General features: G+C 67.7%; 58 protein-coding genes and 1 pseudogene (2 of these 59 running past the window's edge). 41 read left to right on the top strand and 18 right to left on the bottom strand.

What is annotated here, in order from left to right; translation table 11 throughout:
* From bamB to QFZ47_RS27820, 10 genes are all read left to right on the top strand, one after another.
* On the top strand, window positions 1-997 hold the 3' portion of the coding sequence (gene bamB, locus QFZ47_RS27865) for an outer membrane protein assembly factor BamB (RefSeq protein WP_307658706.1). Its footprint begins 146 nt before the window's first position; only the last 997 of its 1,143 coding nucleotides appear in the window; its start codon lies beyond the left edge, outside the window; its stop codon occupies window positions 995-997.
* A 48-nt stretch (window positions 998-1,045) separates the two neighbouring features.
* Window positions 1,046-2,389 (top strand): ribosome biogenesis GTPase Der, encoded by a 1,344-nt coding sequence (gene der, locus QFZ47_RS27860; protein ID WP_307658705.1) that lies wholly within the window; start codon window positions 1,046-1,048, stop codon window positions 2,387-2,389.
* 164 nt (window positions 2,390-2,553) lie between these two features.
* Complete coding sequence (hfq, locus tag QFZ47_RS27855; RefSeq protein WP_012747311.1) at window positions 2,554-2,799, top strand: RNA chaperone Hfq; 246 nt, start codon at window positions 2,554-2,556, stop codon at window positions 2,797-2,799.
* A 52-nt stretch (window positions 2,800-2,851) separates the two neighbouring features.
* Window positions 2,852-4,021 carry a GTPase HflX gene (gene hflX / locus QFZ47_RS27850; RefSeq protein WP_307658704.1) on the top strand — a complete coding sequence of 390 codons (1,170 nt, stop codon included), beginning with the start codon at window positions 2,852-2,854 and terminating at the stop codon, window positions 4,019-4,021.
* 74 nt (window positions 4,022-4,095) lie between these two features.
* Entirely contained in the window at window positions 4,096-5,460 is a 1,365-nt protein-coding gene (gene hflK / locus QFZ47_RS27845) for an FtsH protease activity modulator HflK (RefSeq protein ID WP_307659033.1), read from the top strand.
* A gap of 16 nt (window positions 5,461-5,476) precedes the next feature.
* Window positions 5,477-6,382 carry a protease modulator HflC gene (gene hflC, locus QFZ47_RS27840; RefSeq protein WP_307658703.1) on the top strand — a complete coding sequence of 302 codons (906 nt, stop codon included), beginning with the start codon at window positions 5,477-5,479 and terminating at the stop codon, window positions 6,380-6,382.
* A 24-nt stretch (window positions 6,383-6,406) separates the two neighbouring features.
* Complete coding sequence (locus QFZ47_RS27835) at window positions 6,407-6,595, top strand: DUF2065 domain-containing protein (RefSeq protein WP_021006983.1); 189 nt, start codon at window positions 6,407-6,409, stop codon at window positions 6,593-6,595.
* Window positions 6,596-6,638: 43 nt separating this feature from the next.
* Window positions 6,639-7,799, top strand: coding sequence for an ATP phosphoribosyltransferase regulatory subunit (locus QFZ47_RS27830; protein ID WP_307658702.1), 1,161 nt, complete (start codon window positions 6,639-6,641; stop codon window positions 7,797-7,799).
* A 23-nt stretch (window positions 7,800-7,822) separates the two neighbouring features.
* On the top strand, window positions 7,823-9,154 hold the full coding sequence (locus QFZ47_RS27825) for an adenylosuccinate synthase (RefSeq protein WP_215247167.1): 1,332 nt from the start codon (window positions 7,823-7,825) through the stop codon (window positions 9,152-9,154).
* 18 nt (window positions 9,155-9,172) lie between these two features.
* Entirely contained in the window at window positions 9,173-9,697 is a 525-nt protein-coding gene (locus tag QFZ47_RS27820) for a phosphoribosyltransferase (protein WP_307658701.1), read from the top strand.
* Between the two features lie 10 nt (window positions 9,698-9,707).
* Here QFZ47_RS27820 and QFZ47_RS27815 read toward each other — a convergent pair whose 3' ends face one another.
* The gene (locus tag QFZ47_RS27815) at window positions 9,708-10,157 is read right to left on the bottom strand and encodes a VOC family protein (protein ID WP_307658700.1); all 450 of its coding nucleotides are present in this window, start codon (window positions 10,155-10,157) and stop codon (window positions 9,708-9,710) included.
* Between the two features lie 90 nt (window positions 10,158-10,247).
* Window positions 10,248-11,090: a helix-turn-helix domain-containing protein gene (locus tag QFZ47_RS27810; protein WP_307658699.1), complete on the bottom strand. Its 843-nt coding sequence runs from the start codon at window positions 11,088-11,090 to the stop codon at window positions 10,248-10,250.
* A gap of 77 nt (window positions 11,091-11,167) precedes the next feature.
* Between QFZ47_RS27810 and QFZ47_RS27805 the strand changes: the two genes are divergently transcribed.
* Window positions 11,168-12,361 (top strand): cystathionine beta-lyase, encoded by a 1,194-nt coding sequence (locus tag QFZ47_RS27805; protein WP_307658698.1) that lies wholly within the window; start codon window positions 11,168-11,170, stop codon window positions 12,359-12,361.
* A 112-nt stretch (window positions 12,362-12,473) separates the two neighbouring features.
* Window positions 12,474-12,677 (top strand): hypothetical protein, encoded by a 204-nt coding sequence (locus QFZ47_RS27800; RefSeq protein ID WP_012747323.1) that lies wholly within the window; start codon window positions 12,474-12,476, stop codon window positions 12,675-12,677.
* A gap of 75 nt (window positions 12,678-12,752) precedes the next feature.
* Here QFZ47_RS27800 and QFZ47_RS27795 read toward each other — a convergent pair whose 3' ends face one another.
* On the bottom strand, window positions 12,753-13,424 hold the full coding sequence (locus tag QFZ47_RS27795; RefSeq protein ID WP_307658697.1) for an arylesterase: 672 nt from the start codon (window positions 13,422-13,424) through the stop codon (window positions 12,753-12,755).
* Here QFZ47_RS27795 and QFZ47_RS27790 point away from each other — a divergent pair.
* The 3 genes from QFZ47_RS27790 to rlmB are packed head-to-tail and all read left to right on the top strand — an operon-like array spanning window position 13,423 to window position 15,915.
* Entirely contained in the window at window positions 13,423-14,145 is a 723-nt protein-coding gene (locus QFZ47_RS27790) for an ABC transporter ATP-binding protein (RefSeq protein WP_307658696.1), read from the top strand. The genes QFZ47_RS27795 and QFZ47_RS27790 overlap by 2 nt on opposite strands.
* Window positions 14,142-15,122, top strand: coding sequence for a hypothetical protein (locus QFZ47_RS27785; RefSeq protein WP_307658695.1), 981 nt, complete (start codon window positions 14,142-14,144; stop codon window positions 15,120-15,122). The genes QFZ47_RS27790 and QFZ47_RS27785 overlap by 4 nt, the downstream gene beginning before the upstream one ends.
* Window positions 15,123-15,168: 46 nt before the next feature.
* Window positions 15,169-15,915, top strand: a complete 747-nt coding sequence (gene rlmB / locus QFZ47_RS27780) for a 23S rRNA (guanosine(2251)-2'-O)-methyltransferase RlmB (protein ID WP_307658694.1) — start codon at window positions 15,169-15,171, stop codon at window positions 15,913-15,915.
* A 41-nt stretch (window positions 15,916-15,956) separates the two neighbouring features.
* Here the strand turns inward: rlmB and QFZ47_RS27775 are convergent, their stop codons facing one another.
* Both QFZ47_RS27775 and QFZ47_RS27770 read right to left on the bottom strand, forming a co-directional pair.
* The gene (locus tag QFZ47_RS27775) at window positions 15,957-16,127 is read right to left on the bottom strand and encodes a hypothetical protein (protein WP_307658693.1); all 171 of its coding nucleotides are present in this window, start codon (window positions 16,125-16,127) and stop codon (window positions 15,957-15,959) included.
* Between the two features lie 110 nt (window positions 16,128-16,237).
* Complete coding sequence (locus QFZ47_RS27770; RefSeq protein WP_307658692.1) at window positions 16,238-16,825, bottom strand: helix-turn-helix domain-containing protein; 588 nt, start codon at window positions 16,823-16,825, stop codon at window positions 16,238-16,240.
* 46 nt (window positions 16,826-16,871) lie between these two features.
* On the opposite strand from QFZ47_RS27770, the gene QFZ47_RS27765 reads away from it, so the two are divergent.
* Window positions 16,872-17,393: a GNAT family N-acetyltransferase gene (locus QFZ47_RS27765; RefSeq protein WP_307658691.1), complete on the top strand. Its 522-nt coding sequence runs from the start codon at window positions 16,872-16,874 to the stop codon at window positions 17,391-17,393.
* Window positions 17,394-17,426: 33 nt separating this feature from the next.
* Here the strand turns inward: QFZ47_RS27765 and QFZ47_RS27760 are convergent, their stop codons facing one another.
* The 3 genes from QFZ47_RS27760 to QFZ47_RS27750 are packed head-to-tail and all read right to left on the bottom strand — an operon-like array spanning window position 17,427 to window position 19,620.
* Window positions 17,427-18,392, bottom strand: coding sequence for an aldo/keto reductase (locus QFZ47_RS27760; RefSeq protein WP_307658690.1), 966 nt, complete (start codon window positions 18,390-18,392; stop codon window positions 17,427-17,429).
* Window positions 18,393-18,427: 35 nt separating this feature from the next.
* The gene (locus tag QFZ47_RS27755; protein ID WP_307659032.1) at window positions 18,428-19,015 is read right to left on the bottom strand and encodes a chromate transporter; all 588 of its coding nucleotides are present in this window, start codon (window positions 19,013-19,015) and stop codon (window positions 18,428-18,430) included.
* Between the two features lie 17 nt (window positions 19,016-19,032).
* Window positions 19,033-19,620, bottom strand: coding sequence for a chromate transporter (locus tag QFZ47_RS27750; RefSeq protein WP_307658689.1), 588 nt, complete (start codon window positions 19,618-19,620; stop codon window positions 19,033-19,035).
* An 88-nt stretch (window positions 19,621-19,708) separates the two neighbouring features.
* Here QFZ47_RS27750 and QFZ47_RS27745 point away from each other — a divergent pair, with 88 nt between their 5' ends.
* The gene (locus tag QFZ47_RS27745) at window positions 19,709-20,620 is read left to right on the top strand and encodes a YihY/virulence factor BrkB family protein (RefSeq protein ID WP_307659031.1); all 912 of its coding nucleotides are present in this window, start codon (window positions 19,709-19,711) and stop codon (window positions 20,618-20,620) included.
* Between the two features lie 129 nt (window positions 20,621-20,749).
* On the opposite strand, the gene QFZ47_RS27740 is transcribed toward QFZ47_RS27745, so the two are convergent.
* Window positions 20,750-21,301 (bottom strand): DUF924 family protein, encoded by a 552-nt coding sequence (locus QFZ47_RS27740; RefSeq protein WP_307658688.1) that lies wholly within the window; start codon window positions 21,299-21,301, stop codon window positions 20,750-20,752.
* Between the two features lie 115 nt (window positions 21,302-21,416).
* Between QFZ47_RS27740 and QFZ47_RS27735 the strand changes: the two genes are divergently transcribed.
* The 6 genes from QFZ47_RS27735 to QFZ47_RS27710 all read left to right on the top strand — a co-directional run bounded on the left by QFZ47_RS27735 (window position 21,417) and on the right by QFZ47_RS27710 (window position 27,143).
* A complete protein-coding gene (locus QFZ47_RS27735) occupies window positions 21,417-21,866 on the top strand; it encodes a CHRD domain-containing protein (RefSeq protein WP_307658687.1) in 450 nt (149 codons plus the stop codon).
* Window positions 21,867-21,915: 49 nt separating this feature from the next.
* Entirely contained in the window at window positions 21,916-23,118 is a 1,203-nt protein-coding gene (locus tag QFZ47_RS27730) for a patatin-like phospholipase family protein (RefSeq protein WP_307658686.1), read from the top strand.
* 63 nt (window positions 23,119-23,181) lie between these two features.
* Complete coding sequence (locus QFZ47_RS27725; protein WP_307658685.1) at window positions 23,182-23,964, top strand: 3-hydroxybutyrate dehydrogenase; 783 nt, start codon at window positions 23,182-23,184, stop codon at window positions 23,962-23,964.
* Window positions 23,965-24,090: 126 nt separating this feature from the next.
* Window positions 24,091-25,101, top strand: coding sequence for a tripartite tricarboxylate transporter substrate binding protein (locus QFZ47_RS27720; RefSeq protein WP_307658684.1), 1,011 nt, complete (start codon window positions 24,091-24,093; stop codon window positions 25,099-25,101).
* A 43-nt stretch (window positions 25,102-25,144) separates the two neighbouring features.
* Window positions 25,145-25,618 (top strand): tripartite tricarboxylate transporter TctB family protein, encoded by a 474-nt coding sequence (locus tag QFZ47_RS27715; RefSeq protein WP_307658683.1) that lies wholly within the window; start codon window positions 25,145-25,147, stop codon window positions 25,616-25,618.
* Window positions 25,619-25,634: 16 nt separating this feature from the next.
* Window positions 25,635-27,143 carry a tripartite tricarboxylate transporter permease gene (locus QFZ47_RS27710; protein ID WP_307658682.1) on the top strand — a complete coding sequence of 503 codons (1,509 nt, stop codon included), beginning with the start codon at window positions 25,635-25,637 and terminating at the stop codon, window positions 27,141-27,143.
* On the opposite strand, the gene QFZ47_RS27705 is transcribed toward QFZ47_RS27710, so the two are convergent.
* Window positions 27,130-28,092, bottom strand: coding sequence for a bifunctional helix-turn-helix transcriptional regulator/GNAT family N-acetyltransferase (locus tag QFZ47_RS27705; protein ID WP_307658681.1), 963 nt, complete (start codon window positions 28,090-28,092; stop codon window positions 27,130-27,132). The genes QFZ47_RS27710 and QFZ47_RS27705 overlap by 14 nt on opposite strands.
* A 151-nt stretch (window positions 28,093-28,243) precedes the next feature.
* On the opposite strand from QFZ47_RS27705, the gene QFZ47_RS27700 reads away from it, so the two are divergent.
* Window positions 28,244-30,649 carry a YgiQ family radical SAM protein gene (locus tag QFZ47_RS27700; protein WP_307658680.1) on the top strand — a complete coding sequence of 802 codons (2,406 nt, stop codon included), beginning with the start codon at window positions 28,244-28,246 and terminating at the stop codon, window positions 30,647-30,649.
* Window positions 30,650-30,656: 7 nt separating this feature from the next.
* Here QFZ47_RS27700 and QFZ47_RS27695 read toward each other — a convergent pair whose 3' ends face one another.
* Window positions 30,657-31,349 (bottom strand): DUF1294 domain-containing protein, encoded by a 693-nt coding sequence (locus QFZ47_RS27695; RefSeq protein WP_307658679.1) that lies wholly within the window; start codon window positions 31,347-31,349, stop codon window positions 30,657-30,659.
* An 82-nt stretch (window positions 31,350-31,431) separates the two neighbouring features.
* Between QFZ47_RS27695 and QFZ47_RS27690 the strand changes: the two genes are divergently transcribed.
* On the top strand, window positions 31,432-32,352 hold the full coding sequence (locus QFZ47_RS27690; protein WP_307658678.1) for a hypothetical protein: 921 nt from the start codon (window positions 31,432-31,434) through the stop codon (window positions 32,350-32,352).
* Between the two features lie 102 nt (window positions 32,353-32,454).
* On the top strand, window positions 32,455-34,566 hold the full coding sequence (locus tag QFZ47_RS27685; RefSeq protein ID WP_307658677.1) for an esterase-like activity of phytase family protein: 2,112 nt from the start codon (window positions 32,455-32,457) through the stop codon (window positions 34,564-34,566).
* A 28-nt stretch (window positions 34,567-34,594) separates the two neighbouring features.
* Here QFZ47_RS27685 and QFZ47_RS27680 read toward each other — a convergent pair whose 3' ends face one another.
* A complete protein-coding gene (locus tag QFZ47_RS27680; RefSeq protein WP_307658676.1) occupies window positions 34,595-35,473 on the bottom strand; it encodes a CoA transferase in 879 nt (292 codons plus the stop codon).
* Window positions 35,474-35,621: 148 nt separating this feature from the next.
* Between QFZ47_RS27680 and QFZ47_RS27675 the strand changes: the two genes are divergently transcribed.
* Complete coding sequence (locus tag QFZ47_RS27675) at window positions 35,622-36,524, top strand: SDR family oxidoreductase (protein WP_307658675.1); 903 nt, start codon at window positions 35,622-35,624, stop codon at window positions 36,522-36,524.
* Between the two features lie 19 nt (window positions 36,525-36,543).
* On the opposite strand, the gene QFZ47_RS27670 is transcribed toward QFZ47_RS27675, so the two are convergent.
* Both QFZ47_RS27670 and QFZ47_RS27665 read right to left on the bottom strand, forming a co-directional pair.
* Complete coding sequence (locus tag QFZ47_RS27670) at window positions 36,544-36,933, bottom strand: DUF488 domain-containing protein (RefSeq protein ID WP_307658674.1); 390 nt, start codon at window positions 36,931-36,933, stop codon at window positions 36,544-36,546.
* Window positions 36,934-36,958: 25 nt separating this feature from the next.
* Window positions 36,959-38,818 carry a PhoX family protein gene (locus tag QFZ47_RS27665; protein WP_307658673.1) on the bottom strand — a complete coding sequence of 620 codons (1,860 nt, stop codon included), beginning with the start codon at window positions 38,816-38,818 and terminating at the stop codon, window positions 36,959-36,961.
* Window positions 38,819-38,909: 91 nt separating this feature from the next.
* Between QFZ47_RS27665 and QFZ47_RS27660 the strand changes: the two genes are divergently transcribed.
* On the top strand, window positions 38,910-39,737 hold the full coding sequence (locus QFZ47_RS27660) for a crotonase/enoyl-CoA hydratase family protein (RefSeq protein ID WP_307658672.1): 828 nt from the start codon (window positions 38,910-38,912) through the stop codon (window positions 39,735-39,737).
* 251 nt (window positions 39,738-39,988) lie between these two features.
* Window positions 39,989-40,300, top strand: coding sequence for a hypothetical protein (locus QFZ47_RS27655; protein ID WP_307658671.1), 312 nt, complete (start codon window positions 39,989-39,991; stop codon window positions 40,298-40,300).
* Window positions 40,301-40,330: 30 nt separating this feature from the next.
* Here QFZ47_RS27655 and QFZ47_RS27650 read toward each other — a convergent pair whose 3' ends face one another.
* The 4 genes and pseudogenes from QFZ47_RS27650 to QFZ47_RS28920 form a co-directional block, all read right to left on the bottom strand.
* Window positions 40,331-41,473: a DSD1 family PLP-dependent enzyme gene (locus QFZ47_RS27650; RefSeq protein WP_307658670.1), complete on the bottom strand. Its 1,143-nt coding sequence runs from the start codon at window positions 41,471-41,473 to the stop codon at window positions 40,331-40,333.
* Window positions 41,474-41,564: 91 nt separating this feature from the next.
* Window positions 41,565-41,864, bottom strand: a complete 300-nt coding sequence (locus QFZ47_RS27645) for a hypothetical protein (protein WP_307658669.1) — start codon at window positions 41,862-41,864, stop codon at window positions 41,565-41,567.
* Window positions 41,865-41,939: 75 nt separating this feature from the next.
* The gene (locus QFZ47_RS27640; RefSeq protein WP_307659030.1) at window positions 41,940-42,602 is read right to left on the bottom strand and encodes an amidase family protein; all 663 of its coding nucleotides are present in this window, start codon (window positions 42,600-42,602) and stop codon (window positions 41,940-41,942) included.
* A gap of 76 nt (window positions 42,603-42,678) precedes the next feature.
* Window positions 42,679-43,314, bottom strand: a pseudogene (locus QFZ47_RS28920) (amidase family protein); the annotation flags it as partial.
* 194 nt (window positions 43,315-43,508) lie between these two features.
* On the opposite strand from QFZ47_RS28920, the gene QFZ47_RS27635 reads away from it, so the two are divergent.
* From QFZ47_RS27635 to QFZ47_RS27580, 12 genes are all read left to right on the top strand, one after another.
* Window positions 43,509-44,516: an ABC transporter substrate-binding protein gene (locus QFZ47_RS27635; RefSeq protein ID WP_307658668.1), complete on the top strand. Its 1,008-nt coding sequence runs from the start codon at window positions 43,509-43,511 to the stop codon at window positions 44,514-44,516.
* Window positions 44,517-44,530: 14 nt separating this feature from the next.
* Entirely contained in the window at window positions 44,531-45,385 is an 855-nt protein-coding gene (locus QFZ47_RS27630) for an ABC transporter ATP-binding protein (protein WP_307658667.1), read from the top strand.
* Complete coding sequence (locus tag QFZ47_RS27625) at window positions 45,382-46,140, top strand: ABC transporter permease (RefSeq protein ID WP_307658666.1); 759 nt, start codon at window positions 45,382-45,384, stop codon at window positions 46,138-46,140. Before QFZ47_RS27630 ends, QFZ47_RS27625 begins: the two co-directional genes overlap by 4 nt.
* The gene (locus QFZ47_RS27620; RefSeq protein ID WP_307658665.1) at window positions 46,119-46,877 is read left to right on the top strand and encodes an ABC transporter permease; all 759 of its coding nucleotides are present in this window, start codon (window positions 46,119-46,121) and stop codon (window positions 46,875-46,877) included. Before QFZ47_RS27625 ends, QFZ47_RS27620 begins: the two co-directional genes overlap by 22 nt.
* Entirely contained in the window at window positions 46,877-47,650 is a 774-nt protein-coding gene (locus QFZ47_RS27615; protein ID WP_307658664.1) for a class II aldolase/adducin family protein, read from the top strand. The genes QFZ47_RS27620 and QFZ47_RS27615 overlap by 1 nt, the downstream gene beginning before the upstream one ends.
* A gap of 44 nt (window positions 47,651-47,694) precedes the next feature.
* Entirely contained in the window at window positions 47,695-48,534 is an 840-nt protein-coding gene (locus QFZ47_RS27610) for a TauD/TfdA dioxygenase family protein (protein WP_307658663.1), read from the top strand.
* Between the two features lie 68 nt (window positions 48,535-48,602).
* A complete protein-coding gene (locus tag QFZ47_RS27605; protein ID WP_307658662.1) occupies window positions 48,603-49,349 on the top strand; it encodes a GntR family transcriptional regulator in 747 nt (248 codons plus the stop codon).
* Window positions 49,350-49,397: 48 nt separating this feature from the next.
* Entirely contained in the window at window positions 49,398-50,231 is an 834-nt protein-coding gene (locus tag QFZ47_RS27600; protein ID WP_307658661.1) for an SDR family oxidoreductase, read from the top strand.
* On the top strand, window positions 50,228-51,403 hold the full coding sequence (locus QFZ47_RS27595; RefSeq protein ID WP_307658660.1) for a pyridoxal phosphate-dependent aminotransferase: 1,176 nt from the start codon (window positions 50,228-50,230) through the stop codon (window positions 51,401-51,403). Before QFZ47_RS27600 ends, QFZ47_RS27595 begins: the two co-directional genes overlap by 4 nt.
* A gap of 9 nt (window positions 51,404-51,412) precedes the next feature.
* The gene (locus tag QFZ47_RS27590; protein ID WP_307658659.1) at window positions 51,413-52,294 is read left to right on the top strand and encodes an alpha/beta fold hydrolase; all 882 of its coding nucleotides are present in this window, start codon (window positions 51,413-51,415) and stop codon (window positions 52,292-52,294) included.
* Entirely contained in the window at window positions 52,294-53,568 is a 1,275-nt protein-coding gene (locus QFZ47_RS27585; protein ID WP_307658658.1) for a hydantoinase/carbamoylase family amidase, read from the top strand. Before QFZ47_RS27590 ends, QFZ47_RS27585 begins: the two co-directional genes overlap by 1 nt.
* Window positions 53,565-53,931, top strand: the 5' end (the start) of a protein-coding gene (locus QFZ47_RS27580; protein ID WP_307658657.1) for a cupin domain-containing protein. It continues 671 nt past the right edge of the window; 367 of the gene's 1,038 nt are visible here — the first part of the coding sequence; the start codon lies at window positions 53,565-53,567; the stop codon falls past the right edge of the window. The genes QFZ47_RS27585 and QFZ47_RS27580 overlap by 4 nt, the downstream gene beginning before the upstream one ends.

The following is a 53,931-nucleotide window of genomic DNA, read 5'->3' as shown; positions in this document are numbered from 1 at the left end:
CCAGGCCTGGAGCGTGCGCATCCCGGCCGTGAGCTTCCCGCTGGCCACCGACGTCAGCGGCGACATCGTCACCGTGGCCGGCGCCGACGGCACCGTGGTGGCCATCGACGCCCGTGCCGGCCGCGAAACCTGGCGCGCGAACGCGGGCGCCAAGCTCGCTGCCGGCGTCGGCAGCGACGGTTCGCTGGCCGCGGTGGTCACCACCGACAACGAACTCGTGGCCATGGAGGGCGGCAAGGTCCTGTGGAAGCAGCGGCTCTCGGCCCAGGCCTTCACCGCGCCGCTGGTGGCCGGCCGGCGCGTCTTCGTGCAGACCGCCGACCGCAGCATCAGCGCCTGGGACGGCCAGAGCGGCCGCCGCCTCTGGCTGCAGCAGCGCACGGCCGAGAACCTCGTGCTCAAGAAGTCGGGCGTGCTGATCGCCGTGGGCGACACCCTGGTGTCGGGCATCGGCGGCCGGCTGGTCGGCATCAATCCGGCCAATGGCACCTCGCGCTGGGAAGCCCCCATTGCGGCCCCGCGCGGCACCAACGACGTGGAGCGCCTGGTCGACCTGACTGGCAGCGTGAGCCGTGTCGGCGACACCGTGTGCGCCCGTGCCTACTACGCCAACGTCGGCTGCGTCGACACGGTTCGCGGCCAGCTGCTCTGGAGCAAGCCTGCCGTGGGCGCCGAGGGCGTGAGCGGCGACGAAAGCTTCGTCTATGGCACCGAGGCCGATGGCAGCGTGACGGCCTGGCGCCGTTCCGATGGCGAGCGCGCCTGGCAATCGACCCGCTTCAAGAGCCGTGTCCTGACCGGGCCGCTCGCGGTGGGCCGTTCGCTGGTGATTGGCGAAAGCACGGGAACGCTGCACTTCGTTTCGCGCGAAGACGGTGCGCTGCTCAATCGCGTCACGCCCGATGGCTCCGCCATTGACGTCACCCCGGTGATGGCCGGCAACACGGTGGTGGTGGTGACCGCCAACGGCGGTGTGTTTGGATATCGCCCTGAATAATTCTTTGCAAGGCCCGACCATGAAAACCGCGCCCCTGAAAGGCCGGCCATGAAGCCGGTCGTGGCCCTGGTCGGGCGGCCCAACGTTGGCAAGTCGACCCTCTTCAACCGCCTGACGCAGACGCGCGACGCCATCGTCGCCGACTTTGCCGGGCTCACGCGCGACCGCCACTACGGCAACGGCCGCCTGGGCAAGCACGAGTTCATCGTGATCGACACCGGCGGCTTCGAGCCCGATGCCGGCAGCGGCATCTACAAGGAAATGGCCAAGCAGACGCGGCAGGCCGTGGCCGAGGCCGACGTGGTGATCTTCGTGGTCGATGCCCGCGAAGGCCTTTCGGCGCAGGACCACGACATTGCGAACGAGCTGCGCCGGCTCGGCAAGCCCTGCGTGCTCGCGGCCAACAAGGCCGAAGGCATGCACGACGGCACCAAGCTGGTCGATTTCTACGAACTCGGCTTCGGCGACGTGCACGGCGTGTCCGCGGCGCACGGGCAGGGCATGCGCGACCTGGTCGAACTGGCGCTTGCACCCCTGAACCTGCCCGACCCCGACGACGAGGCGGACGAGGACGACGTCAACAAGCCCATCAAGCTGGCGGTGGCGGGACGGCCGAACGTCGGCAAGTCCACGCTCATCAATACCTGGCTTGGCGAGGAACGCCTGGTGGCGTTCGACTTGCCGGGCACCACGCGCGACGCCATCTCGGTGCCGTTCGAGCGCAACGGCCAGCGCTTCGAGCTGATCGACACGGCCGGCCTGCGCCGCAAGGGCAAGGTGTTCGAGGCGATCGAGAAGTTCTCGGTGGTCAAGACGCTGCAGGCCATCGAATCGGCCAACGTCGTGCTGCTGCTGCTCGATGCCACGCAGGGCGTGACCGATCAGGATGCGCACATTGCGGGCTACATCCTCGAAAGCGGCCGCGCGGTGGTGATTGCCATCAACAAGTGGGATGCGGTCGACAGCTACCAGCGCGAGCAGATCCAGCGCCAGATCGAGACCCGGCTGCCGTTTCTCAAGTTCGCGTCGCTGCATTTCATCTCGGCCATCAAGCGCCAGGGCCTGGGCCCTGTGTGGCAGGCCATTGCGCAGGCCCACAAGTCGGCCACCCGCAAGATGTCGACGCCCGTGCTGACCCGGCTGCTGCTGGAGGCCGTGCAGTTCCAGTCGCCCAAGCGCGCGGGCATGTTCCGGCCCAAGCTGCGCTATGCGCACCAGGGCGGCATGAATCCGCCGGTGATCATCATCCACGGCAATTCGCTGGAGCACGTCACCGAGGCCTACAAGCGCTTTCTCGAAGGGCGCTTCCGCAAGGAGTTCGATCTGGTGGGCACGCCCTTGCGCATCCAGTTCAAAAGCTCGCAAAATCCCTTTGCGGACAAGGACGGTTGAGTGCTCTTGGCTGCCGATGGCGGCCGTTGAGCCATGGCCGGGTCGAAAGTTCCGTCATTTGAGAACCGTTATTTTTCAAAGGCTTTTGACCCCGATTGCTGCAGCGCAGAAACCCTGTGTTAAGGTCATCTCTCCAACAACTACTCTTGAACACGGAGAATATCGTGAGCAATAAAGGGCAACTTCTACAAGACCCGTTTCTGAACACCCTGCGTCGCGAGCATGTGCCGGTTTCCATTTATTTGGTGAACGGTATCAAGCTGCAGGGCCAGATCGAGTCTTTCGACCAGTACGTCGTGTTGCTTCGCAACACGGTGACGCAAATGGTCTACAAGCACGCCATCTCCACCATCGTGCCGGGTCGTGCCGTCAACTTCTCGGCTGCCGAGAACGACGACGCCGCAGCCTGATCGCGCGGAGCGCGGCGGTAACCCCGCCGCGCTTTTTCCATATTGACCCCGCTTGTCTGAACTGAACTCCCGCCAGGAAGGCGCCGCCGTTCTCGTCGGAGTCGATTTCGGGCTGCCCCATTTCGACAGCGAACTCGAGGAACTCGGCCTGCTTGCGCAGACCGCGGGCCTCACGCCTGTTGCGCGCCTCGTCTGCAAGCGCAAGGCGCCCGACGCGGCACTTTTCGTCGGCAGCGGCAAGGCCGAAGAAATCAAGGAACTGGCCGCGCTGCACCAGGCCAGCGAGGTCATCTTCGACCAATCGCTGAGTCCGGCGCAGCAGCGCAACCTCGAGCGCCAACTCGACGTGGCGGTGTACGACCGCACCTTTCTCATCCTCGAGATCTTTGCCCAGCGCGCCCGCTCCCATGAGGGCAAGCTGCAGGTCGAGCTTGCCCGCCTGCAGTACCTGAGCACGCGGCTGGTCCGCCGCTGGTCCCACCTCGAGCGCCAGACCGGCGGCGCGGGCGTGCGCGGCGGTCCCGGTGAAAAGCAGATCGAGCTCGACCGCCGAATGATCAGCGAATCGATCAAGCGCACGCGCGAGCGCCTGGCCAAGGTGCAGAAGCAGCGCGGCACGCAGCGCCGCCAGCGCGAGCGCCGCGAGACTTTCAACATCTCGCTCGTGGGCTATACCAACGCCGGCAAGTCGTCGCTGTTCAATGCGCTGGTCAAGGCCCGCGCCTATGCAGCCGACCAGCTCTTTGCCACGCTCGACACCACCACGCGCAACCTCTACCTGGGCGACGCGCGCAGGCAGGTCTCGATTTCCGACACCGTCGGCTTCATCCGCGACCTGCCGCACGGCCTCGTCGACGCCTTCAAGGCCACGCTGCAAGAGGCCGTCGACGCCGACTTGCTGCTGCATGTGGTCGATGCTTCCAATCCGCATTACCCAGAGCAGATGGCCGAAGTGCGATCCGTTCTTCGCGACATCGGTGCGGACGCCGTTGCGCAGCTTCTGGTGTTCAACAAGCTCGATGCTCTTGAAACCGCGCAGCACCCGCTGCATCTGCAGGACGACATCGAAGTCGACGGCGTGCAGGTTCCGCGCATCTTCCTCAGCGCCCGCAGTGGCGAGGGCGTGCCGCTCCTGCGAGCCGAGCTGGCCCGCCGGTCGGGCTCCATGGGCGATACGATGACCCCAGAGGCCGACACTGAATTGCACGATACCGCCAATTGATTGGGCACAATCCCGCCACTGACAAGAGAACGAAGCGAATGAATGCAAAGCCAGCGTGGAGAGGGTTTCTGGGCATGTTCAACCTGAACGATGGCCGATGGGGTCGCGGCGACGAGCCGGCGTCCAACGGCGACCGCCCGACGGGCAACCGGCCTCCCGACGCAGACCCGCCGGGCGCACCAACGCCACCGCCCTCGGGCAACAACAACGGCAACGGCAACCGTCCCCGCGGCCAAGGCCCGAACCAGGGGCCGCCCGACCTCGACGAACTCTGGCGCGACCTCAATCGCAAGCTGGGGGGCTTCTTCGGTGGCAAGGGCGGCGGCAATCGCCCCACTGGCAACGGCGGTGGCGGCAATGGCTATCGGCCGGACATGAAGAATGCAGGCTTCGGTCTCGGACTGGTGGCGGCGGTTGCCGTTCTCATCTGGCTCGGTACCGGCTTCTTCATCGTGAATGAAGGCCAGCAGGCCGTGGTGACGCAGTTCGGCCGCTACAAGTCGACTGTGAATGCCGGCTTCAACTGGCGCCTGCCGTACCCCATCCAGCGTCACGAAGTGGTGGTGACCACGCAGATCCGCTCGACCGACGTGGGCCGCGATGCCATCGTGCGTTCGACCGGCCTGCGCGAATCGGCCATGCTGACCGAAGACGAGAACATCGTCGAGATCAAGTTCGCCGTGCAATACCGCCTGAGCGATGCGCGCGCCTATCTGTACGAAAGCAAGTCGCCCTCCGAAACCGTGGTGCAGGTGGCCGAAACCGCCGTGCGCGAAGTGGTCGGCAAGATGAAGATGGACGCGGCCCTTGCCGAGGAGCGCGACCAGATCGCGCCTCGCGTGCGCACGCTGATGCAGACCATCCTCGACCGTTACAAGGTCGGCGTGGAAGTCGTCAACATCAACCTGCAGCAAGGCGGCGTGCGGCCGCCCGAGCAGGTGCAGGCCGCCTTCGACGACGTGCTCAAGGCCGGACAGGAGCGCGAGCGCGCCAAGAACGAGGCCCAGGCCTACGCCAACGACGTGATCCCGCGTGCCACCGGTACCTCGTCGCGCCTCAAGGAAGAGTCCGAGGCCTACAAGGCGCGCATCGTTGCGCAGGCGCAGGGCGATGCAGGGCGCTTTGGCGCGGTGCTGGCCGAATACCAGAAGGCGCCGCAGGTGACGCGCGACCGCATGTACACCGACGCCATGCAGCAGATCTACGCCAGCACCACCAAGGTGCTGGTCGATACCAAGCAAGGCTCCAACCTGCTGTACCTGCCGCTCGACAAGCTCATGCAGCTGAGCGGCAACAACCCGGCCGCAACGCCGGTCGATGCGGCCAGCCCCAGCGTGGCGGGTACCGCGCCCGCCCAGTCGTCAGTGATTCCGGTGGCGCCGCCATCGAGCGAGAGCCGCGCCCGCGATGGCCGTTCGCGTGATCGCGACGTGCGTTGAAAAGGCCAGTAAGAACATGAACAGAATCGGATTCATCGCTTCGTCGATCCTCGTGCTGCTGGTGCTGCTGAGCTCGACGCTCTTCGTCGTCGACCAGCGCCAGTTCGGCGTGGTCTACGCCCTGGGCCAGATCAAGCAGGTCATCACCGAGCCGGGCCTGAACTTCAAGCTGCCGCCGCCGTTCCAGAACGTGTCGTACATCGACAAGCGGCTGCTCACGCTCTCCAGCCTCGACACCGAGCCCATGCTCACGGCCGAGAAGCAGCGCGTGGTGATCGACTGGTACGTGCGCTGGCGCATCACCGATCCGCAGGCCTACATCCGCAACGTGGGCCTCGACGAAAATGCCGGCGCCACGCAGCTCAACCGGGTGGTGCGCAACGCCTTCCAGGAAAACATCAACAAGCGCACCGTGCGCGACCTGATCTCGGTGCGCCGCGAGGCGCTGATGGCCGACGTTCAGCGCGAGGTGCTGGCCGTGGTGAAGGGTGCCAAGCCCTGGGGCGTTGACGTCATCGACGTGCGCATCACGCGTGTCGACTATGTGGAAGCCATCACCGAATCGGTCTACCGCCGGATGGAGGCAGAGCGCAAGCGCGTGGCCAATGAACTGCGTTCGACCGGCTTTGCCGAGGGCGAAAAGATCCGCGCCGACGCCGACCGCCAGCGCGAAGTGATCGTGGCGAACGCCTATCGCGATGCCCAGAAGATCAAGGGCGAGGGCGATGCCCAGGCTGCTGCCGCCTACAGCGAGTCCTTTGGCCGCGACCCGCAGTTCGCGCAGTTCTACCGCAGCCTCGACGCCTACAAGCAGAGCTTCAACAAGAAGAGCGACGTGATGGTGCTCGACCCGTCGTCGGACTTCTTCCGCGCCATGCAGAGCGCCGGCACGCCCGCAGGCAACGCGCCTCCACGCCGCTGACCCGGCATCCGGGCCGCTGCCGCCGTGAGCGCCGAAATCTTCTGGAGCGCGCTGGCGCTGGTCCTGGTGATCGAAGGCATCCTGCCTTTCGTCTCGCCGGGCGGGTGGCGGCGCGGTTTTGGGCAGCTCATGCAGCTGCGCGACGGCCAGCTGCGTTTCTTCGGACTCTGCAGCATCTTGATGGGTTTGGCCCTTCTTTGGCTGCTGGGGTAGCGCGGCCCGGTAGAATCCCGGTTTAACCACGCCCCCGATCCCCATGTCCGCCTGGGTCCTCCCGGATCACATTGCCGATGTGCTGCCTTCCGAGGCGCGCCACATCGAAGAACTTCGACGCCAGCTGCTCGATACCGCCCGTGGCTATGGCTACGAGCTGGTGATGCCGCCGCTGCTCGAGCACCTGGAGTCGCTGCTGTCCGGCACCGGCGAGGCGCTCGACCTCCAAACCTTCAAGCTGGTCGACCAGCTCTCCGGCCGCAGCATGGGCCTGCGGGCCGACACCACGCCCCAGGTGGCACGCATCGACGCCCACCTGTTGAACCGCGAAGGCGTGGCACGGCTGTGCTACTGCGGACCGGTGCTGCACACCCGCCCCGACCGGCCGCATGCCACGCGCGAGCCGCTGCAGTTCGGGGCCGAGATCTATGGCCATGCAGGGCTCGAGGCCGATACCGAAGTGCTGCTGCTCGCGCTCGACTGCCTGCATGCGTCAGGCTTGAAGGACGGCGTGATCGTCGACCTGGCGGACGCGCGCATCGTGCGGGCGCTGTTTGCCGGCGTGCCGGTCGACGCCTCCATGCTGGCGCGCGTGCATGCGGCGCTGGTTGCCAAGGACGCGAGCGAACTGCATGCGCTCACGCGCGATTTCCCGGCTTCGTCGCGCGATGGCCTGCGCGCGCTGGTCCAGCTGTATGGCGATGCGTCGGTGCTCGACGAGGCCGCCAAGGCCCTCAAGGGCACGCCGGCCGTGAGCGCGGCGCTGGCCGGACTGAAGCAGCTCGCGGACAGCCTCGGCGCCGATTCGTCGCGCCAGATCAGTTTCGACCTGGCCGACCTGCGCGGCTATGCCTACTACAGCGGCATGCGCTTCGGCATCTATGTGCCGGGTGCGGCCGATGCGCTGGTGCGCGGCGGCCGCTACGACGAGGTCGGCGCCGTGTTCGGCCGCAACCGGCCGGCGGTCGGCTTCAGCCTCGACGTGCGCGAACTGGTCGGCGTGCTGCCGGCACGCCCGCTGCGCGCCGCCATTCGCGCACCCTGGAGCGACGCGGCCGGCCTGCGCCAGGCCATTGCCGGGCTGCGCAAGGCCGGCGAGACCGTGGTCTGCGTGCTGCCGGGCCATGGCAGCGAGATCGATGAATTCCATTGCGACCGCGAGCTCGTCGAGCAAGCAGGGCAGTGGCAAGTCCGAGCCATCTGAATTTTTGAAGTAATGGAACGAGCATGAGCGTAACCACCGGAAGAAACGTGGTCGTCGTCGGTACCCAATGGGGCGATGAAGGCAAGGGCAAGCTGGTCGATTGGCTGACGGAAAGCGCCCAGGGCGTGGTCCGTTTCCAGGGCGGCCACAACGCGGGCCACACGCTGGTCATCAACGGTGTGAAGACCGCGTTGCACCTGATCCCCAGCGGGATCATGCGGCCCGGCGTCAAGTGCTACATCGGCAACGGCGTGGTGCTCTCGGCTGCCAAGCTGTTCGAGGAGATCGAGGGGCTCGAAAAGGCGGGCGTCGAGGTGCGCTCGCGCCTGCGCATCAGCGAGGCCTGCCCGCTGATCCTGCCTTTTCACGCGGCGCTCGACATCGCGCGGGAAACGTACCGCGAAAAGGGCGGCGTCGAGAAGATCGGCACCACCGGCCGCGGCATCGGCCCGGCCTACGAAGACAAGATCGCGCGCCGCGCGCTGCGCGTGCAGGACCTGAAGCACCCCGATCGCTTCGCGACCAAGCTGCGCGTGCTGCTCGACCTGCACAACCACGTGCTGACGCAGGTGCTCGGCGCTCCTGCCATCGACTTCGACCTGGTGTTCGACGAGGCCATGCGCCACGCGGTGCTGCTCAAGCCGATGATGGCCGATGTGTCGCGCGAACTGAACGACGCGCACAAGGCCGGCGCCAACCTGCTGTTCGAAGGCGCGCAGGGCACGCTGCTCGACGTCGACCACGGCACCTATCCGTACGTCACATCGAGCAACTGCGTGGCCGGCAATGCGGCCGCGGGTTCGGGTGTGGGCCCGGGCATGCTGCACTACATCCTCGGCATCACCAAGGCCTACTGCACGCGCGTGGGCGGCGGCCCGTTCCCGACGGAACTCGACTGGGCCACGCCGGGCACGCCGGGCTACCACATGAGCACCGTGGGCGCCGAAAAAGGCGTGACCACCGGCCGCAGCCGCCGCTGCGGCTGGTTCGACGCCGCGCTGCTCAAGCGTTCGGCGCAGGTCAACGGCCTGTCGGGCCTGTGCATCACCAAGCTCGACGTGCTGGACGGGCTCGAAAAGCTCGAGCTGTGCACCGGCTACGAGCTCGACGGCGAAATCACCGACATTCTGCCGATGGGTGCGGACGAGATCGAGCGCTGCACGCCCATCTACGAGACCCTCGAAGGCTGGAGCGAAAGCACCGTCGGCGTCACGCAGTACGACAAGCTGCCGGTCAACGCGCGGCTCTACCTGCAGCGCATCGAGCAGATCACCGGCGTGCCGATCCACATGGTGTCGACCAGCCCCGATCGCGATCACACGATCATGATGCGCCACCCTTACCTCGCCGACTGAACAGGACCGAACCAGACCATGTTGACCGAAGACGGCAAGCATCTCTATGTCAGCTACGACGAGTATCACAACCTGATCGAGAAGCTCGCGATCAAGATTCACCAGTCGGAATGGCAGTTCGACACCATTCTTTGCCTTGCGCGCGGCGGCATGCGCCCGGGGGACGTGCTTTCGCGCATCTTCGGCAAGCCACTGGCGATCATGTCGACCAGCTCCTACCGCGCCGACGCCGGTACGGTGCAGGGCCATCTGGACATCGCCCGCTTCATCACCACGCCCAAGGGCGAGATCGCCGGCAGGGTGCTGCTGGTGGACGACCTGGCCGACTCGGGCCACACGCTGCATGCGGTGATGGACATGCTGCGCAACAACTACAAGCCAATTACCGAACTGCGCAGCGCGGTGCTCTGGACCAAGGCGCTGTCGACCTTCACGCCCGACTACTCGGTCGAGTACCTGGCGACGAATCCGTGGATCCATCAGCCCTTCGAAGGCTACGACTCGCTCGGCGTCGAGAAGCTGCTGGAGAAGTGGTCAGTCTGAGCCCGCAGGCTCAACGCCCGGGCTCGAACATCGCGGTGTAGCGCCGCTGCATTTCTTCTGGCGTCAGCTTTTCGATGCTGTGGCCCACGTTCCAGCGGTGGCCGAAGGGGTCGTGGAACACGCCGGATCGCTCGCCGTAGAACTGGTCCTGCGGCGCCATGTCGAGCGTGGCGCCGGCTGCCACGGCGCGGGCCACCACGGCATCGGCATCGTCCACATGCAGGTGCAGCGTCACCGCAGTGCCGCCCAGCGTCCTGGCGCTGGGGATGCCGTATTCGGCGAACTCGTCCGAGATCATCAGGATCGCGCCGTTGTGGAAGTCGAGTTCCGCATGGCCGATGCGGCCGCTCGGCTCGGTGAGCCGGAAGATTTCCTTGACTTCGAAGACCTTGCAATAGAAGTCGATGGCCGCGCCGGCGTCGTCGACGCAAAGATAGGGAAACAGTTCGTGGATGGCCATGTCGATGTCCGCTCGGGTTGATGGGATGCTGGCGATTCTGGCTCCCGCGGCACGTACCGTCTTGAACAAAATTGACCTGCCGGCAGGGGCTCAGACCCGCACGTGGCGCGAGGACGTCGGGGCAGTGCGCCGGTAGGCCTCGGGCGACATGCCGGCGATCGCAAGGAATTCGCGGCTGAAGTGCGCCTGGTCGCTGTAGCCGGCATCCAGTGCCAGCTCGACCCAGGGCTGGGTCGGATCCAGTGCGAACTGCCCGATCACGCGGTCGAAGCGCAGCATGCGCGCGTACTGCTTGGGCGCGATGCCGGTCATGCCGCGAAAGAGTGCAATGAAGCGCCGGTGGCTGTAGCCGCTTTGCTTCACCAGTTCGCGGATCGCGCCGGCTTTCGCGTTGTTGCCGGCGCCTGACAGGCCGGCCAGCGCGTGCGCCACCGCGGGGTCCAGGCCATGCACCACGGAGGCGGACAGGCGCGCGCTCAGCAGGGCATCGAGGATCGCGAGCTGGCGCGCCAGGGAGTCGGTGCCGTGGAGCTGTTCGAGCGCGAAGCCGGCGTCCGCACCCCAGAGCGCTTCGAGCGGCGTGTGGCGCTCGGCCAGCGCGTCTTCCGGTGCGCCGAGCAGCGCCCTGGCCGCGCCTGGTTGCAGCATCACGCCGACCGAGCGCGTCTCGACCGACACGTCACGCACGAAAAACCCGCAGCGGCTCCCGCCCACCATGGCGTAGCCCACCGTGTAGCCGTGCGCATCGGCGTCGTCGCGGAACAAGCGCAGCGGCGGTCCGGCGAGCCGGAACACCAGGTGCATGCCGCCGGTGGGCAGCACATGCTCGCGCGCGCCCGGCTGCTCGGCGGCCGCGCCCGCGGGGGCCGAGGCCCACATCAGCCGCACATAGGGCCGCAGGCAAGGCGAGGGCAGTCGCGTCAGCTGCTGCATGGCCGTGGCTCTGGAGGAAAACAGGCTGTTGCCCATCGGCGCATTGTGCGGCGGAACGCCGCGCTAGCATCGGGGCCATGAGCAAGCCCTCCACGACCCTGATCCATCATCCCTACACGCCGCCCGCCAACTTCGCCGCGCCGCAGCCTGGCATCTACAAGGCCTCGACGGTATTCTTTGCCGACGTGGCCGCCATGCGCGCGCGCGACTGGAAGACCAAGGCCGGCTACACCTACGGCCTGCACGGCACGCCGACCACCTTCACGCTCGAGGAGCGCCTGGCGACCCTCGAAGGCGGCACCGAGTGCCTGCTGGTGCCGAGCGGGCTGGCCGCCATTTCGCTGGTTTCCTTCGCCTTCCTGAAGAGCGGCGACGAGGTGCTGATTCCCGACAACGCCTACGGCCCCAACAAGGCGCTGGCGACCGGCGAACTGGCCAACTTCGGCATCACGCACCGCATGTACGACGCGATGAACCCGTCCGATCTGGCCGCCAAGCTCTCGGAGCGCACGCGGCTGGTGTGGCTCGAGGCCGCGGGCTCGGTGACGATGGAGTTTCCCGACCTGCCGGCGCTGGTGAAAGCCTGCCGTGCGCGCGGCGTGGTGACGGCGCTGGACAACACCTGGGGCGCGGGCCTGGCATTCGCCCCCTTCGATTTCAACGGCAGCGGGCAGGGCGTGGACATCTCGGTTCACGCGCTCACCAAATACCCGAGCGGCGGCGGCGATGTGCTGATGGGCAGCGTCGTCACGCGCGACGAGCGGCTGCATCGCGCGCTCAAGCTCACGCACATGCGCACGGGCTTCGGCGTCGGCGTCGGCGATGTGGAAACTCTGCTGCGGTCGCTGCCGAGCATCGGGTTGCGCTATGCCGCGCACGACCGTTCGGCGCGCGAGCTGGCGCGCTGGCTCGGCGGCCGCGAAGAGGTCGCGCAGGTGCTGCATCCTGCGCTCGAGGAGTCGCCCGGCCATGCGAACTGGCGTGCACTGTGCGGCGGCGCCGACCTGGCCGCGGGCCTGTTCTCGATCGTGTTCGACGAGCGCTACAGCACCGAGCAGGTCGACCGCTTCTGCGACAGCCTGAACCTGTTCCGCCTCGGCTATTCGTGGGGCGGCCCGGTGAGCCTCGTGGTGCCCTACGACATCGGCCTGATGCGCGATGCCAGCGTGGCGCGCTGGCCCCACAAGGGCACGCTGGTGCGCTTCTCGGTCGGGCTGGAGGATGTGGAAGACCTGCGGGCCGACCTGCAGCAGGCGCTCGCGCGGATGTAAGCGAAGTTTTCCGGATGCAGAGGCCGACCGCTGCGCGGCTTTGGGTGCACCGTTATCGCTTACAGTTGGATGACACGCAGTCGCTTTGACTGCCTCGTTCAAGGAGAGAACAGTGGCAACACCCAATTACGGCTACGAAAAGCGCCAGAAGGAGCTGGCCAAGAAGAAGAAAAAGGAAGAGAAGCTCCGCGAAAAGGCCAATCGCAAGCTCTCGCCAAGCAGCGACGGCCTGGCCCCGGGTGACCCGGAAACCGACGTGGCCTCGCTCGAACGCGATCCGCCGACGGTGCCCGATCTGCCGACCAAGAACGGTTGATCCGAAATCAAGGCTATCGACAAAAAAGCCGCTGCAGGCCTCCGGGCCTGGAGCGGCTTTTTTGTTGCGGTCGGCTTACCTGGCCGCGAGCAGCTTGCGCAGCTCCGGCCATACGTTGTCGAGCAACTGCGGCTGCGCGGCGGCGGTCGGATGAATGCGATCGGCCTGGAACAGCGCGAGCGCATCGGGCGCATCGGCCACGCCCTTGAGCAGGAACGGAACCAGCGCCGCCTTGGTGGCGCTGGCCACCTTGCCGAACACGGCTTCGAAGCGCCGCGTGTAGTCGCCGCCGTAGTTGGGCGGCACCTGGATGCCGACGATCAGCACCTTGGCCCCGGCCGCCTGCGCGGCCTTGGTGATCTGCAGCAGGTTGTCCTCGGTGTTCTGCAGCGGCAGGCCTCGCAGCGCGTCGTTGGCGCCCAGCTCGACCACCACGTGGCTGGGCTTGTGCTGCGCCAGCAGCGAGGCAAAGCGGGCGCGTCCGCCCGAGCTGGTGTCGCCGCTGATGCTGGCATTGACCACCGTGGCCGGGATCTTCTGCTGTGCGAGCCGCTTCTCGAGCAGGGGCACCCAGCCTTCGCCGCGCTTCAGGCCGTATTCGGCGCTCAGCGAATCGCCGAGCACCAGGATGACCGGTTTGCCGGGCGCGGCGGCCTGGGCATGGCTCGCCGTCCAAGCCCCTGCGCTGCCGAATGCCGCTGCGCTCAAGATAAAGTCACGTCGTTTCAAAACGAAAAGCCTTTCCATGTCCCAACCCCCGTCTGATGCCATTGTCGCTGTCGAGCATGTGTTCAAGTCCGTGACCGATTCGGCCGGTACGCTCGACATTTTGCAGAACATCGATTTCACCCTGGGCGCGCGGGAAACCGCCGCCATCGTCGGTGCCTCGGGTTCGGGCAAGAGCACGCTGCTGTCGATCATCGCCGGGCTCGACACGCCCACGCGCGGCACTGTCAGGCTGGCGGGCGATGACATCTTCGCCATCGACGAGGACGAGCGCGCCGCGCTGCGCGCCCAGCGCGTGGGCTTCGTGTTCCAGAGCTTCCAGCTGCTCGGCAACCTGAGCGCGCTCGAGAATGTGATGCTGCCGCTCGAACTGGCCGACCGCAAGGACGCGCGCAAGGCCGCCACCGAGATGCTCGGGCGCGTCGGACTCGGCCAGCGCCTGGGCCACTATCCCAAGGTGCTCTCGGGCGGCGAGCAGCAGCGCGTGGCGCTGGCCCGGGCCTTCGTGGTGCAGCCGGCCCTGCTGTTGGCCGATGAGCCCACCGGCAGCCTCGACTTCGCGACCGGTGAACAGGTCATGAAGCTGATGTTCGACCTCAACCGCGAGCTCGGCACCACGCTCGTGCTCGTCACCCACGACCGCGGCATTGCGGCCCAGTGCGAACGGCGCATCACCATCGAGGCCGGCCGCATGGCGCTCAACGAATCGACGCCTGTGCTGGTGGCCTCGCTGCAGGCATGATCGTTCCCCGGTTCTGGGCCGAGGGCCGCATCCAGGAGCGGGTGGCGGGCAAGCAGATCATCGTGCGGCGCCACGGCTGGTCCGACGAGAGCCCGATCGCCGCGCAGGCGCATGCCGACCAGCGCACGCGGGAGGCCTTCGAACGCATCGCCGGCGGCGAGCAGCTCAACCGCCGCGAGCGCAAGCTGGCCTACAACGGCGCCGAAGGCATGCCCATCCGCGAGGAAATCGTCGAGCGGCAGGGCGACACCGTCATCACCCGCAACAGCTACGGCGCGCGCTGCCTCAACACGCCCGACGTGCTGTTCGTCGACATCGATTTCGACGAACCGCTGCGTGGCAGCGTGTTCGGCTTTGCGCTGGTGCCCGCGCTGATCGCGGGCATCGTCGGCGGCTGGACCGCCAAGACCTGGCTGGGCGGGCTGGTCGCGGCCATCGTGGTCTTTGCCGTCGCCTACCGCATCGGCCTGCGCAAGAAGCGCGGCGAGGCCAGCGACGATCCCGCGCCCGAGAAGCGCGCGGCCGGGCGCATCGGGCGCTTCGTCCATCAGCACCCCGACTGGCATTTGCGCATCTACCGCACGCCGGCCGGCTTCCGCGTGCTGGCGATGCACGACGTCTTCAGCCCGGCCGACATCGCGGTGGCCGACTGCTTCCAGGCGCTGGGTGTCGACAAGGTCTACGCGCGCATGTGCCGCAACCAGAACTGCTTTCGCGCCCGCCTGAGCGCCAAGCCCTGGCGCATCGGCATCGGCGAGCACATGCGGCCGCGGCCGGGCGTCTGGCCCGTGTCGCCCGAGAAGCTGCCGGTGCGCGATGCCTGGGTCGCGCGCTACGAAAAGGCCGCCGCGGGCCATGCCGCCTGCCAGTACCTGGAGAGCGCCGGCAACAGCGCGCGGGTGCATGCGAATGCGCTGGCGGTGCAGCAATTGCACGACGAACGCACGCGAGCGCTGAGCGGCCTGCCCATCGCCTGAGGATCGCCTGAAGATCCGGGCCGGCCAGGGTAGGGATAATCAGGGGATGTCTTCCCCCAAAGTGATCTTCGGCTTCCATGCCGTGGGCGTGCGCATCAAGACCGCGCCCAAATCGGTGCTCGAAGTGATGTTCGACAGCAGCCGGCGCGATGCGCGCATGAAACAGTTCATCGCGCGCGCCCAAGAAGCCGGTGTGCGGCTGGTCGAGGCCGACGGGCTGCGGCTCGCCAAGCTCAGCGGCAGCCATGGCCACCAGGGCGTGGCTGCGCGGGTCGAGCCCATCGCGCAAGTGCGTTCGCTCGACGAGCTGCTCGAGGGCCTCGAGGAGGCCGGCACCGTGCCGCTCCTGCTGGTGCTCGACGGCGTCACCGATCCGCACAACCTGGGCGCCTGCCTGCGCGTGGCCGACGGCGCCGGGGCGCATGCGGTGATCGCGCCCAAGGACCATGCGGCCGGCATCAATGCCACCGTGGCCAAGGTCGCGAGCGGTGCCGCCGAAACCGTGCCGTACTTCATGGTGACCAACCTGGCGCGCACGCTGAACGAACTCAAGGAACGCAGCATCTGGTGCGTCGGCACGAGCGACGATGCGCCCGGCACCGTCTACCAGAGCGATCTCAAGCGGCCGTTGGCGCTGGTGCTCGGCGCCGAGGGCGAGGGCATGCGCCAACTCACCCGCAAGACCTGCGACGAGCTCGTGAGCATTCCGATGGCGGGCGCGGTCGAGAGCCTGAATGTTTCAGTGGCCAGCGGGATCTGCCTCTACGAGGCCATGCGGCAGCGCAGCGCCTGAGGCCGCGCCGCTGTTCTCCTGGGCAGGGGCGCGGCACGAGGTCAGGAGGGGTCTTTGCTGCGCGTGCGAGCCACCGCGCTGAAGATGCCGATGCCCAGGATGATCAGTGCACCGATGCCGATGTAGAGATCGGGCACGCCGGCCACCGAGGCGCCCCAGGCGACACCGGCGAGGAAGATCAGAAAACCGATCATGTAGAGCGCAAAGGACATGCTTGTTCCCCCGGAAGCTTTGATGCCTTGCAGTATCCCGGGCGGCCCCCTGGCCGGCACAGGCCTTCGTCTCCAGTCGCTGTGGGACCTTGCCTACTGCTTCCCTGCCGTTATGCCGGGGATGCGACCAGCAGGTAGCGGCAGACCGCGCGCCCGAGCGCCTTGAAGACGAGCGGGCGGTCGACACCGAAATCCAGGCAGTCGCCGGGCGCGAGTTCGAAGCGCTCGTCGCCGTAATCCACCCGCAGCCCGCCTTCGAGCATCCACAGGCACTGCCGGTACGGCTTGCCGCTCCAGCGCGGATAGGCGACCTGCGCCGAGCGGGGCAATTCGATCTCGACCATCTCCACGCCGCCGCTCGCACCGCGCTCGGCAACCTGCCGCCGCAGGTAGCCCGCCTCGGGATCGCGCCAGACCTCCTGTTCGGCCCGGGTGCGCAGCCGGCGCGGCGAGCCCTTGTCCTCCGTCAGCAACTGCGCGAGCGGCACGCCCAGGCCGGCAGCCAGCCGCCCCAGCAGCACGGCCGTCGGGCTGCTCTCCGCGCGCTCCACCTTCGAGATCATGGCCTTGCTGACGCCGGAAAGCTCGGCCAGCTCGGCAAGGCTCAGCGCCTTGGCCTGGCGCAAGGTGAGCAGCCGGCTGGCGATGAGCGAGTCGATCCCGGAGGCCTCGGCGGGCGGAGATGAATTGTTTCTCATATGAGATTATTATTCTCCTATATTGGACAGACTGAAAGGAACGAACATGCGCCTGGTCCCCTGCACCGAGGAAGCCCATGCGGGCGCCATCCTTGCCATCCTCAACGAGGCCATTGCCAATTCGACGGCCCTGTACGACTACAAGCCGCGCACGCCCGAGAGCATGGTGGCGTGGTTCGCCACCAAGCGCGCCAACGGCTTTCCCGTGATTGGAGCGGAAGACGACAGCGGCAAGCTGCTGGGGTTCGCGAGCTACGGCGCGTTCCGCGCGTTTCCGGCCTACAAGTACACCGTGGAGCATTCGGTGTACGTCGAGGCGGGTCACCGCGGCGCGGGCCTCGGCCGCACGCTCATGGAGGCGATCATTGCCGAAGCCGTTGCGCGCGACGTGCATGTCATGGTTGGCGCCATCGATGCCGCGAACGCGGGCAGCATCGGGCTTCATGAACGCCTGGGTTTCGAGCATGCCGGCACCGTGCGGCAGGCCGGGTTCAAGTTCGGCCGCTGGCTCGACGTGGCGTTCTATCAGCGCATTCTCTCGACGCCGCTGAATCCGGTCGACGGTTAAGCGGCGCTCGAAACCGCCCGTTGCATGCGCGTCTCAGGCCGGGGTTTCGGCGCTGGCCCGGTCCAGCATCTGGATGGTGCCGGCATCGAGCTTCAGCTGGGTGGCAACCACGAGTTCCTCCAGCTGGGCGATGGAGCTTGCGCTGGCAATCGGCGCCGTGACCGACGGGCGCGCGATCTGCCACGCGATGGCCACCTGGCCCGGCTTGGCGTTGTATTGCTGGGCCACCTTGTCGAGCGCTTCGAGAATGCGCAGGCCCCGCGGATTCAGGTACTTGCCGGTGGTGCTGGCGCCGCGGGCGCTCTTGGTTGCGTCGGCCTCGGTGCGGTACTTGCCGGTCAGGAAGCCGGCCGCCAGCGCATAGAAGTTGATCACGCCCACCTCGCGCTTCACGCACAGCGGCTCCAGTTCGTCTTCGAACACCGCGCGGTCGTAGAGGTTGTAGAGCGGCTGCAGGCTTTCGTAGCGCGCAATGCCCAGCCGCTCCGACACGTCGAGCGCCTCAGCCAGCCGCGGCGCGCTGAAATTCGAGGCGCCGATGGCGCGCACCTTGCCGGCCTTGATCAGGTCGTCGAATGCCTGCAGCGAATCTTCCAGCGGAGTGGCGGCATCGTCGTCGTGCGACTGGTACAGGTCGATGAAGTCCGTCTGCAGGCGCTTGAGCGAGGCTTCCACCGCTTCGCGGATGTAGGCCGGCGACAAGCCCGCCTTGCCTTCGCCCATGGGCTTGCCGACCTTGGTGGCGAGCACCACGCGCTTGCGCTTGCCGCTCTGCTTGAGCCATTTCCCGATGATGGTCTCGGACTCGCCGCCGGTGTGGCCCGGCACCCAGCGTGAATAGACGTCGGCGGTGTCGACGAAGTTGAACCCCGCCTCGAGCCACGCATCGAGCAGGCGGAACGAGGTGGCTTCGTCCACCGTCCAGCCGAACACGTTGCCGCCGAAGGCAAGCGGCGAGACCAGGAGGCCGGAGCGGCCGAGCGAGCGGAGTTGCGACATGAGTTTGTTTCCTGAGAGAGAACGAAGAACGAGGATCAGACGAAGCCCACGGCACCGAGCAGCGCACCCGCGCCCAGCAGCCAGAGCAGGTGCAGGCGCGTGCGCCAGACGATAAGCGCGGCCGCCGCGGTCAGCAGCCACAGGTGCCATGCGGGCGCGTCGCCGGCATGGTTACCCGCCGCCAGCACCCAGCCGGTGGCGATCAGCAGGCCCACCACCACCGGCGCCATGCCCTGCTTGAAGGCGCGCACGCCGCGCCGGTCGCGGTTGCGGTGCCCCCAGCGCGTGGCAAGGTAGGTGAGGGTGGTGCTCGGCAGCATGATGCCGACCATGGTGACCATGAGCCCGAACAAGCCCAGCAGCCAGGCGCCCGGGCCCGCACCGATGCCACCGCCCGCGTTGAGCCCGACGTTCCAGCCCATCAGCGCGACGAAGAGCACGTTCGGCCCTGGCGCGGCCTGGGCGATGGCCACGGAGGAACTGAACTGCGCATCGGTGAGCCAGCCGTGCTGCGCGACGAGGTAGCGGTGCATGTCGGGGACGGTGGTGATGGCGCCGCTGATCGACAGCAGCGACAGCAGCAGGTACTGGCCGAAAAGCGCGAGCCAGTCGTGCCATTGCATGGCGATAGTCACGTGACTCACGCAGGAATCCTCCGCCACGTCCACGCACAGGCCACGCCGCCCACTGCCAGCAGCACCCAGCCGAGCGGCATCTTGAACAGCGCAATGGCGCCGAACACCAGCGCAACGAATGCCAGGCAGGTGGCAAAGCCCAGCGGGTGCTTGCGCAACTGCGGAATCAGCTTGATGCCGGTGGCGGCGATCAGCCCGCCCGACACCGCGCCCATGCCGCGCAGCGCGGCCGCCACCTGCGGGTTCGCGGCGTAGTGGGCATAGAGCACGGCCAGCACCAGGATGACGACCAGCGGTATCGCGAGCATGCCGGCCACCGCGGCAACGGCGCCGCGCAGGCCGAAGTAGCGGTCGCCGATCATCAGTGCGAGGTTGATCACGTTCGGCCCCGGCATCACCTGGGCCACGGCCCAGTCTTCGAGAAACTGCTCGGGCGTGAGCCAGCGCTTTTTCTCGACCATCTCGCGCTGGACGATGGCCAGAACGCCACCGAATCCCTGCAGCGCGAGCCAGGTGAATGAAACGAAAAGGTCGCGTGGCGACTTCGGTTGCGGAGGAAGGGGCGCCGCCGCGCCTGAAGGAGACGGATGCATGTGGATGCGATTATCGTTGCCAGGCCTGCAATATGCCGGGCATCGGGCTGACATGCCCCTGCATCACTCGACGGGAGACTTCATCGCCATGCAAATCCGCGCACTCTTCGATCTCTGCAAACAGGCCGTGGCCTCCTGGTCCAACGACTACGCCCCCAGCATGGGGGCCGCACTGGCCTACTACACGGTGTTCTCGATTGCGCCGCTGCTGCTGATCGTGATCTCGGTGGCGGGGCTGGTGTTCGGCGAGGAGGCCGCGCGCGGCGAGATCTTCGCGCAGCTTTCCGGCCTCATGGGCGAGCAGGGCGCGGCCGCGGTGCAGGGCATGCTGCAGGCGGTCAACAAGCCGGCCGAAGGCATCGTGGCCACGGTGATCGGCATCGGCCTGCTGGTGGTCGGCGCGACCACCGTCTTCGGCGAACTGCAGGATGCGCTCGACCGCATCTGGCGGGCGCCGGCACGCACCACGACCAAGGGCCTCTTCAACCTGCTGCGCGTGCGGGCGCTGTCGTTCAGCATGATCATGGCCATCGGCTTCCTGCTCATGGTGTCGCTGGTGGCCAGTGCGGCGCTCGCGGCGCTGAGCAAGTGGTGGGCGCCTGTGTTCGGCGGCTGGGCCACGCTGGCGCAGGCGGTGAACTTCGTCTTCAGCTTTGCGATGGTGACGGTGATCTTCGCGATGATCTACAAGATCATGCCGCGCGCCAGGGTGCAGTGGCGCGACGTCTGGGTGGGGGCGGCGGTCACGGCGCTGCTCTTCGCCATCGGCAAGCACCTCATCGGCCTGTACATCGGCAAGAGCAGCGTGGCCTCGGGCTACGGCGCCGCGGGTTCGCTGGTGGTGGTGCTGGTGTGGGTGTACTACTCGGCGCAGATCTTCCTGCTGGGAGCCGAGTTCACCTGGGTGTATGCCAGGACCTATGGCTCGCTCAAGAACATGGAGGGCCGCGGCGATGCGAATCCTTCGCCGACGCGCTCGGATCCGCTGCCGCAGCGCTAGGGCCTGTTCACACTACTAACGGAGTCGCGAAGGCATGCCAAAGCGGACAAATCAAGGCGCACGACGATGCGTGTGCGTTGGCACACGCAAGGAGTGCAACGCGATCTCCGTTAGTAGTGTGAACAGGCCCTAGCCCGCGAATCCGCCCTCGTCGAGGAAGCGCTGTTCCTCGGAGGTACTGGTGCGCCCGAGCAGCTTGTTGCGGTGCGGAAAGCGGCCGAAGCGCGCAACGATGTCGCGGTGCAGCACCGCGAAGCGCTGGGTGTTGGCATCGAGCGCGGCATTGAGTTCGACCGAGCGCTGCTGGTCGGCCAGCGACTCCGAGTGCATGAAGGGCAGGTAGAAAAAGCGCCGCAGGTTCTCGTCGGTCTTCAGGTCGATGCCGGTTTCGATCGCCTGGCGGGCGACGGCCAGGGCCTTGGCGTCGGTCGCCAGCATGCGGGCGTCGCCGCGCCAGGTGTTGCGCGGAAACTGGTCGAGCAGCACCAGCAACGCCAGGGCGCCCTCGGGGTCGTGCGCCCAATGGTCGAGGTCGCCGCGCGCGGCCGCTTCATGGGCGGCGAGAAAGCGTTCGCGGAACTCCGCATCGAAGGCCGCGTTCTTGGCAAACCAGCGTTCGGGGCCGGCGTTGCGCCAGAAGTCGACGATGTCGCGGGCGGTGGGCAGGTCGGCAGGGCTCATGGCCGCATTCTCTTTCAGCCTGCGCCGGCCGGCAAAGTCGCGGTGGTGGCCGACAAGGCGAATCGCAAGGCCTGCCTATGCTTGAGCGGTTTTCATAACTCAGGAGATAGAGCTCATGACACGATATGGCAGCTTTTTGCGCGCAACCCTCATCGCCGGCGTGGCCAGTGCCGCGCTGGCCGGCTGCGGGATGATGTCGAAGTCGAACACCGCGAACTTCAGCGGGGCGATGAACGCCGCCAGCGAAGTGCCGCCCAACATGACGCGCGGCAGCGGCCTGGCGGAGGCCTCGCTCAACAGGGACACCAATGTCCTGAAGTACAAGATCACCTACAGCGGCCTGAGCGGCCCGGCCACGGCCGCGCACTTCCACGGCCCGGCGGCCGCGGGCGCCAACGCCGGCGTGGTGCTGCCCTTTGCCAATGCGGCCAGCCCGATCGAGGGCCAGGCCACGCTCACGCCGGCGCAGGCGGCCGACCTGATCGCAGGCAAGTGGTACGCCAACATCCACACCGCCGCCAATCCGGCCGGCGAAATCCGGGGACAGATGCTGCCCAAGATGTAAGGGCGCTCGGTCAGCTTGCGGTCGCGGGGCTGGTGTCAAATGACGCCATATGACGACGACGAAGAAGCCCCGTGCCGCACGCAGCAAGACCCTCGACACTTTCGCGGAGCGCCGCGAAGACATGCGTGCCGCGCGCAAGGCGCTGGTGCTGCAGGGCGGCGGCGCGCTCGGCGCCTACCAGGCCGGCGTGTATGCCGCACTCAGCGAGACCGACCTGCAGCCGCACTGGATTGCCGGCGTCTCCATCGGCGCCATCAACGCGGCGCTGATCGCAGGCAATGCGCCCGACAAGCGCATCGACCGGCTGCGGGAGTTCTGGCACCTCGTGTCCTCCGGGCCGGCGCAGCGCCTGCCAGCCTGGCTGGGCGACCGCGCGATGCAGAACCAGTGGAGCGCCAGCATGGCGATGCTGGTGGGCATTCCGGGCTTCTTCGAGCCGCGCCATTCGCCTGCGCTGCTCATGGGCGCCGCGGCGCCGCTCCTGAGCTACTACGACACCGCGCCGCTCAGGCTCACGCTCGAGCGCCTGGTCGACTTCGACCGCATCAATGCCTGCGAGGCGCGCTTCAGCGTGGGGGCGGTCGATGTGCGCACCGGCAACTCGGTGTACTTCGACAACACGCGCCAGCGCATCGGCCCCGAGCACATCATGGCCAGCGGCGCGCTGCCGCCGGGGTTTGCGCCGGTCAGCATCGACGGCGATGACTACTGGGACGGCGGCATCGTCTCGAACACGCCGCTGCAGTACGTGCTCGACATCCATCCGCGCTCCGAACCGCTGGTGGTGCTGCAGGTCGATCTTTTCAATGCACGCGGCGAGATGCCGCGCACGCTGTCGGGCGTGATGGAGCGGCAGAAGGACATCACCTATTCGAGCCGCACCCGCATGAACACCGATGCGCTGGCCGCCAACCTGAACCTGCAGCAGGCCATCGCCGACCTGATCTCCAAGCTGCCGGCGCACCTGCGCAACGATCCATCGGTGCTCGCGGTGCAGGCCGAGCTCACGCACCATCCGATCGACATCTTCCACCTGATCTACCGCGACAAGCCCTACGAAGTCGAATCGAAGGACTACGAGTTCTCGCGCGCCGCCGTCGAAGAGCATTGGGAGGCCGGCGCGCGCGACATGCGGCGCACGCTGGCGCACCCCGAAACACTGCGCAGCGACGCCACCGTGAACGGCGTGACCACCTTCGACCTCGGCGAGCCCGGCGTCGAGCGCGTCAAGCGTCCGGGGCTGTCGCGCTGAAGGCGGGCTGCGCTCGACTGATTCCTGCAATCTCTTTTTTTCCAACCCTCAAGGACATTCACCATGCAACTCAAGGACAAGGTCGCCTACATCACCGGTTCGGCCAGCGGCATCGGCAAGGAGATTGCCATGCTGTTTGCGCGCGAGGGTGCCAAGGTCGTCATTGCCGACCTCAACAAGCAGGCCGCCGACGCCACTGCGGCCGAACTCCAGGCGACGGGCGCGCAAGCCATGGGCGTGGCGGTGGACGTGACCAGCGAAGAGCAGGTCGATGCCTCGGTCGAAGAGGCTGCCAAGGCCTTCGGCGGCATCGACATCCTGGTCAGCAACGCGGGCGTGCAGATCGTTCATCCGGTCGAGGAGTTCAGTTTTGCCGACTGGAAGAAGATGCTCGCGATCCACCTCGACGGCGCCTTTCTCACCACCAAGGCCTGCCTCAAGCACATGTATGCGCAGGGCCGCGGCGGCAGCGTGATCTACATGGGGTCGGTGCACTCCAAGGAGGCTTCGCTGCTGAAGGCGCCCTACGTCACCGCCAAGCACGGGCTCATCGGCCTGGCCAAGACGGTCGCCAAGGAAGGCGCGAAGCACGGCGTGCGCGCCAACGTGATCTGCCCGGGCTTCGTGCGCACGCCGCTGGTCGAAAAGCAGATTCCCGAGCAGGCGAAGACGCTCGGCATCACCGAGGAACAGGTCATCAAGAACGTGATGCTGAAGGAGACGGTCGATGGCGAATTCACCACCACCGACGACGTGGCGCGCGTGGCGCTGCTGTTCGCGGCCTTTCCGACCAATGCGCTGACCGGCCAGTCGCTGGTGGTGAGCCACGGCTGGTTTATGCAGTAGCGAAAAGACGCCGCCTCGCGCGGCGCACGATGGTTCACCCTAATGTCTCCGGCGAGCGAACTGTGAGAAAACCCCTGCTTGCCGTTCAATCGTCATACCAATGACTTTCGCCAGGAGACAAAAACCATGCGTGTTGTTCGTTCAACCGGCTTCTTTTCGCGCCGCTCTTTCGTGGCCCATGCCGCAGCTGCCGCGGCAGGGCTCGCGATGTTTGCGGCGGCGGCGCCCGCGGCTGCCCAGGCCTACCCGAGCCGGCCCGTCACGCTGATCGTTCCCTGGGGCGCGGGTGGGGGCACCGATGCCACGGCGCGCATCATCGCAAGCCTGCTCGAAAAAGAGCTCGGCCAGCCGATGACGGTGGTGAACCGCACCGGCGGCAACGGCGTGGTGGGCCATGCGGCCATTGCCGCCGCGCCGCCCGACGGCTACACCATCGGCATGGCCACGGTCGAGATCGGCATGATGCACTGGCAGGGGCTGACGCCGCTGACCAGCGCCTCGTACACGCCGATCGGCCTTGCCAACCTCGACCCGGCCGGCATCCAGGTGCGCGCCGACGCGCCCTACAAGACCGTGGCCGAACTGCTGGCGGCCATCAAGGCCAGCCCCGGCAAGCTCAAGGCCTCCGGCACAGGGCAGGGCGGCATCTGGCACCTGGCCATCGCGGGCCTCTTGCGCGACCAGAAGATCGATCCCGCGGCCGTGCCCTGGGTGCCGAGCAATGGCGCGGCGCCGGGCCTGCAGGACGTGGTGGCGGGCGGTGTCGAGATCGCGCCGGTCTCGCTGCCCGAGGCGCGCTCGCTGATCGATGCGGGCAAGGTCAAGAGCCTTGCGATCATGAGCGACAAGCCCTCGGCCCTCTATCCCAACGTGCCCACGCTCAAGGCGGCCATCGGCAGCGACTGGTCGATGGCGGCCTGGCGCGGCATCGTCGCGCCCAAGGGCCTGCCGGCCGACGTGCGCGACAAGCTCGCGGGCGCACTCAAGAAAGTGGTGGCGAGCAAGGAGTACACCGACTTCATGGCATCGCGCGGCTTTGGCGTGATCTATGCGGGCCCCGACGACTTCGCCGCCTACATGGCCAAGTCCGACGCCGAACTCGGCGCAACCATGAAGGCCGTGGGTATCGTCAAGTGAACGCCGGGCGGCGTGCGCGCACGCCCGGCGGAGGTGCGGCGCAATGAAATTCAACGACGCGATCTTCGGCGCGATCCTGCTGGCGCTCGGTATCGTGGTGCTTGCCGTAGTGCAGGGCTATCCCGGCATACCGGGCCAGCAGGTGGGGCCGGCGCTGTTTCCGGGGCTGATTGCCGTGGGGCTGTGCGTCTGCGGCGCCATGCTGCTGGCCAAGGGCTGGCGCGAGCGGCACGCCATGGCCTGGGTGCGGCTCGGCGACTGGGCCGCTTCGCCGCGCCATGTGCTGGCCGCCGCGCTGGTCGTCGGCGCGGTGCTGTTCTACATCTTCGCTTCCGAGCGGCTGGGCTTCCTGCCGACCGCGGCCATCTCGCTGCTGGCGCTGATGCTCGCCATGCGCGTGCCGCCGGGCCGCGCGCTGCTGGTTGCGCTGATTGCCACGCTGGTGATCCATGCCGCGTTCTACAAGCTGTTGCGCGTTCCGCTTCCCTGGGGCGTCCTGACGCCCTTCGCCTGGTAACCGGAGACATCCACCCATGTCCGCAGCACTCTGGCAGGCTTTCTCGATGGTCTTCGAGCCTTACACCATCCTCGTGATGGTGCTGGCCTCGCTCTATGGCCTGTTCGTCGGCGCGGTCCCGGGGCTGTCCGCCACCATGGCGGTGGCGCTGCTGGTGCCGGTCACCTTCTTCATGCAGCCGATCCCGGCCATCGCGGCCATGGTGACGGCCACTGCCATGGCCATCTTCTCGGGCGACATCCCCGGCTGCCTGCTGCGCATTCCGGGCACGCCCGCCTCCGCCGCCTACACCGACGAGGCCTTTGCGATGACGCGCAAGGGCATGGCCGAGACGGCGCTGGGCGCGGGGCTCGTGTTCTCTGCCGTGGGCGGTCTTTTCGGCACGGTGGTGCTGATCGTGGCGGCGCCCGCGCTGGCGGACTTTGCGCTCAACTTCAGTTCCTTCGAATACTTCTGGCTTGTGCTGCTGGGCCTGACCTGCGCGGTGTTCATCACCTCCGACCGGCCGCTGAAGGGAATGATCACGCTGCTGCTCGGACTGCTGGTGGCCTGCGTGGGGCTCGGCAATCCGGCGGGCTTTCCGCGCTTCACCTTGGGCAATGCCGAGATGACCGGCGGCATCGGCATGATCCCGATGATGATCGGCATGTTCGCCATCTCGGAGGTGATCCGCTTCGCGGTCGACACGCTGCCGCCGGGCGAGATCGTGGTCGAGAAAGTGGGGCGCGTGCTGGCGGGGCAGTGGGCGCTGGCCAAGAAGTATCCGGTGCAGATATTGCGCGGCAGCATCCTCGGCACGGCGGTGGGCGCCTTGCCGGGCGCGGGGGCCGACATCGCGGCATGGATGTCGTACGCCATGAGCAAGAAGTTCTCGAAGGAGCCCGAGAAGTTCGGCACGGGCCACGTCGAAGGCATCGTCGAATCGGGTTCGGCCAACAACAGCGCGCTGGCCGGCGCGTGGATTCCGGCGCTGGTGTTCGGCATTCCGGGCGACTCGATCACCGCCATCGTGATCGGCGTGCTCTACATGAAGAACCTCAATCCGGGGCCGACGCTGTTCACCACGAACCCGCAGAACATCTATGCGGTGTTCATGCTGTTCATCATTGCCAACATCATCATGATTCCGCTGGGCATCCTCTGCATCAAGGTGGCCAGGCGCATCCTGCGGGTGCCGCGCAATGTGCTGATGCCGCTGATCCTGCTGTTCTGCATCGTCGGCGCGTTCGCCATCAACAACTCGCTGTTCGACGTGGGCGTGATGCTCGCGGCCGGCATCGTGGCCTACCTGCTCGAGGAGAACGGCTTTCCCATTGCGCCGGCGATCCTTGGCGTGGTGCTCGGCGGCATGCTCGAGGAGAACTTCATTACCTCGATGATCAAGTCCGACGGCAACCTGGCTGGCTTCGTGTCGCGGCCGATTGCCGCTTCGCTGGCGGCCGTGGTGCTGCTGGTGTGGCTTGCCCCCTTGCTCAAGAAGCTGTGGACCAGGGCGCGCCGCACCGCTTCGTCTACCGCAGCTTGAGCGACCAGGTCTCGCCCACGAGCTGCTGGCCGAAGCCTTCGTAGGGCTCGGCCTTGTCGAGCCTGAAACCCCGCTTGGCGTAGATGGCGCGCGCGGCCTCGAGGCAGCTGTTGGTCCAGAGCACGATCCGCCGATAGCCCTTGGCGCGCGCGAAAGCAATGCATTCATCGGTGAGTCGCCCGCCCAGGCCCAGGCCGCGTGCCGACGGCGAGAGCAGCAGCAGGCGCAGCTGGGCCGTGGAGGCCGACTTGCGCACCACGAAGATCGCGCCCACGCGTTCGCCATCGAGTTCCGCGATCCAGCATTTCTCCCACGCGGGCTGGAACTTGCGCACGAACTGGGCCACGATGTCGGCCACCAGCGCCTCGAACTCGCTGTTCCAGCCGTACTCGCGCGCATACAGCTCGCCGTGCTGCTGCACCACCCAGCCCATGTCGCCGGGCAGCGGATCGCGCAGCACGATGGTGTGCGTGCGCGCCGCAGGGGCCGCAGCGGGGTCGAGCACGCGCTCGATGCGCGCCATGGCATCGATCAGCTGCTGGCGCTCCTGCGGAGGCATCGGGGCGAGCAGGGCGGCCGCCTCGTCGCGCGATTTCTGTTGCAGCGGCGCAAATGCGGCGTGGCCGGCTTCGGTGAGGTGCAGCACGCTTTGCCGCGCGTCGCGCGGGTGGGGCGCGCGCGTGAGCCAGCCGGCCGCCTCGAAGCGGCGCAGGATGCGGCTCATGTAGCCGGCGTCGAGCTTGAGGTCGCGGCCGATCTCGCTGGCCACGGGCGTTTGCCGGTGGGCCAGCTCGTACAGCACCCGGACATCGGTCAGCGACATGTCGCTGCCCAGATAAGGGTCGAGCACGCCGATGCGGCTCGTGTAGAAGCGGTTGAAGCGCCGGATCGCCTTGACCGCGACGGCATCGGGCTGGGACGATTTGCTTGAAATGGTTGCTGTTGTCATGTTGATGATTGACTGAGTCAATCATTTAAAGGCCTTGCCGCAGGCGCGTCAACAGGCGCCAACGCGACAGAAGTGGTGGAAAACCCTAAAATCGCAGGTTGCCCACTGCGGCGCCGTGCCCGCCAAGCCGCCGCTGCCAACTTCCCCACTGATGAACGCCCCCGTCGACGTCTCCTTTTTTGCGCGTGCCGCCAAGCCGCTGACCAGCTACCGCAAGTACTGGGCGGCCCGTTTCGGCACGGCCAAATTCCTGCCGACCACGCGCAAGGAAATGGACGCGCTCGGCTGGGACAGCTGCGACATCATCGTGGTGACCGGCGACGCCTACGTCGACCACCCGAGCTTCGGCATGGCCGTGATCGGCCGCATGCTCGAGGCGCAGGGCTTTCGCGTGGGCATCATTGCCCAGCCCGACTGGCAGAGCGCCGAGCCCTTCAAGGCGCTGGGCAAGCCGAACCTGTTCTTCGGCGTGACCGCCGGCAACATGGATTCGATGATCAACCGCTACACGGCGGACCGCAAGATCCGCAGCGACGACGCCTACACGCCCGGCGACATCGGCGGCGCACGGCCCGACCGCGCGGCCATCGTGTATTCGCAGCGCTGCAAAGAGGCCTGGAACGACGTGCCGATCATCCTCGGCGGCATCGAAGGCAGCCTGCGCCGCATTGCGCACTACGACTACTGGTCGGACAAGGTGCGCCGCTCCATCGTCGTCGACTCGAAGTGCGACCTGCTGCTCTACGGCAACGCCGAGCGCGCCATCGTCGAGATCGCGCACCGGCTCGCGGCGAAAGAGCCGGTGCAGCAGATCACCGACGTGCGCGGCACCGCATTCGTGCGGCGCGAAACGCCTGAAGACTGGTTCGAGATCAACTCCACCAGCGTGGACGAACCCGGCCGCGTCGAGGCCCACGTCAACCCGTACCTGATGGTGTCGGAGCAGGCCAAGGCGAATGGCGCCACCTGCGCGAAGGAAGACGAGGCCCAGGCCGTGGCGCAGGCCGCCGAGGCAGGTGCTGCGGCGGCGAACCCGGTGAACCCGGCCATCAAGCCGCTGACCTTCGTGCCGAACCCCGCGCTCCAGCCGCGCGCCAGGATCAAGGTGCCGCCGCGCGACCGCAGCGTGATCCGCCTGCCGTCGTACGAGCAGGTGCGCGCCGACCCGGTGCTCTATGCCCATGCCAACCGCGTGCTGCATCTCGAGACCAACCCCGGCAACGCCCGCGCGCTGGTGCAGGCGCACGGCGAAGGCGCCACCGCGCGCGACGTGTGGATCAACCCGCCGCCCATTCCGCTCACCACGGCCGAGATGGACCACGTGTTCGACCTGCCGTATGCGCGCAGCCCGCATCCACGCTACGCCGACGAGAACGGCAGCCACGACGGCGCCACCAAGATCCCCGCGTGGGAAATGATCCGCTTCAGCGTGAACATCATGCGCGGCTGCTTCGGCGGCTGCACCTTCTGCTCGATCACCGAGCACGAGGGCCGCATCATCCAGAGCCGCTCGGAAGAATCGATCATCAAGGAGGTCGAGGCCATCCGCGACAGCGTGAGCGGCTTCACCGGCACCATCTCCGACCTTGGCGGTCCGACGGCCAACATGTACCGGCTCGGCTGCAAGAGCCCCGAGATCGAATCGGCCTGCCGCAAGCCCAGCTGCGTGTACCCCGGCATCTGTCCGAACCTGGGCACCAACCACGATCCGCTGATCAAGATCTACCGCCGGGCGCGTGCGCTCAAGGGCATCAAGAAGATCCTGATCGGCTCCGGCCTGCGCTACGACCTGGCCGTGCAGTCGCCCGAGTACGTGAAGGAACTGGTGCAGCACCACGTCGGCGGCTACCTGAAGATCGCGCCCGAGCACACCGAGCAGGGCCCGCTCACCAAGATGATGAAGCCCGGCATCGGCAGCTACGACAAGTTCAAGCAGATGTTCGAGAAGTTCTCGGCCGAGGCGGGCAAGAAGCAGTACCTCATTCCGTACTTCATTGCCGCGCATCCGGGCACCAGCGACGAGGACATGATGAACCTCGCGATCTGGCTCAAGAAGAATGGTTTCCGCGCCGACCAGGTGCAAACCTTCTACCCGAGCCCGATGGCTACGGCCACGACGATGTACCACACCAACAAGAACCCGCTGCGCAAGATCACGCGCGAAAGCGAGACGGTGGACATCGTGCGCGGCGACAAGCGCCGCCGCCTGCACAAGGCCTTCCTGCGCTACCACGACGCCAACAACTGGCCTCTGCTGCGCGAGGCCTTGAAGAGCATGGGCCGTGCCGACCTGATCGGCAACGGCAAGCACCACCTGATCCCGACGTGGCAGCCGCTGACCGATGGCGGCTACACGAGCGCGCGGCGCAAGAACTCGACCTCCGCACCGGTCGCCGCCAAGACCGCCGCGCCGGTCAGGCTGGCGCCCGTGAAGCCCTCGAAGGGCCGCATCCTCACGCAGCACACCGGCCTGCCGCCGCGGGACAACGGATCATCGGCGGCGCCGCGCAAGGCGGCGGCCGGCCCGGTGCGCGGCAGCGTCCGCAAGCCGCGCTGAGTTCAGCTCAGCTCGCGAGCAGGCTCGCCGGCAACAGCTTACCGACCCAGGCGGCCAGCGCGGTGATATTCAGCAGCACCGTGGCCCAGTAGGCCGCCATGAAACTCGCCTTGCGCGACTTGTGGCGAAAGAGCCGCTGCGCGCACCACGCGCCTGGCCATCCGCCGGCCAGCGACAGCAGGTGCAGCGTGCTTTCCGCGGTGCGCCAGCGGCCGGCCTGCGCGGCGCTCTTGTCGAAGCCGTAGACGGCGAAGGTCAGCAGGCTGATCAACAGCAGCACGCCCAAGGCAATGGGCGGCAGGCGTGCGGTCCATGCGCCGTACCCGAGCAGCCCCGCATAGCCGAGAAGCAACAAGCCGATGGGCGGCATCGACGACGAGAAAGCGGAGGGCATCGTCTCGCGGCGCCGGCTCGGGTCGGCTACGGTGCGACGCGCCTGCGGCGATGTGGAAGGCCGCCGCGCCTGGGTCTGGCGGATCTGGGGCTGGGCGGCACCCACGGCGTGAACCGCCATCGCGCGCGGTCCCTTGCCGCCCACATGGATCTCGTCGAAGCTCAGTTCCATGCCGACCTGCGGCTTCAGTTGCCGGTCGAGAAAGTCGCGCAGATGCACGAACACATCGGCCGGAACTTCGGGGCTTCGAATGAAGCCGAAACCCCGTTCGGCCTCCCAGCGGACGAGCCGGCCTTGGCGCTTCATGGCGTGCGGGAAAGAGGAGGGCACATGGCCGCGATTCTCCCTTGCCACGGCGACGGCCGCCCGTTGTGTATGGTGTGGTCCCATGAGCAGTCTGTTCTCCTTGCCGGCTTCATGGGTGCGCACACTGGCAGGCGCCGTCCTGCTCGCGGCTGCGGCCCATGCCTTGGCGGCATCGCCCGGCGCGGCGCCCGCATCGGCCTCGGCCGCGGCGCAGGCACTGCGCGCCACCCATCAGCGCATGGGCGCAAAGCTCGCGCAGAGCGGTTTCGGGCGGCCCCTCCAGCTCGACTCGATGGAAACGCCGAACGGGCTGCAGGGCGACATCTACGCGGTGGTGGACCACGCGCTGCCGGAGATCAGCGCCGCGCTCAAGGAACCGTCCCGCTGGTGCGAGCTGCTCACGCTGCACGTCAACAATCGCCGCTGCCGCACTGGCACCGCGCCGCAAGGGGGCGAAATGCTGACGCTGTTCGTGGTGCGGCGCTACGACAAGCCGGTCGAGCAGGCGTTCCAGCTGCCCTTTGCCTATCGCTTGGGCAGCGCGACGCCGGAGTACCTGTCGGTCGAGATGAACGCGGCCAATGGACCGCTCGGAACCAGCAACTACCGCGTCACGCTCGAGGCGGTCGCGCTCGACGCGGGCAGGAGCTTCCTGCATTTCGGCTACAGCTACGACCACAACATGATGGTTCGCATGGCCACCCAGGCTTACCTGGCCACCTTCGGCCGCAACAAGGTGGGTTTCACCGTGGTGGGCAAGGAGGCCGACGGGCAGCCCGACTACATTCGCGGCACGCGGGGGCTGGTGGAGCGCAATGCGATGCGCTACTTCCTTACGCTCGATGCCTATCTCTCTTCGAAAGCCGGCGCGCCGGCCGAGCAGCGGGAGCGCTCCTGGTTCGCTGCGGCCGAGCAGTATCCGCGGCAGCTGCACGAGATCGAACTGGACACCTACCTTGCGATCAAGCGCGAGGACCGGCAGCGCGACGGCGCCGGCCGCTGAGCACACAGGGCCTCGTCTTCCTGGTTTCACTGGCTTGTCACATGCCGCGGCGCTAATCGCCGGGCCTGTGCCTGTTGCGCAGGCGCACGACAAGGACAAGTGATGATGAAGAAGACAACAAGAGGATCGAGGATCGGTTGGCTGGCGCTCGCGGGTGCCGGTGCGCTGGTTGCCGCCTGCGGTGGCGGCAGCGGGGGTGGAGGAGGAGGGTGGGCATTTCCCGTGGTGGGCGGTGGCGGCACCACGAATCCGCCGGCCGCGCAATCGAAGACCGGCACCTTCCTCGACGCGGCCGTCGAGGGCCTCGATTACACCGCGGGCGGCAGCGCCGCGGCCAGCACCAATGCGAATGGCGAATTCACCTGCAAGGACGGCGAGACCGTCGTCTTCAGCGCTGGCGCGCTGGCGCTCGGCAGCGCGGCCTGCGGCACGGCGATCACGCCCCTGAACCTGGCCGGCGGCATTGACGTGAAGGCCGATGCGGTCGTCAACCGCCTGCTTGCGCTGCAGTGCTTCGACGACGACCGCGATCCGTCGAACGGCATCCGACTGACCCCCGCGCTCAAGGCCGCCCTGACTGCCGGCGCGCTCGATTTCAGCGCCGCGGCCGAGAGCTTCGACACCGCGCTCAATGCGGTGCTCGCAGGGCTGCCCGCTCCCTACAATGCCCGCATGGTCGATTCAAGCCGCCGCGTGCTGGCGCGCGAACACTTCGAAAACACGCTGGCCTCGCGCCTCGGCGCACCGGTGACCGAAGCCTTCACGCAGACCACCGCGCTCGGCACCATCGGGCTCGGTGTCACCCGCTACCAGCTGCAGGCCGACACCGCTTTCAACGTGCCCTATGAAGGCGACAACGCCAGCATCAAGGCCGACTTCCCCCAGGGCTTCCTGCCAGCCTACGGCTCGGGGCTCGCGTTCAAGGGCAAGGCGGACGACGGCGCGCTCGAGTTCTATGCCATCACGGACCGCGGCCCGAACGGCGACGGCCCGACCGCGCCCGTGCCCGGCGGCAATGGCGCCGCCAGCATCAGCAAGGTGTTTCCGGCGCCGTCGTTCGCGCCGAGCTTCGGCATCGTGCGCATCGGCAAGACGGGGGCCGTGCTCGCATCGAGCCTGCCGCTCAGGCTCGATGCCGGCAAGAAGATCACCGGCCTGCCGCCGCAGTCCGGCGTGGGCTCGACCGGCGAAACGCCGCTGACCGACCGCTACGTGTTCGATGCCGCCAAGGCCAACTTCGACGCCAACGGCCTCGACCCCGAGACGCTGGTGCTGGACAAGGCGCGCAACGTGCTGTGGACCAGCGACGAGTACGGCCCTTTCATCGCCCGCATCAACATGGCGACCGGTGTGGTCGAGAAGAAATACGCACCGGGCAGCGGTGCTGCCGATCTGCCGCTGGTGCTGGCCCAGCGCCGCCCGAACCGCGGCATGGAAGGACTGACGCTCGATGCCGCCAGCGGCGTGCTGCACGGCTTCCTGCAGAGCCCGATCGATCCGCGCGACGCCAGCGGCAAGTCGATCAAGGCCAGGCCGCCGGGCGGCAGCAACACCGACGTGCGCCACATCGCGAAGTTCACGCGCTGGCTGGCCTTTGATCCGGCCACCGAGACCTCGAAGCTCTACGCCTACCCGATCGACGGCAGCCAGTACGACAAGGACCGCACCGGCAACGCCAAGCTCGGCGACGTGGTGAGCCTGGGCAACGGCCGCTTCATCGTGATCGAGCAGGGCGCACGCAAGAGCGACGCCAAGGTGGTCAACAAGCTGATGCTGGTGGAGCTGCCGGCCAACGCGACCGACATCAAGGCCTTCGACCACAACCTGGAGATCAGCAGCATCACGCAGGCGCCATCGGGTGCCGCCGACTACTCGAGCGTGGTGACGATGCGCAAAACCGAGCTGCTCGACCTCAACGCATTGGGCTGGCTGGCCGAGAAGGCCGAAGGCCTGACGGTGGTGGATGACCAGACCCTGGCGCTGGTGAACGACAACGACTTCGGCCTGACCACGGTGCTGCTCGATGCCGACGGCAAGACCCTGGCCGGCAGCGTCGAGGACTGCACGGCCGACGTCAACGGCGTGCTCAGCGGCTGCCCCGCGAGCGCCACCGGCGCGCGCATCACGCGCGGCTCCGACCTGGAGCGGCCGACGCGCATCTGGCTCATCAAGCTCGACCGCAAGCTCGGCGAGCTGCGCCTGCCGGCGTCCTGAGGACGCAGGCCGCGCTGGCCGGCCGCCGTCAGCTGGCCAGCGTGAGCAGCGGCACGTCGCGCTCGCGGCCCAGGGCTTCGAGCTCGGCGCGCGTGCGCGTGGCCAGCCAGCCGGCCAGGGCTTCGTGCGTGGCCGCGGCCATCATGTCCGGCGGCGACACGCCCGCGGCCTCGCAGAGGCGGGCCGCGAAATGCGGCTCCAGCGCCGCAACCGCCACGCGGCCGTCGGCGCAGCGGTAGACGCGGTAGCCCGCATGGGCGCCGCCGACTGCGCCCGTGGGCTGCGTGAGGCCCCAGGTGCGCGGCAGCGCCAGCCAGTCGGCCGAGGCATTGAGCGCTACCTCGAGGTACAGCCCGTTCGCGCCGCCCGCGGACCGTGCATGCAGGGTGGCCTGCAGCACGGCTTCGCTCGCGAGCAGTGCGCCACCCATGTCGGCGAAGAGCGTGGGCGGCAGCTCGGTGCCGGTGACGAGGCCGCTTTCGGCGAGGTAGGTCAGGTCGTGCCCCGGCTCCTCGGCGCGCACGCCGGGCGCACCGACGATCGCCACCTGCGACAGCCGCGGATGCCGCTCCTGCAGCACGGCCCAGTCGAGGCCGAGCTTGGCCAGGGCCGAGGGACGGAACGAGGTCAGCAGCACGTCGGTCTGCGCGAGTTCGGCGTGCAACTGCGCCTGCCCGGCCTCGGACTTGAGATCGGCGACACGAACGGCGACGCCCTCGTGCAGCGCGGCGTACGCGGTCTTGTTGTAGTGCGCCATCGGGTCGCCGGCGGGCGGCTCGAGCTTCACGCAGGCAGCGCCCATGGCCCGGCAGCGCAGCAGCGCCGCGGGGCCTGGAAGGTTGAGCGCAAGGCTCAGCACGCGCACGCCCGCAAGCGGCTGGAAGGAGGAGGCTGTGGAAGTTGGCATGGGCGGATTTCCAGGGAACAGGTCGGCTGCCATTCTCACTTGGTGCGGGAGCCGGATTTCGCAAGCCGCGTCACCGGCAGCGCGCGTAGCATGTGCCTTGGCGGCGCTCCCTGCCTTGGCGCTGCCGCAACGACCAAGGAGACCCACCATGTTCGAACCTTCCCTCATGAGCGGCCAGCGCATTCTCGTGACCGGTGGCGGCACCGGCCTGGGCCGCGCGATGGCCGAGCGCTTTCTGGGCCTGGGCGCCGACGTGGCCATCTGCGGCCGGCGCCAGTCGGTCTGCGAGGAAACCGCGGCCGAGTGGCGCCAGCAGTTTCCCGGGCGCCGCATCGACACCTTCGGCGTCGACATCCGCAATGCGCAGAACGTCGACGAGATGGTCGAGAGCCTGTTCCAGAGCGGCGGGCTCACGGGGCTCGTCAACAATGCCGCGGGCAACTTCGTCGCGCCGACCGAGAGCCTCTCGCCGCGCGCCTTCGACGCCATTGCGAACATCGTCTTCCATGGCAGCTTCTACGTCACGCAGGCCGTGGGCAAGCGCTGGGTGGCGGAAGCGAAAGCCGGCAAGTGGAAGCAGGGCGATGCGATGCGCAGCGTGATGAGCATCATCGTGACCTGGGTCGACAACGGCAGCCCCTACGTCGTGCCATCGGCCATGAGCAAGGCCGGCATCGAGGTCATGACCAAGTCGCTCGCGGTGGAGTGGGCGCGCCATGGCATCCGCCTGAACGCCGTCGGCCCGGGGGAGATCCCGACCGAAGGCATGAGCAAGCGCCTCAATCCCGGCGAGGAGCCCGGCGCGCGCAGCAAGAAGACCAACCCGATGGCGCGCACCGGCCGCATGAGCGAGCTGCAGAACCTGGCGGCCTTCCTCATGGCGCCGGGCCAGTGCGACTGGCTCACCGGCCAGAGCATCATGATGGACGGCGGCAACGCGCTGGCCACGGGCGGCAACTTCTACGAGCTGCGGCAGTGGAGCGACGACGACTGGCAGGCCGCGCGCGAACGCATCGAGGCGCAGAACCAGAAGGACAAGGCGCAGCGCTGACAGGCGCCGCCTGCCTGAATCAGTTCGCGATGTCCGCCCCGCGCTCGGCCAAGAGGCCGCGCAGCAGCGAGCGGTGGCAGCGCGACTCGTCTTCGCAGTAGCAGCCGACCGAAAACGCCGCGGAGTGCGACAGGGCTGCCAGCAGGTCGATGCTGCGGCTCGCGTCGGCGTCGGCCATCTCGGCCTTGTACTTGCGCATGAAGGCATTCCATTGCGCGGGGGTTTCCGCCTCCTGGCCCAGCTTCATGGTCTCCGCGGAAGGCGCGAGATTCGGGTACCACACGTCATACCAGTCCTGCGATGCGAACTCGGTCTTCGGAACCCCGCGCGGCGGACGGCGCACGGTGCCGACGCGCAGGCCCTCGCCGGCCGTGCGCGGCGTGCCGAGACGAACGATGCGGATGCTCATGCCAAGTCTCACTACATCTTGTGATTCAGGTGCCGACGATACCGCCGTTGCGCCGCCGGATCGAAAGCGTTGCCGAGCGCGGCCGCGCGCTGCCGGGCGCCGTGCCGTCGGGCCATGCGCTGTTGGGTGTCGCGCCGCCGTCGTCGCGCGATTCGCCCGGGTGCTGGATGTTGACGAACAGCGTGCGCCGGTCCGGCGTCACCACGCAGCCCGTGACCTCGCTGCCATTGGGCGCGGTCAGGAAACGCTTGATGCGGCCCGTTGCCGGATCGGCGCACAGCATCTGGTTGTTGCCGAGCGAAGCGTAGGGTGGCATGCCGATGAGCTGGCCGCTCATGTCGGTCTGGATCCAGAGCAGGCCGCCGCTGTCGAAGTGCAGGCCGTCGGGGCTGCCGAAGACGTCGGCGTCGCCCGAGGGATAGCGGGCGCCGCTGCCCGTCTGTGAGGGGTCGCCGGCCAGCGCGAAGTGATCCCAGCCGAAGCTCGCGCTGCCCGCATCGCCGCCGTCCTCGCGCCAGCGCAGGATGCCGCCGAAGAGATTGCCGGCGCGCGGATTGGCGGCATCGGGTGCGGGCTTGCCCGGGTCACCGCGCTGGCTGTTGTTGGTGAGCGTGACGTACACCTCGCCCGTCTGCGGATGCACCGCGATCCATTCGGGGCGGTCCATCTTCGTGGCGCCCACCACGTCGGCGGCCAGCCTGGCGTGGATCAGCACCTCGGGCTGATCGGCGAAGCCGCTGCCCGCATCGAGGCCATTGCGGCCGTGCGCGAGTTCGAGCCATTGGCCGCGGCCGTCGGCATCGAAGCGTGCGGCGTAGAGCGTGCCTTCGTCGAGCAGGCGGCTGTTGGCTGCGGCCCGGGAGCCGTCGCCGGCCATCGAGACCTTGCCGTGGCTCACGAACTTGTAGATGTATTCGAACCGTGCGTCGTCGCCCATGTAGACGACGACACGCCCATCTCCGGCAAGCGTGCAGGTCGCGCTTTCCTGGCGCTTGCGCCCGAGCGCCGTGCGCTTGACGGGCTTGGCCGCGGGATCGAAGGGATCGATCTCCACCACCCAGCCGAAGCGGTGCGCTTCGTTCGGATGCCGGCTCATGTCGAAGCGTTCCTCGAAGCGCCAGTATTCCACCCATTGCGAGCCCGGCACGGTGCCGTAGCGGCGCTGCGCCGGCGTGGCGTCCTTCGCCGATTCCTTCGGGCCGCCGAAGTAGCCGTGGAAGTTTTCTTCGCAGGTGAGGTAGGTGCCCCAGGGCGTGACGCCCATCGCGCAGTTGGCGAAGGTGCCCAGCACCTCGTCGCCGTCCGGATTGGCGGCGGTGCGCATCGGTGCAGCGCCCGCGGCGGGGCCGGCGATGCGCATGGGTGTCTGCCCGTGCACGCGCCGCGCATGGGGCGAAGGCCGCACCTGGCGCCAGCCATCGCGCGTGCGGCGGATCTCGATGACCGAGACACCCATCGCATGCAGCGACTTGCGCACTTTGTCGGCGGTCCACGCCTTGTTGCCGTCGGCATGGAGCAACTGCTCGTCGGTGTACTCGTGGTTCATCACGAGCAGGCCGCGGTCCGGCGACGCGAGCGCAAAGAAGTGCATGCCGTCGTGGTGCATGCCGGCCTGCAGCGCCTGCTCGGCCGCGCTGTTGCTGCCGTCGGGCGCGAACGCCGGCATGGGATGCCCGGCGATGCCGGTGGGCGTGCCCCAGGGATAGAGCAGCTGCCATTCGTATTCCGGCGGCACCACCACGGCATCGCGCAGCGACGCCGGCACCGCGGTGAAGCCGAGCAGCGGCCGAGCGTCCTGGGCCGGGGCAGGGGATGCATCGGTGTGAAGCAGCGCCACCACCGCGGCGGCGCCCGATTGCAGAAAGATGCGGCGGTCCACAGGCATGAGTCCAGAGGTGTTGGGTAGGCGACAGGCGCCATCATCGCCGAGCGCCCATGCCGGGCGATACTGCCGCAAAACCGAAGGAGACATGGCCATGGCCGAGCGAATCGAATGGACCCGCCATCCCGACGGCGTGGTGGAACTGCAGCTTGCGCGCGCGGACAAGATGAACGCGCTCGATCCCGCGATGTTCGACGCGCTGATCGAAGCGGGCGAGCGCCTGCGCAGCGATGCCGCGGTGCGCGCCGTGGTCATCACCGGCCGGGGCAAGGCGTTTTGCGCGGGACTCGACATGGCCTCGTTCGAGCGCATGGGGCAGGGCGCCGCCAGCGCGGTGCTGGGCACAGCGGCGGGCGGCACCGATCTGTCCGCACGGACGCATGGCATTTCGAATGCGGCCCAGTACGTTGCGATGGCCTGGCGCGAGGTGCCGGTGCCCGTCATTGCCGCCGTGCACGGCGTGGCTTTCGGCGGCGGCTTTCAAGTGGCGCTGGGGGCCGACATCCGTATCGTGGCGCCCGACACCCGGCTTTCGGTGATGGAAATCAAGTGGGGGCTGGTGCCCGACATGGGCGGCATGGTGCTGATGCGCGAACTCGCCCGCAGCGACGTGGTGCGCGAGCTCACCTTCACGGGCCGCATCTTCTCCGGCGAGGAAGCGCTGCAGCTCGGTTTTGCCACGCGGCTGGCGGCCGATCCGCTGGCGGAGGCGCTTCAGATGGCGCATGAGATCGCGGCCAAGAGCCCGGACGCCATCCGGGCGGGCAAGCGCCTGCTCAATGCGGCGCTCTCGCTGGGTGCGGCCGATCTGCTGATCGCCGAATCGGTGGAGCAGCAGGCGTTGATCGGAGGCAGAAACCAGCTCGAAGCCGTGCAGGCCAACATCGAGCGCCGCACGCCGCGTTTCAGTGCTCCAGGCTGAACGGGAGCCCCGCCGCACGTCGAAGTTGCGGCATTTGTCCGCTTTCTTCGCCTAAAAAGCGCGCTTTCCTGCTCTCGGTCCGCTCGATATGTAAGAATTAAGTATCCTTATTTCGACGGGTTACCTTTCAAACAAAGTCCGGCTTTGTGTGAGAAAGGTCATGTCTTGCCTCGAAATAAGGGTAAGGGAGGGTGGTCATTTCTGTCACATTCCCTAACAATTAATCCTTTTGACTGCGATCGCGGTCCCGCATGCCGACCACGTTTTCCTGCAACCTCAGCCTGCCCATCCTGGTGGGCCAGGATCGCTACAAGTACATACCCGTCGTTGGGGTTTTTCGCAGCATTCCGTTCGAACAGATCGACGCGTGGGTGATGCATCCCGACGGCCGCCCGCGCAGTGACCGCGAACTGGCGGCGGAAGTGCTTGTCGAGATCCGCCAGCCGCTCGCAACGAGCGGAGGCTCTGCGCCGCACGCTTTCGAAGTGGCCGATGTCCTGCAACTGGACCGCGCGGCGGCCATCGTCGTATCGACCTTCCTCGCCGCACTGCCGCGCGTCTGAAGGGCGCGCACCGCTTCATCGCACGTCCGTCTAGTGCCTGCCGCGCGCGTCCACCGGCCAGATGGCCACCAGGGTGTCGCCGTCGACCACATGGTAGGCATCGTGCAGGTTGACGGTCGGGTCGCAATGCGGCGTGATGAATTCCACCCGGTCTCCGAGCGCGGGCCGCTGCCCGGCAAACAGCAGCTTGCCGTGCTCGTCGCCGAAGAAGGCGTAGCGGCTCGCCGCATCGGCGCCGCGCGCCACCAGCGGAACGCCGCTGTCGGTTGCGAAGCACTTGGTGCCGCCATCGACTGTCACCCAATCGGCCGCGTTTGTGCTCACCACGGCCGTCTGCACGAACAGGGACAGCTCGAACGGTGAAGGCTGTCCCGGCCTGTCCAGCACCTGCGCATATTCCGCATCCATGAAGACATAAGAGCCCGCCTGCAGTTCGGTGAACGCGTCGCGCTGCGCGTCGAGGTCGTGGGTGCCGGTGCCCGCGCCCGTGACGATCTCGAAATGGATGCCCTCGCGCCTGGCCTCAGCGACGATGCGCGCGATGGTTTCGCGCAGGCCGGCCGCGGCCGCACTGCGCTGTTCCCGATCGGCGATGTGCTGCAGATTGCCAGCGTAGGCCTGCAGGCCGCGCAGCTTCAGCCGCGGTTCGGCCGCGATGCGCCGCGCGAGTTCGAGCACCTGCGCCGCGCTGGCCGCGCCGGTGCGGTTGTAGCCGGCGCCGTAGTCGACCAGCACCTCCAGCGGATGCGGCAGGCCGAGCGTGGCGGCGGCAAGGTCGGCGGCATTGCGCGGATCGTCCACCACCACCATCATTCCGCCGGGACCGGCAAGCCTGGCAAGCTTGACCACGCGCGCGATCTTGCTCGGAGTGACCGCCGGCGAGGTGATCAGCACGCCGGGAATGCCGGCCTTGACCATGACCTCCGCCTCGCCCAGCGTGACGCAGCTCACGCCGATGGCGCCCGCGGCCACCTGGCGGCGCGCGATCTCCACCGACTTGTGTGTCTTGACGTGCGGCCGCAGGCCGACGCCGCGCGCCTTGGCAAAGGCGGCCATGCGCTCGATGTTGCGCGTCAGGGCGCCAAGGTCGAGCAGGAGCGCGGGCGTATCGAGCGACTGCCGGCCGCCGGCAATGCCGATCAGTGGTTTGTTGACTTGCGTTTCGGAAAGCATGAAGAACCTCGGAGTCGGAGTGCGGGGCGCGCAGGGGCGCGATGACGGAATACCGAAATGATCGCACCGAAAGGCCCGCGGCGATGCTTCGTCAGTCGCCCTGTGCCGGCCGCCGATGCGCAGGGCGCCGCAATGCCAGCCACCAGAGCAGCCCGGCATTGACCGCCCAGCTTCCGGCAAGCAGGAGGAGCGCGGTCCGCGCCACGCCCGGCGCGAGGTCGAGCGTCAGCAAGGCCAGCGACCATGGCAAGGCTCCCGCGATCGCCGCCAGCATGGCCGTCTCGCTGTCGGGAAAGGCCGCGCTTGCAACGACGCACACCACGCCCGCGGCCGTATAGGCGAGCGCGCCGACGCGCCACCAGGAAGGAGAAGAGATCGGCCGAGTGTCCATGGTGTGCATGCCGCAACGATTGCAGAGGGCGGAGGGTATGCCGCGACAGCCGCTCGCGCGAAGCGATGTAAGCCTTCAGGCGATGGCGGATGCCACCGGAGCGGGCGGAAGAACGGCTTCGATGCCGAGCGCCAGCGCGAGCAGCGCATGGTCCGATCCGGCCGCGCCGGTCAGCTCCATTCCCGCGGGCAGGCCGTCGCGTGCGAGTCCCATCGGCAGGCTCAGCGCGGGCAGTCCCGCCATGCCGGCCGGGCCCGTGTTGCGGATGTAGGCGGAGAAGGCCGATACCGGCCGGCCGCACAGCATGACCTCCACGTCTTCGCCGATGCGTGCCGCGCCAAGCGGGCTGGTCGGAAACGCCAGCGCGGCGATGGCGTTCTGCGCGAAGCAGCGGGCGTACGCTTGCTGCATGCGCGGGCGCAGCACACTGAGCGCGTGGCGGTATGTTGCCGGGCCGATCGCCTCCGGTCCGAACAGGCGCTCGAACAGCGGCCGCACGTCGGGGCTCACGACGGCACCGGCGAGTGCGCGGGCATCGAAGGGGCGCCCGTGGCGCGCGAAGTAGGCCCGCAGCGCAGGCAGGATCTCGTAGAGGGAGATCGACATGGAGCCCTGCTGGAACAGCGCGCCGGCTTCGGCCAGATCGCAGGGCACGAGCGCGGCGCCCGCGCCGCGCAGCCGCTCGAGCGCGTCCTGCGCCAGTGCGGCCACCGGCGCATCGACGTCCCTCCCAGAAATAGCGCTGCGGCACGCCCAGGCGCACGCCCGCGAGCGGCGCCGGCGCCAGCCGCAGGGGGCCGGCGGCGACCGCGTGGTCGATCAGCACGCAATCGTCGACGTTGCGCGCCATGACGCCCGCGGTGTCGAAGGTGGGCGAGATCGGTACCAGTCCGTCTGCCGGCCAGCGGCCGATGGTGGGCCTGAAGCCCACCAGGCCGCACAGCGCGGCAGGCACCCGGACCGAGCCGCCCGTGTCGGTGCCGATGGCCGCGGGCACGGCGCGCATGCCAAGCAATGTGGCGTTGCCCCCGCTGGAGCCGCCTGAAATGCGCGAGGGATCGAAGGGGTTGCGCGACGGGCCGAAGGCGTGGTTGTGGCCGGTGACGCCCTGCGACCACTCGTGCAGATTCGTCTTGCCGAACACCAGCGCACCCGCGGCCAGCAGGCGCTCTGTCACGCCCGCCGCGCGGCGCGGACGGTGGTCTGCCATCCACGGGCTGCCGGCGGTGGTAGGGAAACCGACCACGTCGATGTTGTCCTTGAACGCGAGCGGCACGCCATGCAGGGGGCGCGTGTCCGCGGCCGGGCGCGGCGCCGCGTCGAGCGCCGCCGCTTCGCCGCGGAGGCGCGCTGCGTCCTGGTGCAGGAGGCCGCCGAGGGCGGCGGCCGCGGCACTGCGCTGCAACAGCGCATCCACATAGTCCGCACTGCTGAGCGCGCGTCGCGCCATCTGCTCGGCGGCTTCGCGGGCGGAGAGATCGGTCAGCGCATGGATTCGGTTCATGGAGGATTCAAATTGGGGCAGGGGCCATGCGGGAGTGCATGTTCCGGGCCAATTCGGCCCCTCGAACGCCGCAGAACCGCTGGAAATCACATGGCATGGATACTGCTTAGAGAGCTTTTTGTATCCATGAGGCCTTCCAAATGTCTTCCAAGTCCTTGCGTTTCCTGACTCTCGTTGCAGCGTCGATGGCGCTTCTTGCGAGCCTGCCCGCCTCCGCCGCAGAGAAGGTGTCGCTGCGCCTCAAGTGGCTGGCGCAGGCTCAGTTCGCCGGCTTCTACGTGGCCAAGGCCAAGGGCTTCTACGACCAGGGCGGCCTCGACCTGACGATCAACCCGGGCGGACCCAACCTCAACGTCGAGACCCTCGTCGCCTCGGGCAACGACACCTTCGGCCTGGCCGGCGGCACGGAGACGGTGCTGCTGGCGCGCGAGAAGGGCCTGCCGCTGGTGTGCATCGGCGTCACCGTGCAGACGACGCCCTTCACCTATGTCGCCTACAAGGATTCGGGCATCACCCAGGTGAAGGATTTCGCGGGCAAGAAGGTGGCCACGTGGTTCACCGGCACGCAGTACACGCTCTATTCGATGCTTGCTTCGGCCGGCGTGAAGCAGGGCGACCTGACCATCGTGCCGCAGTCGGGCTCGATGGCGCCTTTCGTCGAGAAGCAGTTCGACGTGGCCGCCGCCACCTACTACAACGAGCTCAACGTGCTCAAGGCGCAGGGCCTGGGCGACAAGCTCACGCTCATCAAGCCCGACGACTACGGCGTGACCGTGCAGCAGGACACCGTGCTCGTGTCCGAGAAATACCGCAACGAGAAGCCGCAGCAGGTGCAGGCCTTCATGAACGCCACCATCAAGGGCTGGAAGTACGCACTGCAGAACAAGAAGGAAGCCATCGACATCGTCATGGCCGCATCGCCCAGCCTGAACCGCGCGCACCAGGAAGCGATGCTCGATGAATTCGAAAAGCTGCTGAAGGCCGGCAAGGGCACGACCGACGGCATCCTCGCCATCGACCTGCCGACGGTCGAGAAGATGCAGACCCAGCTGGTGGGCTACAAGGCGCTGAAGGCGCCGGCCGACCTGTCGAAGGCCTACGACCCGAGCTTCTGGACGCAGGTCCCGGCCACCGACAAGAAGTTCTGAGCCGCCGCGCGATCATGAAGTTCATGCCTCACGAAGTGATGCCGCCCGCCGCCGCCGGCACGGCCGCACCGCCGATGCTCGAGCTCGTCAATGTGTGGAAGCGCTTCGGCGACGGCCAGGCGCAGACGGTGGCGGTGGCCGGCGTCGACCTGCGGATCGCCAAGAGCGAGTTCGTCACGCTCGTGGGCCCTTCGGGTTGCGGCAAGTCGACGCTCTTCAACATGATCGCGGGGCTGCTGCCGCCCGACGACGACGGCTCGCTGCTGTTCGGCGGCACGCCGCAGCGCAACGGCCAGCTGCTGGGCAAGGTGTCGTTCATGCCGCAGCGCGACCTGCTGTTTCCGTGGCGCACCGTGCTGGACAACGCCATCCTCGCGCTCGAAGTGGAGGGCGTGCCGCGCAAGGAGGCGCGCGACCGTGCGCGCGCCATGCTGCCGGAGTTCGGCCTTACCGGCTTTGCCGGCCACTATCCGCACCAGCTCTCGGGCGGCATGCGCCAGCGCGTGGCGCTGATGCGCACCTTCCTGTTCGAGCGCGACCTGCTGCTGCTCGACGAACCCTTCGGCGCGCTCGATGCGCTCACGCGCAGCCGCATGCAGCACTGGCTGCTCGAGATCTGGGCGCGGCATCGCCGCACGGTGCTCTTCATCACGCACGATATCGACGAGGCCATCGTGCTCGGCGACAAGGTGCTGGTGATGACGGCGCGGCCCGGAACGGTGAAGAGCGAAACGGTGGTCGACCTGCCGCGCCCGCGCGATCCGTCGATCGTGCTGTCGCCGGAGTTCATCGGGCTCAAGCAGCGCCTGCTCGCGGAGATCGAGGAGGAAAGCCGCAAGACCTTCGCCCAGGAGGAGCGCGCCTCGTGAGCTTGCCGATGCAACGCATGCTGCGCTCGCCCGTGCTGGCCTTCGCCGGGCTCGCTATCGGGTGGGAGATCGCGGTGCATGCCTTCGCGCCGTCGCCGCGCTACCTGCCGGCGCTGAGCGCCATCGCGCAGGATGCGTGGTCGGTGTGGCCGCAGCTCATGCGCGGCTTCGGCCGCACGCTGCTCGAAACCGTGCTGGGCTTCGCGATGGGCGCGGTGTTCGGCTGCCTCTGCGGCACCGTGTTCACCTACTCGCGCTGGATGGAGCGCTCCGTGTTCCCGCTGTTCGTGGTGTCGCAGACGGTGCCGGTGGTGGCCTTCGGTGCGCTCATCGTCATCTGGTTCGGCAACTCGCTGCTCGCGAAGGTGATGACCGCGTTCTTCCTCACCTTCTTTCCGGTGACGGTGAACACCTTGCGCGGCCTCAAGTCGTGCGACCCGCAGCGCATTGCGCTGATGAAGAGCTTCGGCGCCGGCCGCCTCGTCATGTTCTTCAAGCTGGCCGTGCCATCGGCGCTGCCGCAGATCATGGTGGGCCTGCGCGTGGCCATCGGCCTGAGCCTGATCGGCTCGGTGGTGGGCGAGTGGTTCGGCGAGACCGTGGGCTTGGGCGTGATGCTGATGGAGGCGATGAACGGCGACCTGGTGCTGCGCCTGTGGGTCGTGATGTTCGCCTGCGGCTTGATGGGTGCGCTGCTCTACGGCGCGCTCGGCTTCGTGGAAAGGAGGCTCGTATGGTGGCGAAGCGAAAGCTGATGGACTCGCCCGTTGTGCCGGTGGTGCTGAGCGTCATGGTGCTGCTCGCGGTGTGGGAAGGCGCGATCCTGCTCTTCGGGATCCCGCCCTTCGTGCTGCCGAGCCTGGGTGCGATCGTGCAGCATGCATTCACCGACACCGGCCGTCTCATGGCGGCGTTGCTGGCCACGCTCGGCGAGGCGCTTGGCGGCTATGCGCTGGGCAGCGTGCTCGGCCTGCTGGTGGCTGTGGTGCTGCTGCTCGCGCCGCCGCTCGAACGCGTCGTGATGCCGCTGGCCGTGGCCGTGAACGCGGTGCCGACGGTGGCTTATGCGCCGCTGTTCCTGATCTGGTTCGGCCTTGGCGCCGCATCGAAGATTGCGCTGGTGGCGCTGGCTGTCGGCTTCACGATGCTGGTCAACGCGCTGCACGGACTCAAGCAGGCCGACCTGGCCGCCGTGAACCTGATGCGCAGCTTTGGCGCGGGGCCGCTCAAGGTCGTGTGGCGGCTGCGCCTGCCGGTGGCGATGCCGTCGGTGGTCACGGCGCTGCGCATCGGCGTGCCGCGCAGCATGATCGTGGCCATCGTCGGCGAGATGCTCGGCGCCTATGCGGGGCTCGGGCGAATGATCTATGAATCGACCCAACAGGTCGACCTGCTGAGCGTGTGGTCGGCGGTGCTGGTCGCTTCGGTGGCGAGCATGGTGTTCTACGGCGTCCTGGTGTGGATCGATCAGAAGCTGGTGTGGTGGCGGTGATGACGACGAAGACAAATTCCGCGGCGTATCCGACCACCGAAGCCGCACTGCGCGTGCAGCTTGCGGCATGCTACCGGCTGGTGGCGCACTTCGGCATGGACGACCTCATCTACAACCACATCTCGGCGCGTGTGCCGGGGCCGGCGCACCACTTCCTCATCAACCCCTACGGGCTGCTGTTCTCGGAAGTGACCGCTTCGTCATTGGTGAAGATCGATCTCGACGGCAACAAGGTGGACGACACCGATGCGGAGGTCAACCAGGCCGGCTTCGTGATCCACAGCGCCATCCACGCGGGACGGCCCGACGCGCTGTGCGTGCTTCATACGCATTCCGAAGCCGGCACCGCGATTGCGGCCATGCCCCGCGGCCTGGCGCCGCTGAGCCAGTTCGCGATGCGCTACCAGGGCCACACGGCCTTCCACGACTACGAAGGCGTGGCGCTGGAGACTGGAGAACGCGAGCGGCTGGTGCGCGACCTGGGCCCGCACCACACGCTGGTGCTGCGCAACCACGGCATCCTGACGGTGGGCCGCACGATCCCAGAGGCCTTCATCCTCATGTACTACTTCGAGAAGGCGGCCAAGGTGCAGCTGCTGGCCCAGGGTGGACTCGCGCCCGGCGAGGCGCTGGTGTTTCCGCAGCCCGAAGTGAGCGCGCTGGCCGCACGCCAGTTCACCGAATTTGCCGGCGACATCCTGCCGCCCGGCACGCGCGAATGGCCTGCGTTCCTGCGCATGCTGGAGCGCACGCAGCCCGACTACAGGCTCTGAGGCCTGCTTTCTTCTTCCTGATCCAGAGACGCTTTTTTTCAACCATGCAACTCGAGAACCTCACTTCCTTCATCGGCACCGAAGTCAAAGGCATCGACCTGCGCGAGCCGGTGAGCGACACCGACTTTGCCGTGCTGCGCGATGCGCTCAACCAGCGCTCGCTGCTGCTGTTTCGCGGCCAGAGCATCAACGAGGCGCAGCACGTCGCGTTCTCGCGCCGCTTCGGCCCGCTGCTGGGCCATGTGCTGACCCAGTTCCTGAAGAAGGAGCATCCCGAGGTGTACGTGCTGTCCAACGTGTCGGAGAACGGCAAGCCCATCGGCAACCACAAGGAGGGCTGGAACTGGCATTCCGACCTCTCGTACAAGGCCGAGCCCTCGATGGGCGCGCTGCTCTACGCGCTCGAAGTGCCGCCCGTGGAAGGCGACACCTTCTTCGCCTCGATGCATGCCGCCTACGACGCGCTCGACGACGGCATGAAGGCGCGCATCCGCCACCTCACGGCCACACACAGCTACGCCAACTACTACGGCAAGGCCTTTGCAGACCGCAACCCGCTCACACCCGAGCAGCTTGCCGCCACGCCCGACGTGGTGCATCCGCTGGTGCGCACGCATCCCGAGACGGGCCGCCTGTCGCTCTACGTGGGCGAGGACGTGGTCAAGCAGATCGACGGCCTGCCGCCGGAAGAAAGCGCCGACCTGCTGGCCGAGCTCAATGCCCACGCCATTTCGCCCGAGTTCAGCTATCGCCACAAGTGGCTCGCCGGCGACCTGCTGATCTGGGACAACCGCTGCACCATGCACCGCGCCACGCCCTACGACGGCACGGCCTACCGCCGCGTGATGCACCGCACCACCGTGGCCGGCGACCGCCCCTTCTGAAGAAGCCGGCGATGGCAAGCGGTCCGGCGGCAGCATCTCCCGACAACGACAACCACAAGAAAGAAGACATGAGCAGCATGGAACCCGACGAATCCGATACCGCCCAGCCCGCGGCGCTGCGCGGCCGCGATCGGCAGCGTGTGAAGGGCGGCGCCACGCTGTCCGACGAACTGAAAGACACGCTCGAAGACCTGATCGTGAGCGGTGTGCTCAAGCCCGGCACGCGGCTCGACGAGGCCGAGCTGTCGGAGCGCTTCAAGGTGTCGCGCACGCCCGTGCGCGAGGCGCTCAAGGCGCTGGCCGCCACCGGCCTGGTGGACCTGCGCAGCCGGCAAGGCGGCGTTTGCGTGGCGCGCATCTCGCTGCCGATGCTGATCGAGATGTTCCAGATGATGGCGGTGATGGAAGGCCTGTGCGCCAAGTTCGCCGCGCGCCGCGCGACCGAGGCGCAGAAGGCGCGCATGGGCGCGCTGCACGACGAGCTCATGAGCATTCTTGCCTCGGGTGACCACTCGCGCTTCTATGACGTGAACCAGGATTTCCACGACGCGCTGTACGAGGCTTCCAACACCCACTACCTGGCCGAGCAGACGCGCGCACTGAGAAAGCGCGTGCGCGTCTACCGGCGCTACGTCACTTTCCAGCCCGGCCGCATGACGGCGACCATCGGCGAGCACGGCGCCATCCTCGACGCGATCCGCCGCAACGATCCGAAGGCTGCATTCAACGCCGCCATCGATCACGTGAGCCTGCTCGAGGACGACATCGTCGACCTGATCGCGGCACTGTCCGAACAGGACGCCGGCGCAAGCTGACCCACCTCTTCAACTCATTTCTCCGATCGCATCCCAGGACCCGAATCCATGAAACTCGAACTCGAAGGCAAGACCGTTCTCATCACCGGCGCCTCCAAGGGCATCGGCCTTGCAGCCGCGCACGCATTCGCCGCCGAAGGCTGCCACCTGCACCTGGCGGCGCGCGATGGCGCCGCGCTCGCGGCCGCGAAGGAGGAGATCGAGAAGATCTATCCGATCAACGTGAAGGTCCATCCGATGGACCTGGCGGCGGCCGGTGCCATGAACCAGCTGGCCGAGGCGGCGGGCCACGTCGACATCCTCGTGAACAATGCGGGCGACATTCCTTCGGGCCCGATCGAGTCGCTCGACTTCGCGGCCGTGCGGCGCGGCTTCCAGCTCAAGGTGCTGGGCTACATGGAACTGAGCCAGATCTACTACGCACGCATGAAGGCCGCGGGCGGCGGCGTCATCGTCAACGACATCGGCAACTCCGGCGAGAACTGGGACGCCAACTACATCGCCGGCTCCACTGGCAATGCCGCCGTCATGGCCTTCACGCGCGCGCTCGGCGGCGTGAGCCTGGACGATGGCATCCGCGTGGTGGGCGTGAATCCCGGCCCGGTGGCGACCGACCGCATGGTCAAGCTCATGAAGCGCCGCGCGCTCGACACCCACGGCGACGAAGCGCGCTGGGAAGAGCTGTTCGACAACTACCCTGGCGGCCGTCCGGCCACGCCGGAAGAAGTGGCCGAACTGATGGTTTTCCTGGCCTCGCCGCGCGCGGGCTACATCACCGGCACGGTCGTGACCATCGATGGCGGCATTGCGGCGCGCGGCTCGATCATCAAGACCAGCAAGAAGGTGATCGAGGCCGAGCAGGCCCGGAGGATTGCGGCATGAATGCGGCGCTGAACCCCGTGGCGGCCGTGCCTTCAGTCACCAGCGATGCCGAAACCCGCAACCGGTATTTCGACCGCCTGTTCATCAACCCGGACCTGATGTGGCTGGGCCAGAACACCAACCACTTTCCGCTGCACCCGGCCGTACGCCAAGCGCTGCACGATGCCATCGACGACGAGAGCTTTCATGCCTACGCGCCACCGCTGGGCATGGAAGCGCTGCGCGCGGCCATCGTCGCCGACCTGGGCGTGCCGGATCAATCGGCGGTGGTGACCGACGGCGCGGTGTCTGCGCTGGCGCTGGCCTGCCGCGCCTTTTGCAAGGAAGGCAAGGGCTTCGTCACCACCGATCCCGGCTGGAAATGGCCGCTGCAGTTCGCCGCCAAGGCCGGCTCGGTGATCACAGAGATTCCGATCTACGGACCCGAGTACGGCTTCAAGCTCTCGGCCGAGGCGCTCGCCGCATCGACCGACGAGAACACCGCGGTCATCTACCTGGTGGACCCGAACAACCCGCTTGGCACCACCTGCACCGAAGACGAGATCCGTGCCTTCGCAATGCGTGCGCGCGACATCGGCGCCGTGCTGATCCACGACTGCACCTACCGCGACTTCGCCGACAGCCACACGCTGGCTTCGCGCTTCTATCCCGAAGGCACGGTGACCATCGTGAGCTTCTCGAAGTGGCTGGGCCTGGCCGGACTGCGGCTGGGCGCGCTCGTCGCCTCGCCCGAATTGCTCGCGCGCATCCTGCCGCACTCGCAGGCACCGCTGGGCGCCAGCGTGCTCGCGCAGCGCGCGGCCATCGCAGGCCTTGCCGTGAAGGACGAGTGGATGGCCGAGGTCATCGCACAGCAGCGCGAGAACCAGCAGATGATCGTCGACGCTTTTGCGAAATTACCCGGCTTCGAGGTGCCGGTGTTCCCGTCGCAGGCCAACTTCATCGTGGTCGAGTGCAGCGGCGCGGGCGTGACGCCCGAGGCGCTGGTCACCGCGCTGGGCGAGCACGACATCATGGTGCGCCAAGGCACGTACCACACGCCGCGCTTCGGCCATCGTTTCGTGAAGATCTCGACCACCGTGCCCAAGGCCTGGGCGCAGGCCCTGTGCGACGTGCTGCCGCAAGCCGTGGAGCGTGCGCGCAGCCTGCCCGCCACCGCGGCGCTTTTCTGAGGAGCAGCCATGAGTTTCGCCACCACCGCGGACGGTATCCGCCTGTACTACGAGACCGCCGGCAGCGGCACGCCCATCGTGTTCGTGCACGAGTTCGGTGGCGACCATCGCAGCTGGGAGCCGCAGATGCGCTACTTCTCGCGCCGCCACCAGTGCGTGACCTTCGGCGCGCGCGGCTATCCACCGTCCGACGTGCCGAAGGACATCGAACGCTACTCGCAGGCCATTGCCGCGGACGACATCGCCGCCGTGATGGACGCACTGCAACTGCCGCGCGCGCACATCGTCGGCCTTTCGATGGGCGGCTTCGCGACGCTGCACTTCGGCCTGCGCCACGGCGGGCGCGCGGCTTCGCTGGTGATTGCCGGCGCGGGCTACGGCGCCGAGAAAGAGCATGAAGAATATTTCCGCGGCGTCTCGCTGGAAGTGGCGAAGCAGTTCGAACTGCAGGGCGCGGAGCGTTTCGCACGCACCTATTCGCTCGGCGCGAGCCGCGTGCAGTTCCAGAACAAGGACCCGCGCGGCTGGCAGGAGTTTGCGGCCTGGCTCGGCCAGCACGACGCGGTCGGCGCGGCCAACACCATGCGCGGCGTGCAGGCGCGGCGTCCGTCGATCTACGACCTGGAAGCCGAACTGCGCGTGATGGGCGCGCCTTCGCTCGTGGTGGTCGGCGACGAGGACGACCATTGCCTGCAGCCCGGCATCTTCCTCAAGAAGACCATTCCCGCCTGCGGCCTGGCCGTGATGCCGAAGACCGGCCACACGCTCAACCTCGAAGAGCCGGCCGCGTTCAATGCCTTGCTGGCGGAGTTCTTTGCGCAGGTCGAGGCCGGCCAGTGGAAGCCGCGCGATCCGCGCGCGCTGCCCAGCCAGATCATGAAGACCGACTGATGGCGCAGGCAAGGTCGCAGCGGGCACCTGCCGCGTGCCTCGTCAATGCCGAGCGCCTCTGGCAGCGGCTCATGGCGCTTGCGCGCTGTGGCGCCACCGCCGGCGGCGGCGTCGATCGGCAGGCGCTCAGCGCGGAAGAGATCGAATCGTGGCACGTGATGATCGGCTGGGCCAAGGCGGCCGGGCTGGAACCCGCGACCGATGCGGCGGGCAATCTCTTCATCGCGCTGCCGGGTCTCGATCGCGAGGCGCCGCCGGTGCTCGCGGGCAGCCATCTCGACAGCCAGCCCGGCGGCGGCCGCTTCGACGGCGTGTACGGCGTGCTCGCGGCGCTCGAGGTTCTGACCGTGCTCGCGGAGCAGGGCGTCCGTCCGCCGATGGACATCGTCTGCGTGGCATGGATGAACGAAGAGGGTTCGCGCTTCGCGCCCGGCATGATGGGTTCCGAAGCCTTTGCGGGCGTTCGCACGCTCGAGTCCGTGCGCTCGGCGCGCGATGCCGATGGGGTTTCAGTGGGCGGGGCGCTTGATGCCCTGCATGCCGCGTTCCCGTCGCTGCGGCGCAGGCCGCTCGGCTTTCCACTGAAGGCCTATGTGGAAGCGCACATCGAGCAGGGCCCGGTGCTCGAGGCGGAAGGCCGGGTGATCGGCGTCGTCACCGGGATCCAGGGCAAGAAGACATTCGACGTCGTGATCGATGGCGAGCGTGGCCACGCGGGCACGCTCGCCATGGCCGGCCGGCGCGACGCGCTCGCCGCCTTTGCGCGCATCGCGGCAGCGCTGTACAGCGAGGTCGGCGGCCATGACGACGCGGTGAAGTTCACCATCGGCCGGCTCCAGGTCGAGCCGAACGCGCCTTCGGTGGTGCCCGAGCGCGTCACGCTGCGCATCGATCTGCGCCATCCCGACAATGGCGTGCTCGACTTCCTGGGCCAACGCTTGATCGCCCTGTGCGGCATGCATGCCGCGCCTTGCAAGGCCACCGCGACTCAATTGGTCGATGCGCCATCCAACGCTTTCGATTCCGCACTGCAGGCGGCCATTGCCATGGCGGCGCAGCAGCTGGGCGAGCCGCACATGCCCCTTCTTTCCGCCGCGGGCCACGACGCGCGCCACATGGCGGCGCTGTGCCCGAGCGCGATGATCTTCATTCCCTGCCGCGGCGGTGTGAGCCATGCGGCGCACGAATGGGCCGAGCCGGCGCACGTGGCGGCCGGTGCCGACGTGCTGCTGCGCGTGCTGCGGCCTTATGCGGGTTGCGGGGACGGCGCTTGAAGACGAACGAGCCGCTCACCGACATGGCGGACCTGCCGGCGCAGCGGCCCACCGCACCCGCGACTGCGGCGCAGGCCCGCGCGCGCTACTTCAACTCCGGCAATGCGTTCAACGTGAAGCTGCCCGACGTGCCCGCGCGGCTCTTCGCGCCACCGCGCGCAGATGCGTTCGGCGTGTTCGACTGCGACCAGTCCGATGCGCTGGGCTGCGGATTTGCGGCCACCACGCCGCTCATGCTCGCGCGCTATCTGCGCATCGCACCCGGTGAGGCGCTGCCGCTCGACGTGCGCGCCACCGGCTCGGTCTGGTACGTGATTTCAGGGAGCGGAGAGCTTGGCGGCATGGCCGAAGGCCTCGCATTCG

This window comes from Variovorax paradoxus, assembly GCF_030815975.1.
Classification (GTDB): Bacteria; Pseudomonadota; Gammaproteobacteria; order Burkholderiales; family Burkholderiaceae_C; genus Variovorax; species Variovorax paradoxus_N.
This window is presented reverse-complemented; position numbering and strand designations above follow the sequence as displayed.

What these genes read in the sequence shown, in the direction of transcription:
- der (WP_307658705.1), top strand. Translation starts at nt 1,046, where the DNA reads ATGAAGCCGGTCGTGGCCCTGGTCGGGCGGCCCAACGTTGGCAAGTCG.
- hflK (WP_307659033.1), top strand. Translation starts at nt 4,096, where the DNA reads ATGTTCAACCTGAACGATGGCCGATGGGGTCGCGGCGACGAGCCGGCG.
- hflC (WP_307658703.1), top strand. Translation starts at nt 5,477, where the DNA reads ATGAACAGAATCGGATTCATCGCTTCGTCGATCCTCGTGCTGCTGGTG.
- QFZ47_RS27830 (WP_307658702.1), top strand. Translation starts at nt 6,639, where the DNA reads ATGTCCGCCTGGGTCCTCCCGGATCACATTGCCGATGTGCTGCCTTCC.
- QFZ47_RS27825 (WP_215247167.1), top strand. Translation starts at nt 7,823, where the DNA reads ATGAGCGTAACCACCGGAAGAAACGTGGTCGTCGTCGGTACCCAATGG.
- QFZ47_RS27820 (WP_307658701.1), top strand. Translation starts at nt 9,173, where the DNA reads ATGTTGACCGAAGACGGCAAGCATCTCTATGTCAGCTACGACGAGTAT.
- QFZ47_RS27815 (WP_307658700.1), bottom strand. Translation starts at nt 10,157, where the DNA reads ATGGCCATCCACGAACTGTTTCCCTATCTTTGCGTCGACGACGCCGGC.
- QFZ47_RS27810 (WP_307658699.1), bottom strand. Translation starts at nt 11,090, where the DNA reads ATGCAGCAGCTGACGCGACTGCCCTCGCCTTGCCTGCGGCCCTATGTG.
- QFZ47_RS27805 (WP_307658698.1), top strand. Translation starts at nt 11,168, where the DNA reads ATGAGCAAGCCCTCCACGACCCTGATCCATCATCCCTACACGCCGCCC.
- QFZ47_RS27790 (WP_307658696.1), top strand. Translation starts at nt 13,423, where the DNA reads ATGTCCCAACCCCCGTCTGATGCCATTGTCGCTGTCGAGCATGTGTTC.
- QFZ47_RS27795 (WP_307658697.1), bottom strand. Translation starts at nt 13,424, where the DNA reads ATGGAAAGGCTTTTCGTTTTGAAACGACGTGACTTTATCTTGAGCGCA.
- QFZ47_RS27785 (WP_307658695.1), top strand. Translation starts at nt 14,142, where the DNA reads ATGATCGTTCCCCGGTTCTGGGCCGAGGGCCGCATCCAGGAGCGGGTG.
- rlmB (WP_307658694.1), top strand. Translation starts at nt 15,169, where the DNA reads ATGTCTTCCCCCAAAGTGATCTTCGGCTTCCATGCCGTGGGCGTGCGC.
- QFZ47_RS27775 (WP_307658693.1), bottom strand. Translation starts at nt 16,127, where the DNA reads ATGTCCTTTGCGCTCTACATGATCGGTTTTCTGATCTTCCTCGCCGGT.
- QFZ47_RS27770 (WP_307658692.1), bottom strand. Translation starts at nt 16,825, where the DNA reads ATGAGAAACAATTCATCTCCGCCCGCCGAGGCCTCCGGGATCGACTCG.
- QFZ47_RS27765 (WP_307658691.1), top strand. Translation starts at nt 16,872, where the DNA reads ATGCGCCTGGTCCCCTGCACCGAGGAAGCCCATGCGGGCGCCATCCTT.
- QFZ47_RS27760 (WP_307658690.1), bottom strand. Translation starts at nt 18,392, where the DNA reads ATGTCGCAACTCCGCTCGCTCGGCCGCTCCGGCCTCCTGGTCTCGCCG.
- QFZ47_RS27755 (WP_307659032.1), bottom strand. Translation starts at nt 19,015, where the DNA reads ATGCAATGGCACGACTGGCTCGCGCTTTTCGGCCAGTACCTGCTGCTG.
- QFZ47_RS27750 (WP_307658689.1), bottom strand. Translation starts at nt 19,620, where the DNA reads ATGCATCCGTCTCCTTCAGGCGCGGCGGCGCCCCTTCCTCCGCAACCG.
- QFZ47_RS27745 (WP_307659031.1), top strand. Translation starts at nt 19,709, where the DNA reads ATGCAAATCCGCGCACTCTTCGATCTCTGCAAACAGGCCGTGGCCTCC.
- QFZ47_RS27740 (WP_307658688.1), bottom strand. Translation starts at nt 21,301, where the DNA reads ATGAGCCCTGCCGACCTGCCCACCGCCCGCGACATCGTCGACTTCTGG.
- QFZ47_RS27735 (WP_307658687.1), top strand. Translation starts at nt 21,417, where the DNA reads ATGACACGATATGGCAGCTTTTTGCGCGCAACCCTCATCGCCGGCGTG.
- QFZ47_RS27730 (WP_307658686.1), top strand. Translation starts at nt 21,916, where the DNA reads ATGACGACGACGAAGAAGCCCCGTGCCGCACGCAGCAAGACCCTCGAC.
- QFZ47_RS27725 (WP_307658685.1), top strand. Translation starts at nt 23,182, where the DNA reads ATGCAACTCAAGGACAAGGTCGCCTACATCACCGGTTCGGCCAGCGGC.
- QFZ47_RS27720 (WP_307658684.1), top strand. Translation starts at nt 24,091, where the DNA reads ATGCGTGTTGTTCGTTCAACCGGCTTCTTTTCGCGCCGCTCTTTCGTG.
- QFZ47_RS27715 (WP_307658683.1), top strand. Translation starts at nt 25,145, where the DNA reads ATGAAATTCAACGACGCGATCTTCGGCGCGATCCTGCTGGCGCTCGGT.
- QFZ47_RS27710 (WP_307658682.1), top strand. Translation starts at nt 25,635, where the DNA reads ATGTCCGCAGCACTCTGGCAGGCTTTCTCGATGGTCTTCGAGCCTTAC.
- QFZ47_RS27705 (WP_307658681.1), bottom strand. Translation starts at nt 28,092, where the DNA reads ATGACAACAGCAACCATTTCAAGCAAATCGTCCCAGCCCGATGCCGTC.
- QFZ47_RS27700 (WP_307658680.1), top strand. Translation starts at nt 28,244, where the DNA reads ATGAACGCCCCCGTCGACGTCTCCTTTTTTGCGCGTGCCGCCAAGCCG.
- QFZ47_RS27695 (WP_307658679.1), bottom strand. Translation starts at nt 31,349, where the DNA reads ATGAAGCGCCAAGGCCGGCTCGTCCGCTGGGAGGCCGAACGGGGTTTC.
- QFZ47_RS27690 (WP_307658678.1), top strand. Translation starts at nt 31,432, where the DNA reads ATGAGCAGTCTGTTCTCCTTGCCGGCTTCATGGGTGCGCACACTGGCA.
- QFZ47_RS27685 (WP_307658677.1), top strand. Translation starts at nt 32,455, where the DNA reads ATGATGAAGAAGACAACAAGAGGATCGAGGATCGGTTGGCTGGCGCTC.
- QFZ47_RS27680 (WP_307658676.1), bottom strand. Translation starts at nt 35,473, where the DNA reads ATGCCAACTTCCACAGCCTCCTCCTTCCAGCCGCTTGCGGGCGTGCGC.
- QFZ47_RS27675 (WP_307658675.1), top strand. Translation starts at nt 35,622, where the DNA reads ATGTTCGAACCTTCCCTCATGAGCGGCCAGCGCATTCTCGTGACCGGT.
- QFZ47_RS27670 (WP_307658674.1), bottom strand. Translation starts at nt 36,933, where the DNA reads ATGAGCATCCGCATCGTTCGTCTCGGCACGCCGCGCACGGCCGGCGAG.
- QFZ47_RS27665 (WP_307658673.1), bottom strand. Translation starts at nt 38,818, where the DNA reads ATGCCTGTGGACCGCCGCATCTTTCTGCAATCGGGCGCCGCCGCGGTG.
- QFZ47_RS27660 (WP_307658672.1), top strand. Translation starts at nt 38,910, where the DNA reads ATGGCCGAGCGAATCGAATGGACCCGCCATCCCGACGGCGTGGTGGAA.
- QFZ47_RS27655 (WP_307658671.1), top strand. Translation starts at nt 39,989, where the DNA reads ATGCCGACCACGTTTTCCTGCAACCTCAGCCTGCCCATCCTGGTGGGC.
- QFZ47_RS27650 (WP_307658670.1), bottom strand. Translation starts at nt 41,473, where the DNA reads ATGCTTTCCGAAACGCAAGTCAACAAACCACTGATCGGCATTGCCGGC.
- QFZ47_RS27645 (WP_307658669.1), bottom strand. Translation starts at nt 41,864, where the DNA reads ATGGACACTCGGCCGATCTCTTCTCCTTCCTGGTGGCGCGTCGGCGCG.
- QFZ47_RS27635 (WP_307658668.1), top strand. Translation starts at nt 43,509, where the DNA reads ATGTCTTCCAAGTCCTTGCGTTTCCTGACTCTCGTTGCAGCGTCGATG.
- QFZ47_RS27630 (WP_307658667.1), top strand. Translation starts at nt 44,531, where the DNA reads ATGAAGTTCATGCCTCACGAAGTGATGCCGCCCGCCGCCGCCGGCACG.
- QFZ47_RS27620 (WP_307658665.1), top strand. Translation starts at nt 46,119, where the DNA reads ATGGTGGCGAAGCGAAAGCTGATGGACTCGCCCGTTGTGCCGGTGGTG.
- QFZ47_RS27615 (WP_307658664.1), top strand. Translation starts at nt 46,877, where the DNA reads ATGACGACGAAGACAAATTCCGCGGCGTATCCGACCACCGAAGCCGCA.
- QFZ47_RS27610 (WP_307658663.1), top strand. Translation starts at nt 47,695, where the DNA reads ATGCAACTCGAGAACCTCACTTCCTTCATCGGCACCGAAGTCAAAGGC.
- QFZ47_RS27605 (WP_307658662.1), top strand. Translation starts at nt 48,603, where the DNA reads ATGAGCAGCATGGAACCCGACGAATCCGATACCGCCCAGCCCGCGGCG.
- QFZ47_RS27600 (WP_307658661.1), top strand. Translation starts at nt 49,398, where the DNA reads ATGAAACTCGAACTCGAAGGCAAGACCGTTCTCATCACCGGCGCCTCC.
- QFZ47_RS27595 (WP_307658660.1), top strand. Translation starts at nt 50,228, where the DNA reads ATGAATGCGGCGCTGAACCCCGTGGCGGCCGTGCCTTCAGTCACCAGC.
- QFZ47_RS27590 (WP_307658659.1), top strand. Translation starts at nt 51,413, where the DNA reads ATGAGTTTCGCCACCACCGCGGACGGTATCCGCCTGTACTACGAGACC.
- QFZ47_RS27585 (WP_307658658.1), top strand. Translation starts at nt 52,294, where the DNA reads ATGGCGCAGGCAAGGTCGCAGCGGGCACCTGCCGCGTGCCTCGTCAAT.